General features: G+C 68.9%; 53 protein-coding genes and 2 pseudogenes (2 of these 55 only partly in view). 29 read left to right on the top strand and 26 right to left on the bottom strand.

Translation table 11 applies throughout. The features are described from left to right. The 9 genes and pseudogenes from uvrC to AX769_RS12755 form a co-directional block, all read left to right on the top strand. A protein-coding gene (gene uvrC, locus AX769_RS12795) for an excinuclease ABC subunit UvrC (RefSeq protein WP_066279944.1) crosses the window boundary here: on the top strand, positions 1-1575 show its 3' portion. It extends 354 nt beyond the left edge of the window; only the last 1575 of its 1929 coding nucleotides appear in the window; the start codon falls outside the window, past its left edge; the stop codon is at positions 1573-1575. 75 nt (positions 1576-1650) lie between these two features. Beyond that, the gene (gene rapZ / locus AX769_RS12790; RefSeq protein ID WP_066279938.1) at positions 1651-2532 is read left to right on the top strand and encodes an RNase adapter RapZ; all 882 of its coding nucleotides are present in this window, start codon (positions 1651-1653) and stop codon (positions 2530-2532) included. A 61-nt stretch (positions 2533-2593) separates the two neighbouring features. Continuing rightward, positions 2594-3574, top strand: coding sequence for a DNA-binding protein WhiA (whiA, locus tag AX769_RS12785; RefSeq protein ID WP_066279936.1), 981 nt, complete (start codon positions 2594-2596; stop codon positions 3572-3574). Between the two features lie 154 nt (positions 3575-3728). Further along, a complete protein-coding gene (locus AX769_RS12780; protein ID WP_066279933.1) occupies positions 3729-4352 on the top strand; it encodes a superoxide dismutase in 624 nt (207 codons plus the stop codon). 114 nt (positions 4353-4466) lie between these two features. Continuing rightward, positions 4467-5471 carry a type I glyceraldehyde-3-phosphate dehydrogenase gene (gene gap, locus AX769_RS12775; RefSeq protein ID WP_066279925.1) on the top strand — a complete coding sequence of 335 codons (1005 nt, stop codon included), beginning with the start codon at positions 4467-4469 and terminating at the stop codon, positions 5469-5471. A gap of 54 nt (positions 5472-5525) precedes the next feature. Beyond that, positions 5526-6737 (top strand): phosphoglycerate kinase, encoded by a 1212-nt coding sequence (gene pgk / locus AX769_RS12770; RefSeq protein ID WP_066279923.1) that lies wholly within the window; start codon positions 5526-5528, stop codon positions 6735-6737. Continuing rightward, positions 6731-7518, top strand: a pseudogene (tpiA, locus tag AX769_RS12765) (triose-phosphate isomerase). Before pgk ends, tpiA begins: the two are co-directional and overlap by 7 nt. 79 nt (positions 7519-7597) lie before the next feature. Beyond that, positions 7598-7849 carry a preprotein translocase subunit SecG gene (gene secG / locus AX769_RS12760; RefSeq protein ID WP_066279917.1) on the top strand — a complete coding sequence of 84 codons (252 nt, stop codon included), beginning with the start codon at positions 7598-7600 and terminating at the stop codon, positions 7847-7849. Next, entirely contained in the window at positions 7849-8223 is a 375-nt protein-coding gene (locus AX769_RS12755) for an RNA polymerase-binding protein RbpA (protein ID WP_066279915.1), read from the top strand. The genes secG and AX769_RS12755 overlap by 1 nt, the downstream gene beginning before the upstream one ends. Positions 8224-8284: 61 nt before the next feature. On the opposite strand, the gene pgl is transcribed toward AX769_RS12755, so the two are convergent. The 6 genes from pgl to tkt form a co-directional block, all read right to left on the bottom strand. Beyond that, on the bottom strand, positions 8285-9055 hold the full coding sequence (gene pgl, locus AX769_RS12750) for a 6-phosphogluconolactonase (RefSeq protein WP_066279914.1): 771 nt from the start codon (positions 9053-9055) through the stop codon (positions 8285-8287). Between the two features lie 81 nt (positions 9056-9136). Continuing rightward, on the bottom strand, positions 9137-10081 hold the full coding sequence (locus AX769_RS12745; RefSeq protein ID WP_066279910.1) for a glucose-6-phosphate dehydrogenase assembly protein OpcA: 945 nt from the start codon (positions 10079-10081) through the stop codon (positions 9137-9139). Beyond that, the gene (zwf, locus tag AX769_RS12740) at positions 10078-11634 is read right to left on the bottom strand and encodes a glucose-6-phosphate dehydrogenase (RefSeq protein ID WP_066279904.1); all 1557 of its coding nucleotides are present in this window, start codon (positions 11632-11634) and stop codon (positions 10078-10080) included. Before zwf ends, AX769_RS12745 begins: the two co-directional genes overlap by 4 nt. 83 nt (positions 11635-11717) lie before the next feature. Beyond that, complete coding sequence (locus tag AX769_RS12735; protein ID WP_066279901.1) at positions 11718-13316, bottom strand: glucose-6-phosphate isomerase; 1599 nt, start codon at positions 13314-13316, stop codon at positions 11718-11720. Beyond that, complete coding sequence (tal, locus tag AX769_RS12730) at positions 13313-14440, bottom strand: transaldolase (RefSeq protein ID WP_066279899.1); 1128 nt, start codon at positions 14438-14440, stop codon at positions 13313-13315. The genes AX769_RS12735 and tal overlap by 4 nt, the downstream gene beginning before the upstream one ends. A 25-nt stretch (positions 14441-14465) precedes the next feature. Beyond that, positions 14466-16568 (bottom strand): transketolase, encoded by a 2103-nt coding sequence (gene tkt, locus AX769_RS12725; RefSeq protein WP_066279893.1) that lies wholly within the window; start codon positions 16566-16568, stop codon positions 14466-14468. 343 nt (positions 16569-16911) lie between these two features. On the opposite strand from tkt, the gene AX769_RS12720 reads away from it, so the two are divergent. Both AX769_RS12720 and AX769_RS12715 read left to right on the top strand, forming a co-directional pair. Beyond that, entirely contained in the window at positions 16912-17859 is a 948-nt protein-coding gene (locus AX769_RS12720; protein WP_066279891.1) for a heme o synthase, read from the top strand. 11 nt (positions 17860-17870) lie between these two features. Then, positions 17871-18419, top strand: coding sequence for an AAA family ATPase (locus tag AX769_RS12715; RefSeq protein WP_066279889.1), 549 nt, complete (start codon positions 17871-17873; stop codon positions 18417-18419). Between the two features lie 36 nt (positions 18420-18455). On the opposite strand, the gene AX769_RS12710 is transcribed toward AX769_RS12715, so the two are convergent. Further along, complete coding sequence (locus AX769_RS12710) at positions 18456-19424, bottom strand: heme A synthase (protein WP_239451780.1); 969 nt, start codon at positions 19422-19424, stop codon at positions 18456-18458. A gap of 254 nt (positions 19425-19678) precedes the next feature. Here AX769_RS12710 and sufB point away from each other — a divergent pair, with 254 nt between their 5' ends. The 5 genes from sufB to AX769_RS12685 are packed head-to-tail and all read left to right on the top strand — an operon-like array spanning position 19679 to position 23985. Next, on the top strand, positions 19679-21097 hold the full coding sequence (gene sufB, locus AX769_RS12705) for a Fe-S cluster assembly protein SufB (RefSeq protein ID WP_066279887.1): 1419 nt from the start codon (positions 19679-19681) through the stop codon (positions 21095-21097). Next, on the top strand, positions 21098-22492 hold the full coding sequence (gene sufD, locus AX769_RS12700; protein WP_066279885.1) for a Fe-S cluster assembly protein SufD: 1395 nt from the start codon (positions 21098-21100) through the stop codon (positions 22490-22492). Continuing rightward, the gene (locus AX769_RS12695; RefSeq protein ID WP_066279883.1) at positions 22492-22818 is read left to right on the top strand and encodes a Rieske 2Fe-2S domain-containing protein; all 327 of its coding nucleotides are present in this window, start codon (positions 22492-22494) and stop codon (positions 22816-22818) included. Before sufD ends, AX769_RS12695 begins: the two co-directional genes overlap by 1 nt. 31 nt (positions 22819-22849) lie before the next feature. Continuing rightward, positions 22850-23650, top strand: coding sequence for a Fe-S cluster assembly ATPase SufC (sufC, locus tag AX769_RS12690; protein ID WP_066279880.1), 801 nt, complete (start codon positions 22850-22852; stop codon positions 23648-23650). Positions 23651-23652: 2 nt separating this feature from the next. Continuing rightward, complete coding sequence (locus AX769_RS12685; RefSeq protein ID WP_066279877.1) at positions 23653-23985, top strand: metal-sulfur cluster assembly factor; 333 nt, start codon at positions 23653-23655, stop codon at positions 23983-23985. A gap of 99 nt (positions 23986-24084) precedes the next feature. Here AX769_RS12685 and AX769_RS12680 read toward each other — a convergent pair whose 3' ends face one another. Beyond that, positions 24085-24696: a biotin transporter BioY gene (locus AX769_RS12680; RefSeq protein WP_066279874.1), complete on the bottom strand. Its 612-nt coding sequence runs from the start codon at positions 24694-24696 to the stop codon at positions 24085-24087. A 150-nt stretch (positions 24697-24846) separates the two neighbouring features. Here AX769_RS12680 and AX769_RS12675 point away from each other — a divergent pair, with 150 nt between their 5' ends. Then, positions 24847-26445 carry an ABC-F family ATP-binding cassette domain-containing protein gene (locus AX769_RS12675; RefSeq protein WP_066279872.1) on the top strand — a complete coding sequence of 533 codons (1599 nt, stop codon included), beginning with the start codon at positions 24847-24849 and terminating at the stop codon, positions 26443-26445. Between the two features lie 94 nt (positions 26446-26539). On the opposite strand, the gene AX769_RS12670 is transcribed toward AX769_RS12675, so the two are convergent. Beyond that, positions 26540-27424, bottom strand: coding sequence for an SURF1 family protein (locus AX769_RS12670; protein ID WP_066279866.1), 885 nt, complete (start codon positions 27422-27424; stop codon positions 26540-26542). A 238-nt stretch (positions 27425-27662) separates the two neighbouring features. Beyond that, positions 27663-28175 (bottom strand): DUF3099 domain-containing protein, encoded by a 513-nt coding sequence (locus AX769_RS12660; RefSeq protein WP_066279863.1) that lies wholly within the window; start codon positions 28173-28175, stop codon positions 27663-27665. A 170-nt stretch (positions 28176-28345) separates the two neighbouring features. Here AX769_RS12660 and AX769_RS12655 point away from each other — a divergent pair, with 170 nt between their 5' ends. After that, positions 28346-29056 (top strand): beta-ketoacyl-ACP reductase, encoded by a 711-nt coding sequence (locus AX769_RS12655; RefSeq protein WP_066279860.1) that lies wholly within the window; start codon positions 28346-28348, stop codon positions 29054-29056. 128 nt (positions 29057-29184) lie between these two features. Here AX769_RS12655 and AX769_RS12650 read toward each other — a convergent pair whose 3' ends face one another. From AX769_RS12650 to AX769_RS12640, 3 genes are all read right to left on the bottom strand, one after another. After that, a complete protein-coding gene (locus AX769_RS12650; protein ID WP_066279859.1) occupies positions 29185-30006 on the bottom strand; it encodes a TspO/MBR family protein in 822 nt (273 codons plus the stop codon). Between the two features lie 164 nt (positions 30007-30170). Next, positions 30171-30809: a phosphoserine phosphatase SerB gene (serB, locus tag AX769_RS12645; protein WP_066279857.1), complete on the bottom strand. Its 639-nt coding sequence runs from the start codon at positions 30807-30809 to the stop codon at positions 30171-30173. Between the two features lie 45 nt (positions 30810-30854). Continuing rightward, complete coding sequence (locus tag AX769_RS12640; RefSeq protein ID WP_066279856.1) at positions 30855-32096, bottom strand: glucose-1-phosphate adenylyltransferase; 1242 nt, start codon at positions 32094-32096, stop codon at positions 30855-30857. A 48-nt stretch (positions 32097-32144) separates the two neighbouring features. Here AX769_RS12640 and glgA point away from each other — a divergent pair, with 48 nt between their 5' ends. The 3 genes from glgA (at position 32145) to AX769_RS12625 (ending at position 34679) form a co-directional block, all read left to right on the top strand. After that, positions 32145-33326: a glycogen synthase gene (glgA, locus tag AX769_RS12635; RefSeq protein WP_066279854.1), complete on the top strand. Its 1182-nt coding sequence runs from the start codon at positions 32145-32147 to the stop codon at positions 33324-33326. 65 nt (positions 33327-33391) lie between these two features. Next, positions 33392-34174 carry an ABC transporter ATP-binding protein gene (locus AX769_RS12630; RefSeq protein WP_066279852.1) on the top strand — a complete coding sequence of 261 codons (783 nt, stop codon included), beginning with the start codon at positions 33392-33394 and terminating at the stop codon, positions 34172-34174. A 247-nt stretch (positions 34175-34421) separates the two neighbouring features. Then, positions 34422-34679 (top strand): type B 50S ribosomal protein L31, encoded by a 258-nt coding sequence (locus AX769_RS12625; RefSeq protein ID WP_066279850.1) that lies wholly within the window; start codon positions 34422-34424, stop codon positions 34677-34679. A 104-nt stretch (positions 34680-34783) separates the two neighbouring features. On the opposite strand, the gene AX769_RS12620 is transcribed toward AX769_RS12625, so the two are convergent. Continuing rightward, a complete protein-coding gene (locus AX769_RS12620; RefSeq protein WP_066279849.1) occupies positions 34784-36142 on the bottom strand; it encodes an NtaA/DmoA family FMN-dependent monooxygenase in 1359 nt (452 codons plus the stop codon). 103 nt (positions 36143-36245) lie between these two features. On the opposite strand from AX769_RS12620, the gene AX769_RS12615 reads away from it, so the two are divergent. Further along, entirely contained in the window at positions 36246-36806 is a 561-nt protein-coding gene (locus AX769_RS12615; RefSeq protein ID WP_066279847.1) for a helix-turn-helix domain-containing protein, read from the top strand. 9 nt (positions 36807-36815) lie between these two features. Here AX769_RS12615 and AX769_RS12610 read toward each other — a convergent pair whose 3' ends face one another. Together AX769_RS12610 and treS are read right to left on the bottom strand one after the other, a co-directional pair. Continuing rightward, entirely contained in the window at positions 36816-37544 is a 729-nt protein-coding gene (locus AX769_RS12610) for a 3'-5' exonuclease (RefSeq protein ID WP_066283639.1), read from the bottom strand. Positions 37545-37620: 76 nt separating this feature from the next. After that, positions 37621-39387 (bottom strand): maltose alpha-D-glucosyltransferase, encoded by a 1767-nt coding sequence (gene treS / locus AX769_RS12605; RefSeq protein WP_066279845.1) that lies wholly within the window; start codon positions 39385-39387, stop codon positions 37621-37623. A gap of 121 nt (positions 39388-39508) precedes the next feature. Here treS and AX769_RS12600 point away from each other — a divergent pair, with 121 nt between their 5' ends. Then, positions 39509-40453 carry an alpha/beta fold hydrolase gene (locus tag AX769_RS12600; protein ID WP_239451779.1) on the top strand — a complete coding sequence of 315 codons (945 nt, stop codon included), beginning with the start codon at positions 39509-39511 and terminating at the stop codon, positions 40451-40453. Next, positions 40450-41549: pseudogene (locus tag AX769_RS12595) on the top strand (glycosyltransferase family 4 protein). Before AX769_RS12600 ends, AX769_RS12595 begins: the two are co-directional and overlap by 4 nt. A 128-nt stretch (positions 41550-41677) precedes the next feature. Here AX769_RS12595 and AX769_RS12590 read toward each other — a convergent pair. Beyond that, a complete protein-coding gene (locus tag AX769_RS12590; RefSeq protein WP_066279842.1) occupies positions 41678-42316 on the bottom strand; it encodes a histidine phosphatase family protein in 639 nt (212 codons plus the stop codon). 52 nt (positions 42317-42368) lie between these two features. Continuing rightward, entirely contained in the window at positions 42369-43223 is an 855-nt protein-coding gene (locus tag AX769_RS12585; protein ID WP_066279839.1) for a Sir2 family NAD-dependent protein deacetylase, read from the bottom strand. A gap of 115 nt (positions 43224-43338) precedes the next feature. Between AX769_RS12585 and AX769_RS12580 the strand changes: the two genes are divergently transcribed. After that, entirely contained in the window at positions 43339-44181 is an 843-nt protein-coding gene (locus AX769_RS12580) for an RNA methyltransferase (protein ID WP_066279836.1), read from the top strand. Then, positions 44178-45497 (top strand): D-alanyl-D-alanine carboxypeptidase family protein, encoded by a 1320-nt coding sequence (locus AX769_RS12575; RefSeq protein ID WP_157887611.1) that lies wholly within the window; start codon positions 44178-44180, stop codon positions 45495-45497. The genes AX769_RS12580 and AX769_RS12575 overlap by 4 nt, the downstream gene beginning before the upstream one ends. Here AX769_RS12575 and AX769_RS12570 read toward each other — a convergent pair. Continuing rightward, positions 45437-46267: an SGNH/GDSL hydrolase family protein gene (locus AX769_RS12570; protein WP_066279826.1), complete on the bottom strand. Its 831-nt coding sequence runs from the start codon at positions 46265-46267 to the stop codon at positions 45437-45439. The genes AX769_RS12575 and AX769_RS12570 overlap by 61 nt on opposite strands. A 23-nt stretch (positions 46268-46290) precedes the next feature. Here AX769_RS12570 and AX769_RS12565 point away from each other — a divergent pair, with 23 nt between their 5' ends. From AX769_RS12565 to AX769_RS12555, 3 genes are all read left to right on the top strand, one after another. Next, complete coding sequence (locus AX769_RS12565) at positions 46291-47478, top strand: acyl-CoA dehydrogenase family protein (RefSeq protein ID WP_066279821.1); 1188 nt, start codon at positions 46291-46293, stop codon at positions 47476-47478. 82 nt (positions 47479-47560) lie between these two features. After that, positions 47561-48895, top strand: coding sequence for a DNA polymerase IV (gene dinB, locus AX769_RS12560; RefSeq protein ID WP_082763795.1), 1335 nt, complete (start codon positions 47561-47563; stop codon positions 48893-48895). A 98-nt stretch (positions 48896-48993) separates the two neighbouring features. After that, on the top strand, positions 48994-50772 hold the full coding sequence (locus AX769_RS12555) for a DEAD/DEAH box helicase (protein WP_066283632.1): 1779 nt from the start codon (positions 48994-48996) through the stop codon (positions 50770-50772). Between the two features lie 298 nt (positions 50773-51070). Here the strand turns inward: AX769_RS12555 and AX769_RS12550 are convergent, their stop codons facing one another. The 7 genes from AX769_RS12550 to AX769_RS12520 form a co-directional block, all read right to left on the bottom strand. Next, positions 51071-51559, bottom strand: coding sequence for a hypothetical protein (locus AX769_RS12550; protein ID WP_066279816.1), 489 nt, complete (start codon positions 51557-51559; stop codon positions 51071-51073). 114 nt (positions 51560-51673) lie between these two features. Beyond that, on the bottom strand, positions 51674-52123 hold the full coding sequence (locus AX769_RS12545; RefSeq protein ID WP_066279814.1) for an adenylyltransferase/cytidyltransferase family protein: 450 nt from the start codon (positions 52121-52123) through the stop codon (positions 51674-51676). Between the two features lie 2 nt (positions 52124-52125). Next, on the bottom strand, positions 52126-53238 hold the full coding sequence (locus AX769_RS12540) for a hypothetical protein (RefSeq protein ID WP_066279810.1): 1113 nt from the start codon (positions 53236-53238) through the stop codon (positions 52126-52128). Then, a complete protein-coding gene (locus AX769_RS12535; protein ID WP_066279808.1) occupies positions 53235-54002 on the bottom strand; it encodes a CDP-alcohol phosphatidyltransferase family protein in 768 nt (255 codons plus the stop codon). The genes AX769_RS12540 and AX769_RS12535 overlap by 4 nt, the downstream gene beginning before the upstream one ends. After that, positions 53999-55177 carry a glycosyltransferase family 4 protein gene (locus tag AX769_RS12530; RefSeq protein WP_066279806.1) on the bottom strand — a complete coding sequence of 393 codons (1179 nt, stop codon included), beginning with the start codon at positions 55175-55177 and terminating at the stop codon, positions 53999-54001. Before AX769_RS12530 ends, AX769_RS12535 begins: the two co-directional genes overlap by 4 nt. Further along, positions 55177-56733, bottom strand: a complete 1557-nt coding sequence (locus AX769_RS12525) for a sugar transferase (protein ID WP_239451778.1) — start codon at positions 56731-56733, stop codon at positions 55177-55179. The genes AX769_RS12530 and AX769_RS12525 overlap by 1 nt, the downstream gene beginning before the upstream one ends. 865 nt (positions 56734-57598) lie before the next feature. Next, positions 57599-57671, bottom strand: the 3' end of a protein-coding gene (locus tag AX769_RS12520; RefSeq protein WP_066279803.1) for an NAD(P)/FAD-dependent oxidoreductase. 1253 nt of this gene lie beyond the right edge of the window; the window shows 73 of its 1326 coding nt (coding positions 1254-1326); its start codon lies off the right edge, out of view; it ends in the stop codon at positions 57599-57601.

Genomic DNA, 57671 nt, shown 5'->3' with positions numbered 1-57671 from the left:
GTGTCGCGCAACACGCGTATCCGCGGGGCGAAGTACTTCGGGCCCTTCCCGAAGATCTGGGCCGTGCACGACACGATCGACCTGATGATCAAGGTCTTCCCGATCCGCACCTGCTCCGACTCGAGCTACAAGAAGGCGATGCAGACGGGCAAACCGTGCTTCCCCGGCCAGATCGGGCGCTGCGGCGGCCCCTGCTCGGGCAGGGTGACGATCGAGGAGCACCGCAAGATCGTCGACGAGTTCGTCCGCTTCATGGGCAGCTACGACCGTAAGGTCATCGCCGAGCGGCAGAAGCTGATGTCTCAGGCCGCCGCCGAGCAGCGCTACGAAGATGCCGCGAAGTACCGCGACCAGGTCGGCGCCCTCGAAGCCGTGCTCGAGAAGTCCGCCGTGGTGCTCCGCGACTCCGTCGACCTCGACCTCTTCGCCGTCGCCGAAGACGAGCTCGCTGCCGCAGTGCAGCTCTTCACCGTGCGCGGTGGCCGAATCCGCGGCGCCCGCGCGTGGGTACTCGACAAGGAGATCGACATCTCGACCGGCGACATCGTCGAGCAGGCCCTCCAAGACGTGTACGCCGCAGGTGCCGAACTGCCCCGCGAGATCGTCGTGCCGACCCTGCCCGACGACGCCGACGCCCTCGAGACATGGCTCACCGATCTGCGGACGGACGCGGCGACCGACGGCAGGATGCGAGGCAGGGTCCAGCTCCACACCCCGCAGCGCGGCGACAAGTCGAACCTCATGCAGACTGCGACCCTCAATGCCGGCCAGGCGCTCACGCTCTACAAGACGAAGCGCAGCGCCGACTTCGCGACGCGCTCGACGGCCCTCGCCGACATCCAGGAGGCGCTCGGCATGGCCGATGCGCCCCTGCGGATGGAGTGCTACGACGTCTCGCACCTGCAGGGCACGAACATCGTGGCGTCGATGGTCGTCTTCGAAGACGGCCTGCCCCGCAAAGACCAGTACCGGCGCTTCAGCATCCCGTCGTCGACCGACGACACCGAGTCGATCTACCAGACGCTCACGCGACGGCTCGCGCGTCTCGACGACGAACTGGCGCCGGTCGAAGAGGTGGGGGAGCAGCGGAAGCGCTTCGCCTACCGTCCGAACCTGCTCATCGTCGACGGCGGGCAACCCCAGGTCGCGGCCGCCCAACGGGCCATGGACGATCTGGGCGTGACGGGCATCCAGCTGTGCGGCATCGCCAAGCGGCTGGAGGAGATCTGGCTGCCCGATGACGACTTCCCCGTGATCCTGCCGCGCAACTCCGACGCGCTCTTCCTCATCCAGCGCATCCGTGACGAGGCGCACCGCTTCGCGATCACCTTCCAGCGGCAGAAGCGGAAGCGCGACATCGCAACGCAGCTGGCCGAGATCCCGGGCCTCGGCCAGGCGCGTACCACCGAGCTGCTCAAGCACTTCGGCTCGGTCGCGCGCCTCAAGAAGGCGACGGCCGACGAGGTCTCCGAGGTGAAGGGCATCGGCCCGACGCTGGTGCGGAGCATCATCGACACTCTCCACCCGCTCACGAGCGAGGCACCGTCCGATGCCGAGCAGTTTTCCGCAGAGTAGGGCGCGACACGCCGACTAGGATCGGTTCATCCTCCGAGACCACGATCCTCCGAGACCACGAGAAGGGCGGTGCCTGTGAGCGACGCTTCCGAGCAGCAGGACGTCCTCATCGTCACGGGCATGAGCGGCGCCGGCCGGTCGACGGTGGGCAACGCCCTCGAAGACCTCGGCTGGTACGTCGTCGACAACCTCCCCGCTCAGATGCTGCGGCCGCTCATCGACCTCGCCGAGCGCGCCGGCGACTCGCTGCCGAAGATCGCCGCTGTGGTCGACGTGCGCGGCGGTCGGCTCTTCTCGGAGGCGCAGGAGGCTGTCCGGGCGCTGAGGGAGTCGATGCCCACGAAGGTGCGCGTCCTCTTCCTCGACGCGACCGACGCCGCCCTGGTGCGGCGGTTCGAGCAGGTGCGTCGCCCGCACCCTCTCCAGGGCGGCGGCACCCTGCTCGACGGCATCCTGGCCGAACGCAGCCGCATGGAAGAGCTGCGCGAGACCAGCGACATCATCATCGACACGTCCGAGCTCAACATCCACCAGTTGGCCTCGTCGATCACCGAGAAGTTCTCGGGGCCCGAGACCGCGGGCGTCCAGGTCACGGTGCTGAGCTTCGGCTTCAAGTACGGCATTCCCGCCGACGCCGACATGGTCGGCGATGCGCGCTTCCTGCCCAACCCGTTCTGGGTGCCCGAGTTGCGCTCGCAGAACGGCCTGGACGCCCCCGTCGCCGAGTACGTGCTCGGCCAACCCGGCGCGCGCGAGTTCATCGAGGCCTTCGGCGCCGCCCTCGAGCCGGTCATGGCCGGCTATCAGCGAGAAAACAAAAGGCACGCTACGATCGCCATTGGCTGCACGGGGGGCAAACACCGGTCGGTGACCCTCGTCGGCGAGCTCGCGGCTCACCTCCGCGGCCTGCCGGGTGTGGCCGTCAGCGTGAAGCACCGCGACCTGGGCCGAGAGTAGCCGCCCGCACGATTCTGGCAGCCGCACGCCCGATCCGCCCCCGAACACGTAAGGAACCGTCTTGGCACAGACCGCCGACGTCAAAGAAGAACTCGCTCGCGTCGAGGTGTCGAAGACGACGACCCGGGCGGCCGAGGTCGCCACGGTGCTCCGCTTCGCAGGCGGCCTGCACGTCATCTCCGGCCGCATCGCCGTCGAGGCCGAGCTCGACAGTCCGCAGGTGGCGCGGCGCGTGCGCAAAGACCTGGCTGAGCTCTACGGTGCTCGCAGCGACGTCTCCGTCATCGCCGCGACCGGCCTCCGCCGCACCAGCCACTACCTCGTCCGCATTCACGAGGCGGGCGAGACCCTCGCGCGCCAGACCGGTCTGATGGACGCCCGCCGCCGCCCCGTGCGCGGCCTTCCCAACCGCCTGACCACAGGATCGAGGGATGACCTCGCTGCCATCTGGCGCGGCGCCTTCCTCGCGCAGGGCACGCTCACCGACCCCGGGCGCTCTGCCGCCCTCGAGGTCGTCTGCCCGGGCAACGAGGCCGCTATGGCCCTCGTCGGCGCAGCAGGGCGTCTCGGGATCGCTGCGAAGGCTCGCGAGGTGCGGGGCGTCCACCGGGTCGTCATCCGCGACGGCGAGGCCATCAGCGCCATGCTGACGCAGATGGGCGCCGTGAAGAGCGTCCACGAGTGGGAGGAGCTGCGGCAGCGCCGCGAGGTGCGAGCCACCGCGAACCGTCTCGTCAACTTCGACGACGCCAACCTCCGACGCTCGGCCCAGGCCGCCGTCGCCGCGTGCGCCCGAGTCGACCGCGCGATGGAGATCCTCGGCGACGACATCCCCGAGCACCTTCGCTACGCGGGCGAGCTGCGCCTCGCGCACCGCGACGCGAGCCTCGACGAGCTGGGCCACCACGCCGACCCGCCGATGACGAAAGACGCCGTGGCGGGGCGGATCCGTCGCCTCCTGGCGATGGCCGACAAGAAGGCCTCCGACTTGAACATCCCCGGCACCGAGGCCAACCTTCCCGCCGATCTCGAGCTGGACTGACGGCCCAGGCTCGTAGGACGACCCCCTTCGGTCGGGGTTTGCTGAGCGTTCGCGAAACGAGCGATCACCGTTTGCTGAGGCGTCACTACACTGACAACGTCCCCCGAAGTGGTGCTCTGGTGCGCCACGGGCCCCGCGAGCGAGGAGAACACCGATGCTTGAATACACCCTGCCCGACCTTCCGTACGACTATGCGGCTCTTGCTCCGCACATTTCGGCTCAGATCATGGAGCTGCACCACGACAAGCACCACCAGACCTACGTCACCGGTGCGAACACTGCGAACGCGCAGCTCGCCGAGGCCCGCGAGTCGGGCAACCTCGGAGGCGTCAACAAGCTCGAGAAAGACCTGGCCTTCAACCTCGGCGGCCACGTCAACCACTCGATCTTCTGGACGAACCTCTCGCCCGACGGCGGCGACAAGCCCACCGGCGACCTCGCCTCGGCGATCGACGACCAGTTCGGGTCGTTCGACAAGTTCACCGCGCACTTCACCGCCACCGCTCTCGGCGTGCAGGGCTCCGGCTGGAGCGTGCTCGCGTACGACGTCCTCGGCCAGAAGCTCAGCATCTTCCAGCTCTTCGACCAGCAGGGCAACGTTCCCTTCGGCCTCGTGCCGCTTTTGATGCTCGACGTCTGGGAGCACGCCTACTACCTCGACTACAAGAACGTCCGCGCCGACTACGTCAAGGCGTTCTGGAACATCGTCAACTGGGACAACGTCCAGGCCCGCTACACCGCAGCAGCCTCCAAGACCCAAGGCCTCCTCGTCTTCTAGCCTCGTCGTATCCTGCGGCCTCTGCGCTACTGTCGTAGAGGCCCAAAGCTCCCCACTGTGAAGCCCCAAGCCCCGCCACGAGCGCCTCAGGCGCCATGAAAAACTGGAGAACCATTGAGCGTCAAGATCGGTATCAACGGCTTCGGCCGAATCGGCCGCAACTACTTCCGCGCAGCCCTCGCCAAGGGCAGTGACCTCGAGATCGTCGCCGTCAACGACCTGACCGACAACGCGGCTCTTGCCAACCTCCTCAAGTTCGACTCGATCACGGGCCGCCTCGACGCGACCGTCGAGCTCGACGGCGACACCATCGTCGTCAACGGCAAGCCCATCAAGGTCTTCGAAGAGCGCGACCCCGCCAACCTGCCCTGGGGCGAGCTGGGAGTCGACATCGTCATCGAGTCGACCGGCTTCTTCACCAAGGCCGCCGATGCGCAGAAGCACATCGACGCGGGCGCCAAGAAGGTCATCATCTCCGCTCCGGCCACCGGCGACGACATCACCATCGTCCTCGGCGTGAACGAGTCGGGCTACGACCCGGCCAACCACCACATCATCTCGAACGCGTCGTGCACCACGAACAGCCTCGCGCCCCTGATGAAGGTCTTCCTCGACAACTTCGGCGTCGAGCGCGGCCTCATGACGACGGTGCACGCTTACACGGCCGACCAGAACCTCCAGGACGGCCCGCACAAGGACCCGCGTCGTGCACGCGCCGCGGCCCTCAACATCGTGCCGACCTCGACCGGTGCCGCGAAGGCCATCGGCCTCGTGATCCCCGAGCTGGCGGGCAAGCTCGACGGCTACGCCCTCCGCGTCCCGGTGCCGACCGGCTCGATCACCGACGTCACGCTCGAGACGAGCACACCCGTCACGGTCGAGCAGATCAACGCGGCCTACAAGGCGGCTGCCGAGGGCGACCTCAAGGGCATCCTGCTCTACTCGGAAGACCCGCTGGTGTCGAGCGACATCCGCACCGACCCGCACTCGTCGATCTACGACTCTGGCCTGACCAAGGTCATCGGCAACCTCGTCAAGATCACCTCGTGGTACGACAACGAGTGGGGCTACTCGAACCGCCTCGTCGACCTCGCCGAGTACGTCGCAGCCAAGCTCTAGTGCCGACACACGACGGGCTACGTACCGAACGCACGAATCGATAGGCAGCAACTCATGGCTCTCCGCACCCTCGAGTCCCTCGGCGAACTCGCCGGCAAGCGCGTCATCGTCCGCTGCGACTTGAACGTGCCGTTGAAAGACGGCGTGATCACCGACGACGGCCGCGTGCGCGCTTCCCTGGGCACCCTCCGCACCCTGATCGGCGCCGGCGCCCGCGTCGTCGTCATCTCGCACCTCGGCCGCCCCGACGGCGAGCCCAAGCCCGAATACAGCTTGGCTCCCGTCGCTCTGCGACTGGGCGAACTCCTCGGCACCCCCGTGGCGTTCGCCCCGTCGACGACCGGCACCGAGACGGCTTCCGCCGTCGAGGCACTCGCCGACGGCGAGATCCTGGTGCTCGAGAACCTCAGGTACCAGGCCGCCGAGACCTCGAAGAGCGATGAGGAGCGCCAGGCCTTCGCTCGCGAGCTCGCCGCGTTCGGCGACGTGTTCGTCTCGGACGGCTTCGGCGTCGTGCACCGCAAGCAGGCCAGCGTCTACGACCTGCCGCAGCTGCTGCCCAGCGCGGCGGGCTCGCTGATCGAGACCGAGCTCGGTGTGCTCGACCGCCTCACCGAGACGCCCGAGCGCCCCTACACGGTCGTGCTCGGAGGCTCGAAGGTCTCCGACAAGCTCGGTGTCATCGAGCATCTGCTGCCGCGGGTCGACAACCTGCTCATCGGCGGCGGCATGCTCTTCACCTTCCTCGCGGCCCAGGGCCATGCGGTCGGCAAGAGCCTGCTCGAGGCGGACCAGCTCGATCGCGTGCGCGGCTACATCGCCGAGGCCGAGTCGAAGGGCATCCGCCTCGTGCTGCCCACCGACGTGGTCGTGGCATCCGGCTTCGCGGCCGACGCCGACCACGAGACGGTGGCTGCCGACGCCATCGACTCGACGACGTTCGGCGATGCCGGCATCGGCCTCGACATCGGTCCCGACACGGCGGCCGCGTTCGCGGACATCGTCGCGTCGTCGAAGACCGTGTTCTGGAACGGCCCCATGGGCGTGTTCGAGTTCCCGGCCTTCGCCGCCGGCACCAGGACGGTCGCCGAGGCACTGACACACGTGGACGGTCTCGGCGTCGTCGGGGGAGGCGACTCGGCCTCGGCCGTTCGCGCCCTCGGCTTCACCGACGACCAGTTCGGGCACATCTCCACCGGAGGTGGCGCCAGCCTCGAGTTCCTCGAGGGCAAGAAGCTGCCAGGCCTGGAGGTCCTCGGATGGTAACCGCACGACGCCCGTTCATCGCCGGCAACTGGAAGATGAACCTCGACCACCTGCAGTCGATCGCCTTCGTCCAGAAGCTCGCCTGGAGTCTCAAAGACGCCAAGCACAACTTCGGAGACGTGGAGGCGGCGATCTTCCGCCGTTCACCGACCTCCGCAGTGTGCAGACGCTGATCGACGCGGACAAACTCGAGCTGGAGCTGGGGGCGCAAGACCTGTCGGACAACGACGATGGCGCCTTCACCGGCGACATCTCCGGGGCGTTCCTCGCCAGGCTCGACGTGAAGTACGTCATCGTCGGCCACTCCGAGCGCCGCATCGTCCACGGCGAGACCGACGAGGTCGTCGCGGCGAAGGTAACGGCTGCGCATCGCAACGGCCTCATTCCCGTGATCTGCGTCGGCGAGACGGCCGAAGACCTCGAGAAGCACGGCCCGAGCGCCGTTCCCGTCGCTCAACTCGGCGCTGCCCTCGAGTGGCTTCCGGCCGGCGGCGAGATCGTCGTGGCCTACGAGCCGGTGTGGGCGATCGGCTCCGGCCAGGCGGCGACGCCCGACCAGGCCGAGCAGGTCTGCGCGGCCCTCCGCGACACGCTCACCGAGAAGCTGGGGGCCGACCAGGCCGCGGCGACCCGCATCCTGTACGGCGGCTCGGTCAAGTCGGGCAACGTCGCGTCGTTCATGCGCGAGCCCAATGTCGACGGCGCTCTCGTCGGCGGCGCGAGCCTCGACATCACCGAGTTCGCGAGCATCGTCCGCTACCAGAACCACGTCGGCGTCTAGACCCGACGGTGCCGGGCGCGGCATTTCGCCTCCGCCCGGTTATAATCGTTAGCGGCCCGAAACGCTCGAAAGGTTTTCCGTGCAAATTCTCCAAACCGTCTTGTATGTCGTGCTCGGTATCACGAGCCTTCTGCTGACGCTTCTCATCCTGCTGCACCGCGGTCGCGGTGGCGGGCTCTCCGACATGTTCGGCGGCGGGGTGACCAGCAACCTCGGCGCGTCCGGTGTTGCTGAGCGGAACCTCAATCGCATCACAGTCATCCTCGGCCTCGTGTGGTTCGCTTCCATCGTGGTCCTGGGGCTCATCACCAAGTTCACGGCGGGATCGTAATGGCATCAGGCGGCAGTGCAATCAGGGGTTCTCGCGTCGGCGCAGGCCCCATGGGCGAGCAGGATCGGGGGTTCCACGCCGAGCGAATCACCGTCTCCTACTGGGATGCCCTGGGCAACGAGGTCGTGCGACACTTCGCGGCGAACGTGCCCGAAGAGGAGATTCCCGAGACGGTCGACTCGCCGTCCACCGGCCTTCCTGCCGGGCGTGACAAAGACAACCCCCCGGTCGTCGCCAAGCTCGAGCCGTACAAGACCCACCTCGCGTACGTGAAAGAGCGTCGCACCGAAGAAGAGGCTGCTCAGCTCCTCGACGAAGCCCTTCAGCAGCTTCGTCAGCGTCGCGGCAAGATCCCGACCCCGGCGAAGAAGTAGGCGGCAGCACACCAACGACGAAGGCCCCGAACGAATGTTCGGGGCCTTCGTCGTCGTCGATCTAGTAGGTCGAGGCGATGAGCTGTTCGGGCACCTCGGCCGCAGCGTCCCGGTCGACGAAGAAGACCGTCCGCTTGCGACCCTTGACCCCGGCGACAGGCACCTGGTCGGCACCGGCGCCCGCGAGAGCGAGGCCGAGCGAGGCCGCTTTCTCGGCACCGGCGAGGATCATCCAGACGCGCTGCGAGTTGTTGATCGCCGGCAGGCTGAGGGTCAGGCGCTCGGGCGGCGGCTTGGGGGAGTCATCGATGGTCAGCACAGTGGGCGACGTCTGCAGCACCTGCGGCTTGTCGGGGAAGAGCGAGGCGACGTGACCGTCGGGCCCGACACCGAGCAGCGTGATGTCGAAACGAGGCGACTCGTCGTCGGCCTGAGCGTGCTCCTTCAGCGTGGCGACGTACTGCGAGGCCGCCTCGGCGAGGTCGGCAGCGTCGTCGGTATTCGCCATGCGGTGGACGTTCTCGGGCAGGACGCCGATGTGGTCGAGCAGGTCGACGCCGTTCTGGCGATCGTTGCGGTCGTCCGAGTCTGCGGCGACGAAGCGCTCGTCGGCCCACCAGAACGACACCTTCGACCAGTCGACGCTGTCACGCGCCTCTGACCGGTTGATCGCGGCGAGCACCAGGGTGCTGACCGAACCGCCGCTGAGCACGACGGACGCGTAATCCTGCTCTTCGATGACGTCGATGATCTTCGTGATGAAGCGAGCGGCGACCGAGGCCCCCAGGGATTGCTTGTCGGGGTGAACCAGCACCCGGCGTTCATTCGTCACGTCTCAGTAGCCTCTATTACTGTCGTGACCTGTCAGGATGACAGGTCGAACTGCGTCAAACAGATGTCGCCTGGGTCTGCGTCACGGCTGGTCAGCACGGAGCAGGGCGACGCCGCTCTTGACGACATTGCCGAAGAGCGAGTCAGGGTCGAGTCTACGGAGTTCTTCGGCCAGGCAGTCGCGCAGGCCGCGGCGTGGCAGCGACAGGTCGTGCGTCGGCTGTTCGGGCTGCGAGAGCGTGGCGACGTCGACGAGCGAGCGCTCGAGCTCGATCGGCCCGGATGCTCGCACGAGCTTCACGCCGTGGATGCCACTCGAGCCGGTCGCGCGCGACGTGAGCTCGTGCTTGACGGGCACCTCGAGCTGCAGACGCAGCCAGGCGGCCAGCAGCAGCGTCGAGGGGGAGTCGGCGGCGCCGGACACCTCGACCGCGGTGACCGGCTCGTACGGCGGCTGGTCGAGAGCCGCCGCCAGCTGCGTGCGCCAGAGGGTGAGCCGCGTCCAGGCGAAGTCCGTGTCGCCCGGCTCGTAGGTCGAGGCCAGGTCGATGATCGACTGACGCGGGTTGCTCTGAGCGGCCGCGTCGGTGATCCTGCGCTGCGCGATTCGGCCGAGAGGCGACTCCGAGACGACCGCGGGCGCCTTGCCGGGCCACCACGCGACGACGGGGGCGTCGGGCAGCAGGAGGCCTGTGACGAGCCCCTCCTCGTCGCGGGCGATGTCGCCATAAGCGCGCAGCAGGATGACCTCGCTCGCGCCGGCATCGCCGCCCACGCGGATCTGCGCGTCGAGCCGGGGCTCTTCGGCGGACAAAATCTCATCGGCGGTCGAGATCACGATGACCCGCATCGGGTGCTCGCGAGACGCCTCGTTGGCGGCCTCGATCGCCTCCTCTTCGTGGCCCAGGGTCGTCGAGATGACGAGGGTCAGCACGCGACCGAGGGCGACGACACCGCCCTCTTCGCGGATCTTGACCAGAGCCTTTGAGACTCGGCTGATGGTGCTGTCGGGCAGATCGACGATCACGGACGCCTCCAGGTACGGCCGTCGCGGGCCATGAGTTCATCGGCACTGTGGGGGCCCCAGGTGCCGGGACGGTACTGCTCGGGCTGCCCCTGGGCGGCCCAGAAGCGCTCGATCGGGTCGAGGATCTTCCACGACAGCTCGACCTCCTCGTGGCGGGGGAAGAGCGGAGGGTCGCCGAGCAGGACATCGAGGATGAGCCGCTCGTAGGCCTCCGGGCTGGCCTCGGTGAACGCGTGGCCGTAGCCGAAGTCCATCGTGACGTCGCGAACCTGAGTGCCGATGCCGGGCACCTTCGAGCCGAAGCGGAGGGTGACACCCTCGTCGGGCTGCACGCGGATCACGAGGGCGTTCTGCCCCAGCTCGGCGCCGTCGCCGAGGCCGAAGACGTTCTCGGGCACGCGCTTGAAGACGACTGCGATCTCGGTGACGCGGCGGCCGAGGCGCTTGCCGGCGCGCAGATAGAACGGCACGCCCGACCAGCGGCGCGTGGCGATCTCGAGCCTGATCGCTGCGTAGGTCTCGGTGACCGACTCGGGGTTCATCCCAGCCTCCTCCAAGAAGCCGAGCACCTTCTCGCCGCCCTGCCAACCGCCGGAGTACTGCCCGCGGGCGGTGCCCTCGGCGAGGTCGGCGGGGATGGTGACAGCCGAGAGCACCTTCTCTTTCTCGGCGCGAAGGTCGCGCGCTTTGAAGCTGACGGGCTCTTCCATCGCGGTGAGCGCCAGCAGCTGCAGGAGGTGGTTCTGGATGACGTCGCGAGCAGCGCCGATGCCGTCGTAGTAGCCGGCACGACCGGCCACGCCGATGTCCTCGGCCATGGTGATCTGCACGTGGTCGACGTAGTTGCTGTTCCACAGCGGCTCGTACATCTGGTTGGCGAAACGGAGCGTCAGCAGGTTCTGAACCGTCTCCTTGCCGAGGTAGTGGTCGATGCGGAAGACCGAGTCGGGCTCGAACACCGTCTCGACGACCGCGTTCAGTTCGCGAGCCGTCTCGAGGTCGCTCCCGAAGGGCTTCTCGATGACGACGCGTCGCCAGGGTTTCTCGCCGTGGATGTCGACGGTGTCGTCGGCGAGACCGGAGTCCCGCAGCTGCTCGGTGACGAGCGGGAAGAACTTCGGCGGGATCGAGAGGTAGAAGGCGTGGTTGCCCATCGTGCCGCGCTCGACGTCGAGTTCGTCGATGGTCTTCTTGAGCAGCTGAAAGGCCTCCGCATCGTCGAAGTCGCCCTGCACGAAGCGGATGCCCTCTTTGAGCTGGCGCCACACGTCCTCGTCGAAAGGCGTGCGCGCGTGCTGCTTGACGGCCTCGTAGACGACCTGCTCGAAGTCCTGGTCCTCCCACTCGCGCCGGGCGAAGCCGACGAGGGCGAAGCCCGGGGGCAGGAGACCGCGGTTGGCCAGGTCGTAGATCGCCGGCATGACCTTCTTGCGCGACAGGTCGCCTGTCACGCCGAAGATGATGAGGCTCGACGGGCCGGCGATGCGGTTGAGTCGTCGGTCGGAGGGCAACCGCAGAGGGTTGTACTCCGGCGTGATTTCCACCGGTGCCATGTGTTATCCGATTCCTTGCGTCATGAAGCGGTCAGGGTCGAGAGCGGGCGCAGGATCGACTCGACCCCGCGCCCGACCGCCCATCAGCGGAGTGCGCCGAGAAGCGCCGGCAGAGCCGCCGCCACGTCGGTGACGGTGAGCGTCAGCACCGGCCGGCCGTGCTCGGCCAGGACGGCGGCGTCACCGGCGGCCTGAGCCGCGACGAGGGTGCCGAAGGTGAACGAACTGCCGGGAATGGGCAGATCGGTCTCGGGCACCTGTGTGATCTGCAGGAACACGCCGGTGGCCGGCCCGCCCTTGTGGTACTGCCCGGTGGAGTGCAGGAAGCGCGGGCCCCAGCCGAAGGTGACGGGCCGCTCGGTGCGGGTCGCCAGGATGTCGCGCAGCTCGGCCAAGGCAGGGTTCGCAACACGGTCGACGTAGGCCTGGATCGCCAGGTAGCCGTCGTCGGTCAGGTGCTTCAGCAGACCGGCCACGGCGTCGTCGAGACCATCGCCGAGGTCGATTCCGCCGCGCGAGCGCACCTCGACGCCGTTCGCCGTGAACGCGGCGGGCGTCGGCGCGGGGGCGGAGTCGAGCAGAGCCCGCGTCGCCGCCTTGGCCGACTCGACATCGGGCTGATCGAACGGGTTGATGCCGAGAAGGCGACCGGCCACGGCCACCGCGTACTCCCACACCATGAACTGGGCCCCGAGGGATCCGGAGATCTCGACCTCGCCGGGGGCGACCTCGCGGGTCTCCTCAGTGTTGGCGACGAACCGGACGATCTGCACGTCGTGCAGACCCTCGGTGATCTCGGGCGAGTCGAGGTCGAGCACGACGGGCAGGAGCCCGCGGCCCTGCTTGCCGGTCGACTCGGCGATCAGCTGCTCGGCCCAGTCGGGGAAGCCCTGGATGTGCGTGCCGTCGGCCACGAGGCCGATCTTGTCGCGCAACGGGCTCGTGCCGGCCAGGACGGCCCCGAGCACGAGGCCCGGGTTGTCCGGGCGATCCTGCGACAGCTCGACCGTCACGGCGCCAGCCTCGGCCAGCAACTCTTCGATGTCGGCCCCCGCGAGGCCCGACGGGACGAGCCCGAAGGCCGAGAGGGCCGAGTAGCGCCCTCCGATCGCCGGGTCGGCGGTGAAGACGACGTAGCCCGCCTCGCGAGCAGACTGCTCGAGCGGCGAACCGGGGTCGGTGACGACGACGATGCGGTCGGCGATGTCGGTGTAGCCGGCATCGTGGAAGGCCTTCTCGAACGTCGCCCGCTGGCTCGCCGTCTCGACGGTCGAGCCCGACTTGGACGAGACGATGAGCACGGTGTGCTTCAGGTCGTCGTTCAGAGCGGCGAGCACCTGGCCCGGCTCGGTCGCGTCGAGGACGGTCAGCTCGACACCGGCGGTGCGAGTGATGACCTCGGGCGCGAGCGACGAGCCGCCCATGCCGGCGAGCACGAAGTGCGTCAGGTGCTTTTTGTGCAGCTTCTTACGAAGCTCGGCGATCTGCGCCACCAGGGGGGCGGAGACCGAGACGGCCTCCGTCCACCCCAGGCGTTTGGACGCCTCTTCTTCGGCCTCCGGGCCCCACAGAGCGGGGTCCAGACCCGTGATGCCGGACGCGACGAGGTCGCGCACCAGCGTCGGGACGACGGACTCGACTGCAGTCGCAGCATCGCCCGACGCGGTGATGGCTACTGTCACTTAGCGGCGTCCAGAGCGGCCGTCACGGTGTCGAGCAGCTCGTTCCAGGAGACGATGAACTTGTCGACGCCCTCGGATTCGAGCACGGCCACGACGTCGTCGTACGAGATGCCCTGAGCGGCGATGTCGTCCATCACCTTGTTGGCGGCCGCGTACGATCCGGTGATCGTGTCGCCGGTGATGACGCCGTGGTCGAAGGTCGCGTCGAGCGTCTTCTCGGGCATCGTGTTGACGACCTCGGGGGCGACGAGCTCGACCACGTAGGTGGTGTCGAGCACGTTGGGGTCTTTGACGCCGGTCGAGGCCCACAGCGGGCGCTGCTTGTTGCCGCCCTCGGCGAGGAGGCCCTTGGCACGCTCGGTCGCGAACGCCTGCTCGTACACCTCGTAGGCGAGCTGAGCGTTGGCCACGCCGGCCTTCGACTTGAGCGCCTTGGCCTCGTCGGTGCCGACTGCCTCGAGGCGCTTGTCGATCTCGGTGTCGACGCGCGACACGAAGAAGGACGCGACCGAGTGGACCTTCGACAGGTCGATCCCCTTGGCCTTGGCCTGCTCGAGACCGGTCAGGTAGGCGTTGATCACGGCGCGGTAGCGCTCGAGCGAGAAGATGAGCGTGACGTTGACGCTGATGCCCTCGGCGATCGTCGCGGTGATGGCTTCGAGGCCCTCGACGGTCGCCGGAATCTTGATGAGGACGTTCTCGCGGTCGACTCGGGAGTGGAGCGACTTCGCCTGCTCGATGGTCTTTGCGGCGTCGTGCGCGAGGCCCGGCTCGACCTCGATCGACACACGGCCGTCGAAGCCGTTCGTCGAGTCGTAGATCGGCTTGAAGATGTCGCACGCGTTGGCCACGTCGCTGGTGGTGATCTCGAAGACCGAGTCGGTCACGCCTTTGCCGGCCTTGGCCAGCTCCGCGACCTGGGCGTCGTACGCCTCGCCCTTGGCGAGTGCGCCGGCGAAGATCGTCGGGTTGGTGGTGACGCCGACGACGTTCTTCTCGGCGATGAGCTTCTGGAGGCCCTCGGACTGGATGCGCTCGCGCGAGAGGTCGTCGAGCCAGATGCTCACGCCGGCAGCGGAGAGCTGCGCGGTCGGGGTCGTTGCTGTGGTCTGGATGTCAGTCATTTTCTTCTCTTCTTCTTCTCGGGGCTCAGAGAGCGGCGAGTTCGTTGAGGGACTCTTTCGCGGCCGAGACGGCGGCCTCGGTGGTGATGCCGAACTTCTCGAACAGGGTCTTGTAGTCGGCCGAGGCACCGAAGTGCTCGATCGAGACGCTGCGGCCGGCGTCGCCGATGTAGTTCTTCCAGCCGAGTGCGATACCGGCTTCGATCGACACGCGCGCCTTGACCGACGACGGCAGGACGGACTCTTTGTAGTCGTCGCTCTGCTCGTCGAACCAGTCGAGGCTGGGGGCGGAGACGACGCGGGCGTTGATTCCCTCGCCGCGCAGCACCTCGCGTGCCTCGACGGCGATCTGCACCTCGGAGCCCGTCGCGATCAGGATCACGTCGGGGGTGCCGCCCGGGGCCTCGGCGAGCACGTAGGCGCCCTTCGAGACGTACTTCGCCGAAGCGAAGGTGTCGCCGGTGGCCTCGCCCTCGCCGCGCTCGAAGACCGGGAGGTTCTGCCGACTGAGGGCGAGGCCCTCGGGGCCGGAGAAACGCTGAAGGATCGTCAGCCACGCGTAGGAGGTCTCGTTGGCGTCGGCCGGGCGGACCAGCGAGAAGTCGGGGATCGCACGAAGCGCCCAGAGCTGCTCGATCGGCTGGTGCGTCGGGCCGTCCTCGCCGAGGGCCACGGAGTCGTGGGTCCAGACGTAGGTGGTCGGCGCCTTCATGAGCGCGGCGAGACGGACGGCCGGGCGCATGTAGTCGGAGAAGATCAGGAACGTGCCGCCGAAGGGGCGCGTGTTGCCGTGCAGCACGATTCCGTTCAGGATCGCGCCCATGGCGTGCTCGCGGATGCCGAAGTGCAGCACGCGGCCGTAGGGGTTCCCCGACCACTCGTGGGTCGACCACTCGGTGGGGACGAACGACTTGGCATCGGTGATCGAGGTGAGGTTCGACTCGGCGAGGTCGGCCGAGCCGCCCCAGAACTCGGGCAGGACGCCGGCGATGGCGTTGATGACCTTGCCGGACGCGGCACGGGTCGAGACCTCTTTGCCGGGCTCGAACACGGGCAGTGCACCCTCGAGATCGGTGGGGAGCTCGCCGGCGAGCATGCGATTGAGCAGCGCGTTCTTCTCGGGGTTGGCCGAAGCCCACGCCTCGAGCTTCTCGTTCCATTCGGCGTGCTGCGCCTGGCCGCGCTCGACGGCCTTGCGGGTGTGCTCGAGGACGGCGGGGTCGACGTCGAACGACTTGTCGGGGTTGAAGTCGAGGATCTTCTTCAGAGCCGCGATCTCTTCGGTGCCGAGGGCCGAGCCGTGCGCCTTGCCGGAGTTCTGCTTGGTGGGGGAGGGCCACGCGATGATGGTCTTGAGGATGATCAGCGACGGCTTGTCGGTGACGCCCTTGGCCTTCTCGATCGCGTCGTTCAACTCGGCGACGTCTTCGACGTACTCGCCGGTCTTCTTCCAGTCGACGACCTGGACATCCCAGTCGTAGGCGAGGAAGCGCTTGTGAACGTCTTCAGTGAAGGCGATGTTGGTGTCGTCCTCGATCGAGATCTGGTTCGAGTCGTAGATCGCGATGAGGTTGCCGAGCTGCTGGTGGCCGGCGAGCGAGGCGGCCTCGCTGGTGATGCCCTCCTGCATGTCGCCGTCGCCGGCGATCACGTAGACGAAGTGGTCGAACGGGCTGGTGCCCGGTGCCGCGTCAGCGTCGAACAGGCCACGCTCGAAGCGGGACGCGTAGGCGAAGCCGACGGAAGAGGCGAGACCCTGGCCCAGAGGGCCGGTGGTGATCTCGATTCCGTCGGTGTGGCCGTACTCGGGGTGACCCGGGGTCTTGGAGCCCCAGGTGCGGAGCTCCTCGAGGTCTTTCAGCTCGAGCCCGTAGCCGCCCAGATAGAACTGGATGTACTGGGTGAGCGAGGAGTGCCCGACCGAGAGGATGAAGCGGTCGCGCCCGATCCAGGTGCTGTCGCTGGGGTCGCGGTGCATCACCTTTTGGAACAGGAGGTATGCGGCGGGCGCCAGGCTCATCGCGGTGCCCGGGTGGCCGTTCCCCACCTTCTGGACCGCGTCGGCCGCGAGGACGCGCACCGTGTTGACTGCCTTTTCGTCAATGGATTCCCATTGCAGATCTGCCACTTGAGGATGACCCTTCTTGATGCGAGATTGCGCGGGTTTCGCTCCCGCACGGACAGCGCCTGCCGAGACGTCATCGGCTCGACCGTGTTATCGGCCCGGATGCGGGTGTGTGCCGATGGACTCATCGACGCGGCGACATCGACACGAACAGTGTGATCGGCGCCCTGTGCCCTGCAACTGGCAAGCACCTGCCAGTATAGGGACGTCGAGGGGTCGGCCGCCCGCTTGCCGCTGGATGGATCGCCGTCAGCGTAGACATTCATCGCTTAGACTTGAACCGGCCACAGATCAGCCTGGTCGGTCACTCGTCTTCCTGCGGGGAGACCTCGCACTTAGAGGACGTATGACAGCAGTCGACACCCGCTCGAATCCGACTCGCGAGCGCCCCACGTGGCGCCGCATCGGTGCCAAGCGCAAGGTCCGTGCCTACATCTCGCTGACCAAGCCCCGCGTGATGGAGTTGCTGCTCGTCACGACGGCGCCGACGATGTTCCTGGCCCAGGGCGGCATCCCGAACCTCTGGCTCATCGCCGCGACGCTCATCGGCGGTGCCCTCAGCGCAGGCTCGGCCTCGGCCTTCAACTGCTACATCGACCGCGACATCGACCGCGTCATGAAGCGCACAGCCGATCGGGCGCTCGTCACCGGCGACGTCACCGATCGCGAGGCGCTGATCTTCTCGTACGTGATGGGCGTGGCGTCGATCGTCTGGCTCGCGCTCACGGTCAACGTGCTTGCGGCGGCGCTCTCGCTCTTCGCGATCCTGTTCTACGTCATCGTGTACACGCTGTGGCTCAAGCGCCGCACCCCCCAGAACATCGTCTGGGGCGGCATCGCCGGCTGCATGCCGGTGCTGATCGGCTGGGCGGCCGTGACCGACTCGCTCGGGTGGACGCCGCTGATCCTTTTCGGCATCATCTTCCTCTGGACTCCGCCGCACTACTGGCCGCTGTCGATGCGGTACCGCGACGACTACGCCTCCGTCGACGTGCCCATGCTGGCCGTGGTCCGGGGCCGCGCGCACGTCGGCCTGCAGGTGATCCTGTACGCCTGGGCCACCGTCGCATGCTCGCTGCTGCTGATCCCCGTCGCCCACATGGGCATCCTCTACACGGTCGTCGCCGTGGCGGCCGGCGTGTGGTTCATCGTCGAGTCGCACCGTCTCTACAGCCGCGCGATCACACACGCGATCGACGTGAAGCCGATGAAAGTCTTCGGCGCCTCGATCACGTACATGACGCTCATCTTCATCGCCGTCGGTGTCGACCCGCTGCTGCCTCACTTTTTGTAGGAAGAAGTGTCGTGGCGACTTTCGCCGTCGTGGTGAACGGCGCCCCGGCCTCGGGCAAGACCACCTTGTCGCGCATCCTGCGGGCCGAGCTGGATCTGCCGCTCGTGGCCAAGGACGCCGTCAAAGAGGCGTTGGTCGAAGCCGTGGGGGCACCACTGCCGACGCGCGATCTCGGCGGGCTCTCGCAGGACGTCGTCTGGCGTGTCGTCGGCATGATCGACGGCCCGGTGCTCGTCGAGTCGTTCTGGGGTACCGGCCGCGACGAGGAGTTCTTCGCGCGAGGGCTGAAGGTCGCAGGCGTCACGTCGGGCGTAGAAATCTGGTGCGAAGCGCCCTTAGAGGTGCTCCGCGAACGCTTCACGACCCGGCCGCGACACGCCGTCCACGACGACGCCAACCGGATGCCGGAGTGGGAGGCGAGCGCCCGCACCGCGCGTCCGATCTCCGGCTTCCCTGTGATTCGCGTCGACACAACCGGGCCCGTCGACACGGCTCAGCTCGCCGCCGAACTGCGCACCATGATTCCGACACCGCCGGACGGACAACAGCACTCTGCCTAGGAGAGATGCCGCGAGCCGCTCGAAGGTGCGAGAGCCCTAGCTGGTGGCCGCGGCGACCGCGGCCTCGTCGACTGGCTCGGTGAGATCGGCGTCCGACTGAAGAGTGTGCGTGACCGCGGTCATCGCCGAGACGAGAAGGGCTGCGAGCACGAGGTGGGCGCCGACGAGCAGCGCCGGCAGCCCCGTGTTGGCCTGCGTGAGGCCCACGGCGATCTGGGCGATCTCGACGCAGAGCAGCATCGTCACGAAGCGCCGCGGCAACCCGAGCCGGACCACCGCGATCATCAGCACGATGGTGAGCCCGAAGACGGCGAACGCCGGGATCGCGTGGAACACCTCGATGACCTTCGGGTCCAGCCCGTTGCGGTGCGTGTGCGCATCGCCCGCGTGCGGGCCGGCGCCGGTGGTCAGGATGCCGAGGACCACGGTGATGGCCACGAAGACGGCAGTGATGCGCGTGACGACTGCGAACCACGGGGGAGTGGCGGCGGTGTCGCTGCGCGGGCCGCGGGTGACCCGGTAAACCAGGGTCGTCGCGATCCTCACCAGGATCATCGACACGATGAAGTGCGAGCCCACCACGTAAGGGTTCAGCTTGGCGAGCACGCTGATGCCGCCGAGCACCGCCTGGAACGGGATCGACATGCCCTGGATGAACGTCAGCCAGAACAGGTCGCGGCGGACGCGACGGATGCGCAGGATACTGAGGAACGCGGCGATCACGATGATCACCAGCACGAACGTCAGCAGGCGGTTGCCGAACTCGATGACGCCGTGATAGCCGAGCGCCGGCGTGGTGACGATGGAGCCGTCGCCGCACTGCGGCCACGTGGGGCAGCCGAGACCCGAGCTGGTCAGCCGGACGAGACCGCCCGTGCCGACGAGAACGATCTGACAGACGAGCGACGCCCACGCCGCGACCCTGACCCGGTAGTCGACCGACGTCGGCAGCCAGGACCACGCCCGCTGCAGCGGATTCATCGAGGTTGCCTGTGCATTGCTCACGCTTTGGTGCCCTTCGTTCACTTAACGGCGCTGACCTGTAGAATCGACGGGTTCAGGAACACACCCGGAATCGGTGCGTCGACGCAGACCACACCTTGCAGCTCAGCTTTCCAAGTCTATGGACTCAGTTCTGGGCGGTCGCCCTGATCCCTTGTCTCCGGCAGATGCCGAGGGCAGCCACCCGTCGGGAGTGATCCCCAGAGGGAATGCCGCAACGAGCGTGAAGGTTCGAGACGGCAGAGAAAGAGGTAGTTATGTCCGATGTGCTGATCGACCGCCCCGAGCTCGAAGGCCTGGGCCAATACGAGTTCGGCTGGGCCGACTCCGACGCTGCGGGGGCCTCTGCCCGACGCGGTGTAAACCCCGAGGTCGTCACCGACATCTCGAATCTCAAGAGCGAACCCGCGTGGATGCTCAAGAACCGCCTCAAGGGGCTCAGCCTCTTCGAGAAGAAGCCCATGCCGACGTGGGGCGCCGACCTCTCGGGCATCGACTTCGACAACATCAAGTACTTCGTACGCTCGACCGAGAAGCAGGCCGGCAGCTGGGAAGAGCTTCCCGACGACATCAAGGCCACCTACGAGAAGCTCGGCATCCCCGAGGCCGAGCGCAACCGTCTCGTCGCCGGCGTCGCCGCGCAGTACGAGTCGGAGGTCGTCTATCACCAGATCCGCGAAGACCTCGAGGCCCAGGGCGTCATCTTCATGGACACCGACACGGCGCTCCGTGAGCACCCCGAGTTCTTCGAAGAGTACTTCGGCACCGTGATCCCCGCCGGCGACAACAAGTTCGCCGCGCTCAACACCGCCGTCTGGTCGGGCGGCTCGTTCGTCTACGTGCCCAAGAACGTGCGGGTCGAGATCCCGCTGCAGGCCTACTTCCGCATCAACACCGAGAACATGGGCCAGTTCGAGCGCACGCTGATCATCGCCGACGAGGGCTCGTACGTCCACTACATCGAGGGCTGCACAGCCCCGATCTACAAGAGCGACTCGCTGCACTCGGCCGTGGTCGAGATCATCGTCAAGAAGAACGCCCGCGTTCGCTACACGACCATCCAGAACTGGTCGAACAACGTCTACAACCTGGTCACCAAGCGCGCCATCGCTCACGAGGGCGCGACCATGGAGTGGATCGACGGCAACATCGGCTCGAAGGTGACGATGAAGTACCCGTCGATCTACCTCGCGGGCGAGCATGCCAAGGGCGAGACGCTCTCCGTCGCCTTCGCAGGCCCGGGCCAGCACCAGGACGCCGGCGCGAAGATGATCCACATGGCGCCCTACACGACGTCGTCGATCGTCTCGAAGTCCATCGCCCGCGGCGGAGGCCGCGCCGGCTACCGCGGAGAGGTCCGGGTCGACGAGGGTGCGCACCACGCCGCCAACACGGTGCGCTGCGACGCCCTGCTCGTCGACACCATCTCGCGCTCCGACACCTACCCGGCGATCGACATCCGCGTCGACGACGTGCAGCTCGGCCACGAGGCCACCGTCTCGCGGGTCAGCGAAGAGCAGCTCTTCTACCTGATGTCGCGCGGAATGGCCGAAGACGAGGCCATGGCCATGATCGTCCGCGGCTTCATCGAGCCGATCGCCCGTGAGCTCCCGATGGAGTACGCACTCGAATTGAACAAGCTCATCGAGATGAGCATGGAAGGATCCGTCGGCTAGATGTCCGCAACTCCCGCACCAACACAGACCCCCACGGACACGGCAGCTACCGACGCACCCGTTCAGCACGGGGCCGGCGCTCACAGCGACGGCGGATGGGGCAGCAAGGATCACAAGGTTCCGGTCCAGACGCGATCGGCTCGTTTCGCGTCCGCTGATCCTGCCGCCTTCCCCGACGTCACCGGCCGCGAGGTCGACTGGAAGCAGAGCCCCGTGGCGAAGCTCCGGCCACTCATCGACGGCCCGCTCGACGGATCGCCCTATGCCTACCTCGCTCGCGAGACGCCCGGGGCCTCCGTCGAGTGGGTGTCGCCGACCCACGAGCTCGTGGGCCAGGCGGGCACGCCCGAAGACAAGGCCTCGGCGAACGCCTGGTCGAGCGTCGAGAACGTCCTGCTCGTCACGCTGACCGGCGACGAGGCATCGACGATCACGATCGGCCGCTCGGGCCTCACCGACCAGCCGCACGCCGGCCACACGGTGATCCACGCGACGGCGAACTCGTCCGCTCACGTGATCCTGCTCAACAGCGGCAAGGCGAACCTCGTCGAGAACGTCGAGATCGTCGTCGACGAGGGCGCACACCTCACCGTCGTCAGCGTTCAGGAATGGGACGACGAGGCGATCCACCTGTCGAGCCAGTTCGCGCGCCTCGGCCGCGACGCCGTCTTGAAGCACTTCGTCGTGAGCCTCGGCGGCTCGATCGTGCGAGTCAACCCGTCGGCGCACCTTGCCGAGCAGGGCGCCGACGTCGACCTGAACGGCGTGTACTTCGCCGACGCGGGTCAGCACCTCGAGCAGCAGGTCTACGTCAACCACGACGCCCCGAAGACCAAGAGCCGCGTCAACTACAAGGGCGCCCTGCAGGGCGACGGCGCACGCACGGTGTGGATCGGCGACGTGCTGATCGGCCGCACCGCGCCCGGCACCGACTCGTACGAGCAGAACCGCAACCTGGTCCTCTCGGAGGGCACGCGCGCCGACTCGATCCCGAACCTCGAGATCGAGACCGGCGACATCCTCGGTGCCGGCCACGCGTCGGCCACGGGTCGTTTCGACGACGAGCACCTCTTCTACCTCGAGTCGCGCGGCATCCCCGAAGAAGAGGCGCGACGCATAGTCGTGCTGGGCTTCCTCAGCGAGATCGTGCAGCACATCGGAGACGAGACGCTGCAGGATCGCCTCATCGCGGCTCTCGAAGAAGAGCTCGCCGACGGCGCGCGGTCGCGTGCCGAGGCCGACGCTCTGCACGAGTCGACGCACGCCCCGGTCTACGTCGACAAGCTCCCGGGCTCTGGGCCGACTCCTGTCGCCGCACCCAAGGCTGCGCCGGCTGCGGCTGCTGCGCCTGATGCTCCGGCTGCGGCCGCTTCGACCTCCGAGGCCGACGCCTGATGGCCACGAAGGTCTGCGCCGACTCCGACGTCGAGGTGTCCGACGCGATCCGCGTCGTCGTCGACGGCGTCCCCGTCGCAGTCGTGCGCGACTCGGCCGGTCAGTTGCACGCCCTTGGCGACACCTGCACCCACGGCGACATCTCGCTGTCGGAGGGCTTCGTCGAAGACGACACCCTCGAATGCTGGGCGCACGGCTCGAAGTTCGAGCTGACGAGCGGCAAGCCGCTCACCCTGCCGGCCTACGAGCCGGTGCCCGTTTTCGCCGTGTCGGTCGTCGACGGCGACGTCTTCGTAGACGTCTCCACGAACGTCGCCGCCTCTTAATCGTCATCTCCTCAGCAAAAGGAACAACAACATGTCAACCCTCGAAATCCGCGATCTCCAGGTCTCGATCGACACCGAGCAGGGCAACAAGCCCATCCTCAAGGGTGTCGACCTGACCATCAAGCAGGGCGAGATCCACGCCGTCATGGGCCCCAACGGCTCAGGCAAGTCGACTCTCGCGTACACGATCGCCGGCCACCCCCGCTACAAGGTCGACGGCGGTTCGATCAAGCTCGATGGCCAGGAAGTGCTCGACATGACCGTCGACCAGCGCGCGAAGGCCGGCCTCTTCCTCGCCATGCAGTACCCCGTCGAGATCCCCGGCGTAACCGTCGCGAACTTCCTCCGCACGGCGAAGACCGCGCTGGACGGCGAGGCGCCCGCTCTCCGCACCTGGGTCAAAGACCTGCGTCAGCACATGAGCGACCTCAAGATGGACTCGTCGTTCGCCGAGCGCAACGTCAACGAGGGCTTCTCGGGCGGCGAGAAGAAGCGCCACGAGATCATGCAGCTCGAGTTGCTCAAGCCGAAGTTCGCGATCCTCGACGAGACCGACTCGGGGCTCGACGTCGACGCGCTCAAGATCGTCTCCGAGGGCGTCAACCGGGCTCACGACGCGACCGGCCTCGGCATCCTGATGATCACGCACTACACGCGCATCCTCCGATACATCAAGCCCGACTTCGTGCACGTCTTCGTCGACGGCCACGTCGCCGAGCAGGGCGGCCCCGAGCTGGCCGACCAGCTCGAAAACGAAGGTTACGACCGCTACGTCGCCGCATCCGCCGCCGAGGCCGCTGCTGCCACGGCCGGCGCCGTCGCGGGGGCCTGACCATGCCGCTCGCACTCGCTCCCGAGAAGTTCGACCAGGTCGAAGAGGCGCTCAAAGAGGTCATGGACCCCGAGCTCGGCGTCAACGTCGTCGACCTCGGATTGATCTACGACCTCGCGCTCGACGACGAGGTGGAGAACGCGCTGATCATCAGCATGACGCTCACTTCGGCCGGCTGCCCGCTCACCGACGTGATCGAGTCCGAGACGGCCAACGCCCTCGACGGAGTGGTCGACGCCTTCCGCATCAACTGGGTGTGGATGCCGCCGTGGGGCCCCGAGCGCATCACCGACGACGGTCGCGACATGATGCGGGCCATCGGCTTCAGCATCTAGCTCAGGATTCGCTCCGTCGAAACCCCTGCCCTCGGGCGGGGGTTTCGTCGTGTCGGCTGCGGTGTCGCCCGGTGGTCGAGGCAGAGCGGGCGGGCTCGGCTAGCGGTCGCGGCGGGCGCCGAGCGCACGGGCGCCGCGCCACGCGAGGGGCAGGGCCCCCGCCGCGATGACCCACTTGACGATGCCGCCGAGGATGAACGGGGTGAAGCCGGCCGCCATGACGGCGCCAAAACCGTGGGGGAGACCCAGCTGGGCGAGCGATGCGGCGAGGTAGGGCAGACCGATGGCGAACGGGATCAGGCTGGCGAGGAAGAATGCGGCGATCGATCGCACGACGTGCTTGTCCCAGTTGCGCTGCGACAGCCAGCCGACGACGGCGGCGGCCGGGATGAAACCGATGACGAAGCCGAAGCTCGGCAGCGACAGGGTGCCGGTCGAGTGGCCGGCGAAGATCGGGAGCCCGATGAGGCCGAGCACCATGTACGCGGTGAGCGAGAGGGCACCGCGGCGGGCGCCGAGTGTTGCGCCGACGAGCATGACGGCAAGGGTCTGGCCGGTGATCGGCACGGGCCACAGCGGGATCTCGACCTGCGCGAGAAGGCTGACGAAGGCGACGCCCCCCGCGATCAGGGCGACGTCGGTGGCGACGCTCTTGCGCACGAATCGATCGGCGAGAACCGGCCGCAGAGCGGTCTGGGCGTTGGTCGTCATGGAATCTCCTAGAATAAGTAGGTCGATCGGCGCGTTGTCTTGTATGAACACGCCCGTAAGACGGTTCCACGCATCGATCCCTTTCATCCTAGGGGCGGCCCACCGGCGGGCGGCGTTGTGGACACCTCCTCAGATGATTGGACTTTTGCTGTGCTCTCCGTGCACGACCTCGAGATTCGCGTTGGCGCTCGCCTCCTGATGGAGGACGTCACCTTCCGGGTCGACAAGGGCGACAAGATCGGCCTGGTCGGCCGTAACGGCGCGGGCAAGACCACCATGACCAAGACGCTGGCGGGCGAGACTCTGCCCACGGGCGGCAAGATCGAGAAGACGGGCGAGATCGGCTATCTGCCGCAGGATCCCCGCTCAGGCAACCCCGAGGACCTCGCGCGGACCCGCATCCTCGATGCGCGCGGCCTCGGGCAGATCCTGCTCGGAATCCAGAAGGCGACCCAGGAGATGGGGAGCGACGACGCGGCGGTGGCCGAGAAGGCGATGAAGCGGTACGGCGACCTCGACGACCGCTTCACCGCCCTCGGCGGCTACGCGGCCGAGGCGGAGGCCGCCAGCATCGCGTCGAACCTGAGCCTGCCCGACCGCATCCTCGACCAGCCGCTGTCGACCCTCTCGGGCGGCCAGCGCCGTCGTATCGAGCTCGCGCGCATCCTGTTCTCGGCCGCCGAGACGATGATCCTCGACGAACCGACCAACCACCTCGACGCCGACTCGATCGTCTGGCTGCGCGAATACCTGAAGACGTACCAGGGCGGTGTGATCGTGATCAGCCACGACATCCAGCTGGTCGACGAGGTGGTCAATCGCGTCTTCTACCTCGACGCGAACCGCCAGCAGATCGACATCTACAACATGGGCTGGAAGCACTATCAGCGCCAGCGCGCTTCCGACGAGGAGCGCCGCAAGAAAGAGCGCGCCACGGCCGAGAAGCAGGCCGGCCAGCTGCAGAAGCAGGCCGCGCGCTTCGGCGCCAAGGCGTCGAAGGCCGCTGCGGCACACCAGATGGTCGCTCGCGCCGAGAAGTTGCTCGCAGGGCTCGACGACGTCCGCGTCGTCGATCGCGTCGCCAAGCTCCGCTTCCCGACGCCGGCCGCCTGCGGTCGCACCCCGCTCATGGCGACGAACCTCTCGAAGAGCTACGGCTCGCTCGAGATCTTCACCGCCGTCGACCTCGCCATCGACCGCGGGTCGAAGGTCGTCATCCTGGGCCTGAACGGTGCCGGCAAGACGACCCTCCTGCGCATCCTGGCCGGGGTCGACGAGCCCGACACCGGGCAGCTCGAGCCGGGCCACGGCCTGCGCGTCGGCTATTACGCCCAGGAGCACGAGACGATCGACGTCAAGCGCAGCGTGCTCGAGAACATGGTGTCGTCGTCGCCGAACATCACCGAGATGGAAGCGCGGCGCGTGCTGGGCTCGTTCCTCTTCACGGGCGACGACTCGGCGAAGCCCGCCGGAGTGCTGTCGGGTGGCGAGAAGACCCGCCTCGCTCTGGCGATGATCGTGGTCTCCGGCGCGAACGTGCTGCTGCTCGACGAACCGACCAACAACCTCGATCCGGCGAGCCGCCTCGAGATCCTGGACGCCCTCAACAACTACGAGGGCGCCGTGGTGCTCGTCAGCCACGACGAGGGCGCTGTGGAGGCGCTGAACCCCGAGCGCGTGCTCATCATGCCCGAGGGCACCGAAGACCACTGGACGCCCGACTACTCGGACCTCATCACCCTCGCATAGAGCCCTCCGCGCCGGCCCCGCACCTCCCGGTGGTCTTTCGGCACCTCACCTGGGCGAGGTGCCGAAAGCCGCCCGAAGTGCGGGTCAACCGGAGTCAGCGACTGATGCGGGTGCCCGGGCGTGACGACACGTAGCCGGCCTCGTCGAGCTCGTCGTCCTCGATGTCGGCATCGGTCGGGCCGCGCCTCTGGCGCTTGCGCTCGCGCTCTTCTTCGAGCCAGCGCTGGTCCTCCTCGTCGCTGTAGAGCACGTCGTACTCCTGCCGGATCACATAGACCAAGAAGCCGAACGCGGCCACGGCGAACATCACCCACTGGATCGCGTACGAGAGGTTGAGCGACCAGTCGACCTGCGGCTTCTGGGCCGCCTTGGGCAGTGTGGCGACCGAGGGCGTCTCGTGCTTGAGCGTGCCGTACGCGGCCGTGTAGGCGGGCATGTCGATGCGCTTCGCGATGTCGGCCGGCTGGATGCGCGCGACCTCTTTGTTGCCCGGAGGGTCGGTGCGCCCGGGCACGTCTCCCTGCGACGCGGCCAAGCGGGCAACGACGGTGACGGTGCCCTTCGGGGCGGCGGGGATCGAGTCGGGGTAGTCGTGCGTGTTGCCGGTGGCGACCCAGCCGCGGTCGACGATGAAGACGTCGCCCGAAGCCGTCTCGAGGGGCACCAGCACGTCGAACCCGGGGTAGCCGTTGTAGCTGATGTCGCGCGCGAGATAGGTGTGGTCGACCAGGTAATGGCCCCTGATGCTGACGGGCCTGAACTCGTCGGCTGTCGAATACGAGTCGAGGTGCGGCAGGATCGACGAGAGCTCGACCGGCTTGGCGTTGTAGTTGGTGTCGAGTCGATTCTGCAGGGCGAGGTTCTCGGCCCGGCGATCCCACTGCCAGTGCGACAGCACGACGCAGATGAGAGCGAAGACGCATGCCACGCCGAAGTAGCCCAGCCACTTCTTCGACAGGACGAAGCGCCACTCTCTCAAGGCGTCGCCTCCGCTCCGACCGAGTCGACGGTCTCACCAATGGCGGTGACGACGACCGGGAAGTCGCGCGACCGCAGGAATCCTTCGAGAAAGTCTACGTGCTCGTCGCAGGCCGCCCAGGTCTTCACCCGGTCGAGCGCGTGGATCCTCGGGTTCCTCCAATGGACGGCGCGAGTCGCGTCTTCCCGGCACCCGGCCCGCGAGCACTGCGGGGTGGCGGGGCCGGTACCGCCGAGGATCACTTCTGGTCGGGTCGCGGCTCGCCGTTGGAGCCGCTCGGAGGGGGTGTGTACCCGCCGGCCGGGGGAGCAGCCCGCCTGGGTGCGACATAGCCGTCGGCCGTGTACGTGGCACGTCGGGGCGGGGCTTCGGAGCTGCGGTTCGACGAGCCCGGGGCCGAAGGCGCGGCCCCTTCGGGCGTCGGTCGGCCGTAGCCCGGGAAGGCCGTCGGCTCTTGGTAGAGTTCCACGCCGCCCGGCCGCTCGACCTCGCCTGGAGTGCCGTCGTGTCCGGCGTTGGCGAGCACCACGGCGATGTACGGCAGGACGATCGCGGCGATGGCGGGGACGAAGCGCCACCAACCCGGCACGAAGAAGATGACGATGATGCACACCATGCGGATGCCCATCGAGATCGAGTAGCGCACCATGCGGCCGTGACGCTCGTCGACCGGCGCCGGCGGCAGGCTGGTGATCGTGTTCGACGTGCCGGTCATCGGCGTCACACGCATCTTCTTCGTCTTGGGGCTCATCAACTCACGGGCTTCGCGCATCTCGGTCGGGGGCGCATCTCATGGAAAAGAGGTGCATCTAATGCTAAGTCGTTCTCACCGCGACACTAGGCTTGTCGGCGGCCCTGCGGTCGAGGTCACCGTGTCTGGCCCCGCAGGTCTCTCGCTTTCGAACGACTTTGGAGAAACCCATGACCACGCCCCGCACCGTCCTGGTCACCGGCGGAAACCGCGGAATCGGTTTCGCCATCGCGCAGCAGTTCGTCGCCGACGGCCACCGCGTCGCCGTGACGGCCCGATCGGGCGAGGGCCCCGAGGGCGCGCTCACCGTCCGGGCCGAGATGACGGACTCCGAGTCGATCGACCGCGCCTTCACCGAGATCGAGTCGACTCTCGGCCCGGTCGAAGTCGTCGTGGCCAACGCCGGCATCACCAGGGACACCCTGCTGATGCGCATGTCGGACGACGACTTCACGTCGGTGCTCGACACCAACCTCGGCGGCGCCTTCCGCGTCGTGAAGCGCGCGTCGAAGGGGATGCTCAAGGCGCGCTTCGGCCGCATCGTGCTGATCTCGAGCGTCGTGGGCCTCTACGGCGGGGCCGGCCAGGCGAACTACGCCGCCTCCAAGAGCGGCCTCGTCGGCTTCGCCCGATCGATCACCCGCGAGCTCGGTGCCCGCGGCATCACGGCGAACGTGGTCGCGCCCGGCTTCATCGAGACCGACATGACGGCCGTGCTGCCCGAGGCCCAGCAGGCCGACTACAAGAAGTCGATCCCCGCCGGGCGCTTCGGCTCGACGGACGACGTGTCGAAGGCCGTCACGTGGCTCGCCTCCGACGACGCCTCGTACATCTCGGGCGCCGTCATCCCGGTCGACGGCGGCCTCGGGATGGGCCACTAGCCCCGCGTCCCTGTCTCGGCCCCTGCCCGTACCCCTGTCGCGAAATCGCGACCGAACCCCGCCGGACACCGCCGAACGGCAGTAACGGATGTGACTCGGGTGCCGAATCGGTCGCGATTTCGCGATCACTACCGTGCGGCCACGACTGACGGGTGCCGACGTGCGCCGACGCGCAGGGCCACGGTGGCGATCACCACGACGACCGTGGCCAGGATCGCGGCCACCGCCGTGGGCGACGAGAGCAGATCGCCGCTGAGGCGAGCCTCGGCGACCCACGCGAGACCCCAGCCCAGCGAGAGCATGGGCGCGATGCGGCCGCGACCCACGACGGCCAGAAGGACGCCGACCGCAGCAGCCACGGCGAGGACGACGACGGCCCAGGCGGCGGGGGCGATGCCCACCCCCTGGAATCCTGAGGCCTGAAGCCACGCGGTGATGTTCGCCGCCGTCGCGACGCAGACCCAGCCGAGGTACAGGCCGATCGTGCCGTCGGTGACGACGACGTCGGCAGGCCCGGATGCGCGAGTGCGCACGGCTCGCACGAACGCCACGCCGAGCACGATCAGCAGGGCGGCGATCACGGGAACGCTGAGCCACAGCAGGTCGAACTGGATGCTCAGGATCCAGGCGGCGTTGAGCAGCAGAGACACCGCCACGAGATAGCCGAGACGGCGGTGGCGCTCGGCGTGGCGCTGCGACGGAAGCAGCTGCCACACGGCGTAGACGACGAGGCCGAGATAGATGAGGCCCCAGATCTGGAAGGCGCCGGTGCCGGGCGCGATGAGCGTGGCGTCGGCTGCGAGAGCCCCGCCGGCCGCCTCGTTGATCGGCGTGCCGAAGAGCACGCCCGACCCGGCGAAGGCGCCGACGATCGCCAGGACGGCGCTGACGACGACGACGATCTGGCGGGTGCTGTCGCGGTCGGGTGCGGCGGTGGATGCGGGCGACATGGCGGCCTCCAGAATTAGTCAGCTAGCTGATGAACTGACTTCGACCGTACCCCTGGTCGCGGAATCGCGACCGATATCCGTCAGACACCACCGGACGGCAGTAACGGTGTGACTGGCCCGGCGAATCGGTCGCGATTTCGCGGCGGGAGGGGACGGGCGGCCGCTCAGCCGCGGAGGCCGAGCAGCGGCAGCACCTGCGACAGGTCGCGCACGTTCATCGCGACGTCGGCGGCGGCCCGCACGCGCGGTTTGGCGTCGAAGGCGACCGAGAGGCCGGCGACGGCCATCATCTCGAGGTCGTTCGCGCCGTCGCCGATCGCGACCGTGCGGGCCAGTGGCACCGTCGCATCCTGTGCCCACTCGATCAGGGCCTCGGCCTTCGCATGGGCGTCGACGATCGGCCCGTCGACCGCGCCCGTCAGCAGCCCATCGGCCACCGACAGGCGGTTCGCGCGCCAGAAGTCGAGACCGAGCGACGCGGCGAGAGGGTCGACGAGCTCGTGGAACCCGCCCGAGACCACGCCGACGAGCCCACCCGCGGCGTGCACGCCCGCGACCATTTCGGGCACCCCATGGGTCACCAGGATGCGACGCCCCGCGTCGGCGAAGACGCTGACGTGCAGCCCCGCCAGGGTCGCGACCCTCTCACGGAGGCTCTCGCTGAAGTCGAGCTCACCAGCCATCGCCCGCTCGGTGATGTCGCGGACCTCGTCGTGGCTGCCGGCGCGCTCGGCGAGGAGCTCGATCACCTCGTTCTCGATGAGCGTGGAGTCGACGTCGAGGACTACGAGGAAGCGCGGCACCGAACCAGGGTAGTGGCGGCGGAACCCGGGTGACGTCGGCCCGACCTATTGTTCGATGCGAACGCCCTTGCCGACGACGGTGATGCCCGACGGAGTCACGGTGAAGCCGCGGGCCCGGTCGGCCTCGGCGTCGAGCCCGACGTGGGCGCCGTCGGCGATGACCACGTCTTTGTCGAGGATCGCGCGGTTGACGATGGAGTTCTTGCCTACGTAGATGCGGTCGAAGAGCACCGAGTCGACCACCCGTGATCCTGAATCGAGGGTGTTCCACGGGCCGACGACGCTGCGCTCGATATGCGAGCCGATCGAGACGGTGCCGAGCGACACGATCGAGTCGATGAGCGAGCCCGGGTTGCCGTGCTCGTCGCGCCCGAACTTCGCGGGCGGCGAGTTGAGCTGCTGGCTGAAGATCGGCCACGCGGTGTTGTAGAGGTTGAACACCGGGAGCGCCGCGATGAGGTCGCGGTGGGCGTCGTAGAACGACTCGATGGTGCCGACGTCGCGCCAGTAGTAGCGGTCGCGCTCGGTGGAGCCCGGCACGTCGTTGCGCTTCAGGTCGTAGACGGCGGCGTCGCCGCGCGACACGAAGTCGGGGATGATGTCGCCGCCCATGTCGTGGTTCGAAGCGGGGTTCTCGCCGTCGCGGAGGACTGCGTCGATGAGCGCGTCGGCGTTGAAGATGTAGTTGCCCATCGAGGCCAGCACCTCGTCGGGGGAGTCGGCGAGGCCCTTGGCATCGGTCGGCTTCTCGAGGAAGGCGTCGATGAGCGTGGGGTCGTCGTCTTTGACCTGGATGACACCGAACTGGTCGGCGAGCGAGATCGGCTGGCGGATAGCGGCCACGGTGGCGCTCTTGCCCGAGGCGATGTGCGCCTCGACCATCTGGGCGAAGTCCATGCGGTAGACGTGGTCGGCGCCGACCACGACGATGATGTCGGGCTTCTCGTCGCGCACGAGGTTGAGGCTCTGGAGGATCGCGTCGGCGCTGCCGGCGTACCAGCGCTTGCCGAGGCGTTGCTGCGCGGGCACGGATGCGACGTAGGCGCCGAGGAGGCCCTCGATGCTCCACGTCTGCGACACGTGTCGGTCGAGGCTGTGCGATTTGTACTGGGTCAGCACGACGATCTGGCGCAGCCCCGAGTTGATGAGATTCGACAGCGCGAAGTCGATGAGCCGGTAGTTTCCGCCGAACGGGACCGCGGGCTTGGCGCGGTCGGCGGTGAGGGGCATCAGTCGCTTGCCCTCTCCGCCGGCGAGGACGATGCCGAAAATCTTCTTCGATGCCATGTAGGTCAGAATGGCACGTTTCGCATCCGGGCGACTACGGTAAGGGCCGTGCGAGTCGATGTGATCACCAAGGAATACCCTCCGAACGTCTACGGTGGGGCGGGCGTCCACGTGACCGAGCTCGTCAAGGCACTGCGTCCGTCGATCGAGGTGCAGGTGCGGGCCTTCGGACACGCGATCGACGAGCAGGACACCACCGGCTACCCCGATCTCGTCGGGCTCGAGAACGCCAACGGCGCACTCAAGACCCTCGGCGTCGACGTCCGCATCGCGCAGGACACGGCCGGCGCCGACGTGGTGCACTCGCACACCTGGTACGCCAACGCGGCCGGCCAACTCGCTCAGATGCTGCACGACGTGCCCCACGTGCTCACCGCGCATTCGCTCGAGCCCCTGCGACCGTGGAAGGCCGAGCAGCTCGGCGGAGGCTACCGAGTCTCGAGCTGGATCGAGCGGCAGGCCTACGAAACCGCCGACCACGTGATCGCCGTGAGCGACGGCATGCGCCGCGACATCCTGCGCTCCTACCCGCAGATCGACGCGGGCAAGGTCAGCGTCGTCTACAACGGGATCGACCTCGAGTCGTGGCGCCGTCTCGACGAGCCCGAGCTCGTGCGATCGCTCGGCATCGACCCCGATCGCCCCGCCGTCGTCTTCGTGGGCCGCATCACGCGCCAGAAGGGTCTGCCCTACCTGCTGCGAGCCGCCGCCCTCCTGCCCGACGACGTTCAGCTGATCCTGTGCGCCGGCGCCCCTGACACGCCCGAGATCATGGCGGAAGTCACCGGGCTCGTGCACGAGTTGCAGGAGACCCGCTCGGGCGTCGTCTGGGTCGAGCGCATCCTGCCCCGCAACGAGCTCTGCGCCGTGCTGTCGAGCGCCACGGTGTTCGTCTGCCCGTCGATCTACGAGCCCCTCGGCATCGTCAACCTCGAGGCCATGGCCTGCGGTCTGCCCGTCGTCGGAACCGCGACCGGCGGCATCCCCGAGGTCGTCGCCGACGGCCTCACGGGGCGCCTGGTGCCCATCGAGCAGGCGACGGACGGCACCGGCACACCACTGGACCCCGACGGGTTCGTGCAGGATCTCGCCGCGGCACTGACGGAGACGGTGGCCGACCCCGGCCTCGCCGCTCTCATGGGTCGCGCCGGCCGCGCCCGCGCCGAGCTCGATTTCAGCTGGGCCGGCATCGCCGAGCGCACTCTCGAGGTGTACCGCTCGCTCGTCTGATCCTGCTTCTCCACAGGCCGCTGTCGTGCGGCGTGTGGGCGGGTCTCGTGGAATAGAGTTCAGACATGCCCACCGTTCTGCAGCTCACCGATGTGTCCGTCGTCCGGAATGGCTCGCGAATCGTGAACGACGTCTCGTGGACGGTCGACTCCGACGAGCGCTGGGTGGTGCTCGGGCCGAACGGCGCCGGCAAGACCACGGTGCTGCAGATGGCCGCCGCCCAGACCCACCCGTCCTCCGGCGGCGTGCAGATCCTGGGCGAAGACGTCGGCAGCGCCGACCTGTTCGAGCTGCGCCCGCGCCTCGGTTTCGCGTCGACGACGATCGCGCGCCGCATTCCGCCGAAAGAGAAGGTCGTCGATGTCGTGCTGACCGCCGCCTACTCGGTGACGGGCCGCTGGAACGAAGAGTACGAGGGCGTCGACGTGCGCCGCGCGCACCGCGTGCTCGACGAGTGGAAGCTCGACCACCTCTCTGAGCGCCCCTTCGGCGAGCTCAGCGACGGCGAGCAGAAGCGCGTGCAGATCGCCCGCGCCGTCATGACCGACCCCGAGCTACTGCTGCTCGACGAGCCCGCCGCGTCGCTCGATCTCGGCGCCCGCGAAGAGCTGCTGCAGATGCTCGGCGGCTACGCCTCGAGCGAAGGCGCACCGGCCATCGTGATGGTGACGCACCACGTCGAGGAGATCCCACGCGGGTTCACGCACGCCCTGCTGCTCGCCCACGGCGAGGTGCAGGCCGCTGGCCCCCTCGCCGACGTGCTGACCGCCGAGACCCTCGGCGAGACCTTCGGGCTGCGGCTCTCGGTCGCGTCGGCCGAGGGCCGCTACACGGCTCGCGCCGTCTGAGCAGTCGGGCGGCCGCTCCGCTGAGCGCAGGCGCCGTCTGACTCGCTGTCGTGCTTCGGCGCGAGATGGCCTCTCCGACAGGATCACGCGGCACCGAGCGTCGGACAGGCCATCTCGCGGAGCCGACAGGGCACGGCGCCGGATCGTGACGGGAGTCTTCCGGTCTGGTAATGTTGACGGCTGGCCCTCGGCCACCCCATAGTGCTGGCAAAAACCAGTGCGCCTCTACTTTTTTTAGGATGCTTCCATGAAGACCGACACTCACCCCGACTACAACCCGATCGTGTTCCGCGACCTCGCCTCGGGTGAGACGTTCCTCACGCGTTCGACCGCGACGAGCGACAAGACCATCGAGCTCGACGGCGTCACGTACCCCGTCATCGACGTCGAGATCTCGTCTGCTTCGCACCCGTTCTACACGGGCAAGCAGCGCATCCTCGACTCGGCCGGCCGCGTCGAGAAGTTCAACCAGCGCTTCAAGAACTTCGGCGGCAGCGCCAAGTAGTCGCACCTGCTTCGTCTGGGCGCCCGCCACCGTCTGGTGGCGGGCGCTTCTGCGTGCACGGCAGAGCCGACTCCGCTGCAGGGCCGAGAGCGCGCCAGAGCCGGCTAGTGGCGGTAGGCAGCCGCAGGATGCGACGCCGGCAGTCGCGACGACCCGCCCGTCAACCGCTCGCGCATCGTGCCGCCCCGCGGCGTCTCGGGCAGCAGACCCCGAGAGCGCAGGATCGGCATCACCTTGTCGATGAAGTCGGCGTACGTGTCCATCCCGCCGTACGTGTACTCGATCAGGAAGCCGTCGATGTCGGCCTCCTCGACGAAGCGCTGCATCTCGTCCGCGACCTGCTCGGGAGTGCCGGTGAGGCGCGGGCCACCGATCGACGTCGTGATCCTGTCGAGGATCTCGGCGACGGTCGGGCTCTCGTCGCCCTGCTGGAACATCGCGAGCATCGACTGGCCGACCTCGGTCGTGACTTCGGCGAGCGTCTGCTCGAGGCCGAACTTCATCAGGTCGACGCCGCTCCAGCCCATGAAGAGCGCCGCGGCGGCCTCGCGAGACGGTGTCGCGTCGAGGGAGGCGCGGGCAGCCAGGGCCTCCTCCTCGGTGTCGGCGACGACGATCGAGACAGCGTCCATCACGCGGATCGAGTCGGTCGCTCGGCCGTTGGCGACGGCGCGAGCGCGCAGGTCGGCGACCGTCGCCTTCGCTGCCGAGACGTCGCGATCCTGAATGAAGACGCACTCGGCGAAGCGGCCGGCGAAGGCGCGGCCGGCCGACGAGGTGCCGGCCTGCAGCAGCAGGGGAGTGCGCTGCACCGACGGTGTGGCCGGGTAGTAGCCGTCGAGCCGGAAGTACTCGCCGTCGTGCGTGATGCGGTGCACCTTCGACGGGTCGGCGAAAGTGCGCGTGGCCTTGTCGTAGACGATCGCGTCGTCCTCCCAGGCGCCCTCCCAGAGCGTGAACGAGAGCTCCAGGAACTCCGTCGCGCGGCGGTAACGCTCGTCGTGCGGAGTGACCTCGCGCTGGCCGAGCAGCTTGACGAGCCCGACCTGGTTGTCGCTCGTGACGACGTTCCAGGCGATGCGGCCTTTGGTCAGGTGGTCGAGCGTCGTGAAGGCTCGGGCGTTGAGGTACGGCTGCTGCGCCGTCGTCGAGGCGGTCACGACGAAGCCGAGCCGATCGACCGTGGCCGCGAGACCGGAGATGATCGTCATCGGGTCGTGCACGGGAAACTGCACGGCCTCGCGGATGACGACCTCGGGCACGTCGTCGCCCGACATCGGGTAGCCGATGGCCTCGGCGAAGAACAAGAAGTCGAAGCCGGCGGCGTCGAGCTGTCGCGCCATGTCCTGCCAGTACTCGAGACTCGCGAAGTCGCGGGTGTCACCGCGCTCGTGGTGCCACGCGTTGCTGATGAAGTTGGGCGTGAGCTCCTCGAAAGCGCCGAGGAAGATCTGCTTGGTCACGGTGTCGGGCCTCTCGTCGGGCGGTCGGCCGGTTGCCGAATCTGATAACCAATAGTTATCAGGATGCGACGGGTCACCGCAAGTGCACCGCTACCGTGGACCCATGGAGACACCCGACGCCCTGCAGACGGAGATCGGCCAGGCGGTCCGCGCCGAGCGGACCCGTCGCGGCTGGAGCATGCGCGAGCTCGCCGGACGGGCAGGCGTGTCGCAGCCCTTCCTCTCGAACGTCGAGAACGCGCGGATCTACCCGAGCGTGCCGACGCTGTACGCGCTCGCGTCGGCCCTCGACATCCCTCCGGCCCAGCTCATGCCCGTCGTCGGGTCGCCCGAGGCTCCACCCGTGCATCTGCCGGCGACGGAGGGCTCGACCGACACGGCTCGGCTCGTCGCGGGCGGCCCGGGGCGAGCCCTCGAGTCGTACCTGTTCGACCTCGGGCCGGGCTACGCCGACGAGCCGGCGTTCAGCCACGAGGGCGAAGACGTGGTGCACGTGCTGGAGGGGATGCTCGACGTCGTCAGCGGCGAGGGCGAGCCGGTGCGGCTGACGGCGGGGGCGACGCTGTGGCTCGACGGGGTCGCTCTGCACGGGTGGCGGGTGCCTGCAGATGCTCCCCGCCGGACGCGCGTGCTGCTAGTCACGGGTGGTCGCGGCCGGAAGTGAGCCCGACGCCTACGGGCGGATGGGCCACTCGCCGGCGGCCGTGAAGGTCGGGTCTTTGTGCCGCATGTACTCCTGGAAGCTGGCGGCCTGCTCGCCGCACCAGCCGATCTGCAGGGTGTGGAGGTCGTGCGCGGGCACCCCGAGCTTGTCGGGGTGGCGGCGGGCCATCGCCTGGGCAACGCGGCCGGCTGCGATCGCGTCGGCGCCGGCGTCGTGCGCGTCGGTGAGCGAGACCTCGTAGAACTCGGCGGCGGCCTCGAGGGTGCGCTTGCCCTTGCGGTACTTGTCGACGGCCTTGTCGATGACGAGCGGATCGATGACGCAGCCGCCGGTGTGGTCGGACCCGGCGCCCAGGGGGTCGATACCGTAGCGCCTGGCCTCGCGGTCGAGCACCGTGAGGTCGTAGGGGGCGTTGTAGATGACGAGTGGGACGCCTCTCGTGAAGACCGCGCGGAGGGCCTCGATGATCTCGGCGACGACCTCGGCGGCCGGCCGGCCCTCGGCCTGCGCCTGCTCGGTGGAGATGCCGTGGACGGCCGACGCCTGGGCCGGGATCTCGACACCCGGGTCGGCGAGCCACTCGCCGTGGGCGATCGACTCGCCGGTCGAATCGATGAGGCCGACGTGGGCGGTGACGATGCGAGCGGTCTCGACATCGATGCCGGTGGTCTCGAGGTCGAAGACGCCGAGGCCGTCCCACCAGTTGACGGGGACGGGGCCGACTTCTGCGCTACTCACGCTCACAGGATAGAGGCGAGCACCGACATCCTGCGCTCGCCCGCGCCCGCCTGTGCATAACTCGGCGGCCGGAGGGTCAGGCGGTGGGCTCCGGTTCGGAGGGGGCGGACACGATGACGGGCATGGCGACGGTGGGGGTCGGCGCGTCGCCGAGGCGCAGCCAGAAGAAGGCCTGCGTGCCCATGGTCAGCGTCACGCGGCCGTCGGAGTCGAAGGCCGGGAAGGTGCCCCCGCCGAACAGGTCGGTGAGGGTGCGACCGGCGAACTGGGGCGCCTCGATCGTGACGGACGCCGGGTTGTGGGCGAACGAGAAGACGCAGAGCACGTCTTCGGGCGCGTCGCCGAACTGGGTGCCCGATCCTGAATACGACCGGACGAACGAGAGCACCGACTCGTGGTCGTTCGGCAGCACGTCCATGGTGCCGAGGCCGAAGGTCGGGTGCGCCTTGCGGACGTGGATCACGTTGCGGATCCAGTGCAGCAGCGATCGTGACTGGGCGAGCTGGCTCTCGACGTTGACGAGCGTGTAGTTGTAGACCAGCGACTGCACGACGGGCAGGTAGAGCTTGCCGGGGTCGGCGGTCGAGAAGCCGGCGTTGCGGTCGGGGGTCCACTGCATCGGCGTGCGCGAGGCGTCGCGGTCGTTCAGCCAGATGTTGTCGCCCATGCCGATCTCGTCGCCGTAGTAGAGGAACGGCGAGCCCTGCAGCGAGAACAGCAGCGCGTGCGCCAGCTCGAGCTCGGCGCGGGAGTTGTCGAGCAGCGGCGCGAGGCGGCGGCGGATGCCGATGTTCGAGCGCATCCGCGGGTCGTAGGCGTACCAGCCGTACATCGCCTGGCGGTACTCCTCGCTGACCATCTCGAGCGTCAGCTCGTCGTGGTTGCGGAGGAACACGCCCCACCCGGCAGTGTCGGGCACGTCGGTGGTCTCGGAGAGGATGCGGATCAGCTCGGCGGCGTTCTGCGAGCGCAGCGAGTAGAAGATGCGCGGCATGACAGGGAAGTCGAAGGCCATGTGGCACTCGGGCTCGTCGTCGGTGCCGAAGAACGCGGCGACCTCGCGGGGCCACTGGTTGGCCTCGGCGATCATGATGCGGCCCGGGTATTCGTCGTCGACCATGGCGCGGAGCTTCTTGACGAAGTCGTGCGTCGCCGGCTCGCCCTCGCCGTTGCCCTCCTCGGTCTCGAAGAGGTAGGGGATCGCGTCGAGACGGATGCCGTCGACACCGAGGTCGAGCCAGTGGCGCACGAGGTCGAAGACGGCCTCCTGTACCTTCGGGTTCTCGAAGTTGAGGTCGGGCTGGTGCGAGAAGAACCGGTGGAAGAAGAACTGGCGCCGCACCGGGTCGAAGGTCCAGTTGCTCTCTTCGGTGTCGACGAAGATGATGCGGATGTTCTCGTACTTCTCGTCGGTGTCACTCCAGACGTAGAAATCGCCGTAGGGGCCGTCAGGATCCTGACGCGACTGCTGGAACCACTCGTGCGCGTCGGACGTGTGGTTGATCACCATGTCGATGACGATGCGCATGTTCCGCTCGTGCGCCTTCGTGACCAGGTCGCGGAACTCGTCGAGGGTGCCGAACTCGGGCAGCACGGCCTTGTAGTCGGAGATGTCGTAGCCACCGTCGCGCAAGGGCGACTGGAAGAACGGCGGGATCCAGAGCGCGTCGATGCCGAGCCACTGCAGGTAGTCGAGCTTCGAGGCGAGACCGGCGAGGTCGCCGGCGCCGTCGCCGTTCGAGTCGACGTACGAGCGCACCATCACCTCGTAGAAGACGCTTCGCCTGAACCACTGGGGGTCGAGGGTGAGGCCGGGGTTCTGGATGGGGGCAGTGAAGCTCACCGTTCTCCTTCGGGTGGGGCAGCCTTCGGGTGGGGCTCTGCGGGCACGATCACGCCAGCCTAGGACGCGGTGCACGGCGAGCGGCCAAACCCGCACCGAGCCGCGTCCCTAGACTGACGGGGTGCTGCCCTCGACTCCCACCGTCCCGTCGCCGTACGCCGAGCGATTCGCCGCCCTCCCCGCCGAGGAGCGGTCGATCACGGCTCTCGGGGTGGACACGCACTACTGGGTCTACGGCCGCGACGACGCGCCGACGACCCTGCTGGTCGTGCACGGCTTCCGCGGCGACCACCACGGTCTCGAGCCGATCGTCGCCTTCCTCGACGGCATCCAGGAGGGTTCCCTGCGGGTGATCGCGCCCGACCTGCCCGGCTTCGGCGTGTCGGCACCGTTCCGGGGGCGGGAGCACAGCGTGCCCTCATATGCGAAGTGGCTGGTCGACTTCTGCCAGAAGATCGGGGCGGGGGCCGATCTCGTGATCCTGGGCCACTCGTTCGGGTCGATCGTGGCGGCCGCCACGCTGGCAGGCGGCACGGGGCGACCGGCGCTGCCCGCGGCGAAGCTGATCCTGGTGAACCCCATCGCGGCACCGGCCCTGAAGGGACCCCGGGGCGTCTTCAGCCGTCTGGCCGTGCTGTTCTACTGGGCGGGGGCGCGCGTGCCCGAGGCGATCGGCGAGCCGGCCCTCAAGAGCCGCCTCGTCACGCGCGTCATCAGCGAGGCGATGGCCAAGACGAAGGACAAGCCGCTGCGGGCCTGGATCAACGACCAGCACGACGTCTACTTCTCGAAGTACGCCGACCGCCAGGTCGTGCTCGAGTCGTTCAAGGCGTCCGTGTCGACCGACGTGTCGACCTACGCCGGCGACATCGAGCAGCCCGTGCTGCTGATCGCCGCCGACAAGGACGACGTGACGGCGCTGCCCGCGCAGTACGCGCTGCAGAAGCTGTTCGCGAACGCGCAGCTCGACGTGATCCACGGCGTCGGCCATCTGATCCACTACGAGAAGCCGCGCGAGGCCGCAGTCCTGGTCGAAGACTTCGTGGGACTCGGGGTCGCCCCGTGACTGCGACGCGCCCGCTCCGCATCGTCGTCGACTGCCGCTACGTGCGCACCGGCCGACACGACGGCATCAGCCGCTTCACCGCCGGAGTCGTGAACGCCCTCGTGGCCCCAGCCCGGGCAGCCGGCCACACCGTGACGATGCTCGTCAACGACGTGCGGCAGCTCGACAAGCTGCCCGACGCCCCGCACCACCTCGTCAGCGACCCCACGAGCCCGCTGGAGCCCCTCGTCGCCCGGCAGGTCAACCCTCTGCGGGCGGACGTCGTCTGGTCGCCCATGCAGACGATGGGCACGTTCGGGCGCGACTACCGCCTGGTGCTCACCCTGCACGATCTGATCTACTACACGAACCGCACCCCGCCGCCCGAGTTCGCGCCGCCGATCCGTCTGCTCTGGCGGGCCTACCACCTGGCTTGGTGGCCCCAGCGGGCGCTGCTCAACCGGGCGGACGCGATCGTCACGGTGAGCGGCACCACCGCAGCCGAGATCGCCGAGCACCACCTCACGAAGCGGCCGGTCACCGTCGTCTCGAACGCCGCTGATCCTGCGCCCTTCGTCGTTCCCGTGCGCACGGCGCCCGACACGCGCGACCTCGTCTACATGGGCTCGTTCATGCCGTACAAGAACGTGCAGGCGCTCGTGCGCGCCCTGCCGATGCTCGACGGCTACCGGCTGCACCTCATGAGCCGGGTCTCGGAGCGCGAGCGGCAGGATCTCGAGCGGCTGGCCCCCGAGGGCGCGCTCGTCTTCCATGACGGCGCGAGCGACGAGGTGTACCGCTCGGTGCTGCTCGGGGCGACCGCGGTGGTCACCGCGTCACGGGCCGAGGGGTTCGGCATCCCCCTCGTCGAGGGCATGAGCCTCGGCACGCCCGCCGTGGTCAGCGACATCCCGATCTTCCGGGAGATCGGCGGCAAGGCAGCGGTCTACTTCGACCCGGAGTCGCCGGCCTCGATCGCCGCCGCGGTGCGGAAACTCGAGGAGCCGGGGAGTGGGCGCGCCGGAGCGCCGCCTCGGTCGAGCAGGCCGCCCGGTTCAGCTGGGACGCGTCGGCCGAGGTACTGCTGCGCCTGCTCGAGGACGTCGCCGGCGGCTGACCGGCCGCTCGCAGGCTGACCGCGGGAGAACCGCTCCCGCACCGGCCGCCGGATAGCCGCACCACGCCTCGGACAGGTGCGGGAGACCGGACGGAGGTTCGGCAGGAGCCGAGGCGCCGCCGTGCGCGTCAGGCGTCCGAGCGGTTCTCGAGGGCGTTCTGGTAGCCGAACTCGTAGCGGCCCGCGGCCTCGGATTCGACCTCGATCGGGTCGTCGAACGCGACGAGCGAGAGTGCGCCGTCGGCGGCCTCGAACGAGTGGATCGAGCCGTTGCGGATCGGCACACCCGGGTTCGCATCCTCTTCGGGCGCGATGTGGTTGACGAGCGACCGGATCACCGCGCCGTGCGTCGCGACGACGACCGATTCGCCCGGGTGCGCCGCAGCCAGCGACAGGAGAGCCGCCTCGACGCGCTCGACCAGCGCGGTGCGGCTCTCGCGGCCGGGCACCGGGGCGCCGTTCGGGAAGGTCGCCTCGACCTCGTCGAAGGTCATGCCCTCGGCCTCGCCGTAGCTGCGCTCGACCACCCCGGGCACCACGAGAGGCGTCGGCAGCCCGAGACGATCGGCGATGATCGACCCCGTGTCGAAGGCGCGCTGCAGGGGGCTCGCGGCGACCGCGTCGAAGCGGCGACGGCTCAGCAGCGCTGCCGCGTCGACCGCCTGCGAGCGCCCGAGCGTGTTGAGGGGGATGTCGGTCGCGCCCTGGATCCGGCGTGCCGCGTTCCAGTCGGTCTCGCCGTGCCGCACGAGGTAGAGCAGAGTCATGAGGTCCTCCAGCGGCCGGGAGCCGCCGCCCCTCGACCACGGGCGACCGGGGTCAGGCGACGACGAGCCGTTCGGCCAGGGCCGTCAGGGTCTCCGACGTGCCGGCGTTCAGCTTAACGCTGGCCCGCGTGTCGCCCTTGCTGACGCCCCGGTTGATGATGACGACCGGCAGCTTCTTGCGGAGGGCCGTCTCGAGCAGCCGGATGCCGGAGTTGACGACCAGCGAGGATCCTGCGATCACGAGGGCCTCGGCCCCAGCGACCATGGCCCGCGCCTCGGCGAAGCGCTCGACCGGCACGAACTCGCCGAAGAAGACGACGTCGGGCTTCAAGACGCCCGAGCAGACGGTGCAGGACGGCACTGTGAACGAGTCGATGTCGGTCACGTCGACGTCGCCGTCGGGGTTCAGGCGGATCGCGTCGGGCTCTTCGAGCCACGGGTTGTTCTCGGCCATCAGCTGGGCCATCTGCTCGCGGGCGAACTGCTGCCCGCAGGTGAGGCAGACCACCCGGTCGCCCGAGCCGTGGAGCTCGACGACCCGGCTCGACCCGGCCTGCAGGTGCAGGCCGTCGACGTTCTGGGTGACGACCCCGTTCGTCACGCCGGCCGCCTCGAGGGCCGCGAGCGCCCGGTGCCCGGCGTTGGGGGCGGCGATGCGGAAGCTGCGGTAGCCGAGATGGCTGCCGGCCCAGTAGCGCTTGCGGTAGTTCTCGTCGGCGCGGAACTGCTGGAAGGTCATCGGGTGGCGCACCGGCGCGCCTTCGCCGCGATAGTCGGGGATTCCGGAGTCGGTGGAGACGCCGGCGCCCGTCAGGACGGCGACGCGGCGGCCGCTCAGGAGGTCGACGGCGCTCTCGAACTCGGCGGTGGTGCTGACGGAAGCGGGCTCGGTGATCGAGGGCGGCATGGTGGGGCTTCCTCCTAGGCGGGTGACGTTAGCCTAAACAACGACTCTTTCCGATATGTTTCCGACTCCTGCGAGCTGAGCGCCGCACGGGGCGAAGACCCCCCTGGAGCGTGGCTTGCGCATCACCCCGATCACCGACCTCGACCGCCCCGAGCTCGCCGACTTCTCCCGCCTCACCGACGTCGTGCTGCGGCGGAAGACCGAGCCCGAGGGCGGCCTCTACATCGCGGAGTCGTCGAAGGTGATCACCCGCGCCCTCGAGGCCGGTCACACCCCGCGCTCGGTGCTGCTCGCCGAGAAGTGGCTGGCCGGCATCGAGCCGCTGGTGCGCGACTACGACGGCGACGTGTTCGTGGGCGACGACGCCCTGCTCGAGCAGCTCACCGGCTACCACCTGCATCGCGGGGCTCTCGCGTCGATGCAGCGGCCACCGCTGCCCAGCGTCGAGTCCGTGCTGGAGGGTGCCCGCCGCGTCGTCGTGCTCGAAGACATAGTCGACCACACGAACGTCGGCGCGATCTTCCGCGCCGTCGCCGGGCTCGGAGCCGACGCCGTGCTCATCACGCCGCGGTGCGCCGACCCGCTCTACCGCCGCAGTGTCCGGGTGTCGATGGGGACCGTGCTGCAGGTGCCGTGGACGAGGCTGCCGGAGTGGCCGGAGGGCGCCGAGATCCTGCGCTCTCACGGCTTCGACATCGCCGCGCTCGCGCTCAGCGACGATGCCGTCACGCTCGACGCGTATGCGGCCGACCCGCCCGAGAAGATCGCGATGCTGTTCGGCACCGAAGGCGACGGGCTCTCCAGGCGGGCCCTCGGCGCGGCCGACACGGTCGTGACCATCCCGATGCTGCACGGCGTCGACAGCCTCAACGTGGCGGCGGCGTCGGCCGTCGTACTGTGGGCCCTCCACGCGCGGCCGTCCGAGCCGTCGCACTCGGCCTCGCAGGTCGACCGGTGAGCCGCGCCACCGCGAGCCGGCGGGAACTCCGCCGCGAGACGCGGCACCCGCACTACGTGCGACGACGCGTCGGCGTGTTCTCGCTGCTCGCCCTGATCGTCGCGCTGGGCATCTACCTGCCGGCGACTCTCCTCGCTCCCGTGCCGACCGCCGCCGGCGCCGTGACGGCGTACACGGCGCCGACCCAGGCGTCGACCCCGCTCGAGCTGCCGAGCTACGGGTCGTCCGGCATCGAGGCGGTCGGCTACCCGACGAGCCTCGCCACCGGCGGCTCGGCCGCCCCGCGCTCGATCGCCTCGATCAGCAAGATCATCACCGCGCTCGTCGTGCTGCAGAAGAAGCCGCTCGACGGCGGCAACGGCCCGAAGATCACGTTCACTGCGGCCGATCACGCCCTCTACGCCACGTACCTCGCCCAGGACGGCGAGGTCGCGCCGATGAACGTCGGCGACTCGCTCACCGAGAAGCAGGTGCTGCAGGTCGCCCTCATCAAGTCGGCCAACAACTACGCGGGCACCCTCGCGCTCTGGGCGTTCGGCACGAACACCGCCTACCAGGCCGCAGTGAAGACCTTCCTCGCGGCCCACGGCCTCACCCACACGACGATCGTCGAGCCGACGGGCCTCGACGCCCGCAACACCTCGATCCCCACCGACCTGATCGTGCTCGGCAAGCTGGCGCTGGCCTCGAAGGACATCGCCCCGATCGTCGACACGAAGCAGATCAGCATCCCGAACGTCGGCGTGGTGCAGAACTCGAACGAGCTGCTCGGCATCGACGACGTCGTCGGCATCAAGACCGGCACGCTCGACGACCACGGCTCCAACCTGCTCTTCGCGACGAAGCAGACCGTCGACGGCCACGCCGTCACCCTGATCGGCGCCGTCCTCGGCGGCAAGGACCACGACACGATCGACGCCGACATCCAGCGAATGCTGGCGCAGGTCACGGCGCGCTTCCACACCGTCGACGCCGTCGCCGCGGGCAGCGTCTACGGCACCTACGCGACCCCCTGGGGCGCCACCGTCCAGGCGAGCACCACGACGTCGGTGAGCCGGCTCGTCTACGGCGACGTGACGGTCTCGGGCACCGTCCACCTCGACCGGGTGGGCCTCGACAAGGCAGGACACCGGGTCGGGTCGCTCGAGGTGCACATCGGAGCCTCGACGACGACGGTGCCGCTCGTGCTCGACAAGGCGGTGGCCGCGCCTGACGCGTGGTGGCGCCTCACCAACCCGAAGGTGACGATCGGCGGCTACTCGGCGGACGCGTCGGCGGCGGTCTCACGCCTGGGGGCGTTCGCCTCGTCGATGTAGAGCAACCCCAGCGCCTCGGGCCGCTTCGGCCCGCGCCCGTCGCCCGACGACTGGTGACGCACGCGGCGCAGCACCCACGGCACGAGGTACTCGCGCGCCCAGCCGATGTCCTCGCGCCGGGCCTCGCGCCAGTGCCGAGTCTCGGCCTCCGGCAGCGTGTACTCCTGGAGGTCGTTGTCGACGGCGAGCGACGCGAGCACCATGCGGGCGATCGTGTGATGGCCGAGAGGCGAGAAGTGCAGGCGGTCGGGGGCCCACATCCGGCTGTCGGAGAGCTCGCGGAGAGCCCACATGTCGGCCACGACCGCGTCATGGCGGAGGGCGATGGCATGCACGTTCTCGTTGTAGATCGCGACCTTGCCGCGCAGGCGGCCGAGCACCGGGGTGGCGCCGATGTCGGGCCCGGTGAAGACGACCACTGTGGCGCCGTCCGACGAGAGGCTCTCGACGAGCCCCTCGAGGCGCCCGGCGACCTCGTCGGGGTCGGTGCCGGGGCGGATGATGTCGTTGCCGCCGGCCGAGACTGTGACGAGATCAGGATGCAGGTCGAGGGCCGCCTGCGTCTGCTGGTCGATGATCTCGTGCAGCAGCCGCCCGCGGATGGCGAGGTTGGCGTAGGCGAAGTCGTCAGACGCCTCGCCGAGCACCGCCGCCGTGCGGTCGGCCCAGCCGCGGAAACCGCCCGGGGAGTTCGGGTCGGGGTCGCCGATGCCTTCGGTGAAGGAGTCGCCGACGGCGACGAAGCGTGACCAGGGGTGGGCTCGAGGCATGGCCACAACGGTAGCGTGAGCGGGTGACGACGACATCGCAGCCTCGTGATCCTGGAACGCCCTTCGACCCGGCCTCGCTGCTCGACGACGAGCTGCTCGAGCGATTCCGGGCGAGGGCCGCAGGATACGACGCGTCCAACTCGTTTCCCGTCGACGACTTCGGCGAGCTGCGAGCCCTCGGCTACCTCCGTGCCGCCGTCCCGGTGGCGTTCGGCGGCCTGGGGCTCGGCCTGGCCGAGGTCGCGGCCCTGCAGAGCCGCCTGGCCACGGCTGCGCCGGCGACAGCGCTGGCGGTCAACATGCACCTCGTCTGGACGGCCGCCGCGGCCATCGTGCACGCGCGCGGCGAGAGCTTCCTCGACCTCGTGCTCGACGACGCGGGGCGCGGCGAGGTCTTCGCGTTCGGCGTGTCCGAGCCGGGCAACGACCTCGTGCTCTTCGACTCGGTGACGACGGCTTCGCCGACGGGCGACGGCGGGTACGCCTTCACCGGCACGAAGATCTTCACCTCGCTCTCGCCGGTGTGGACACGGCTCGGCGTCTTCGGCCGCGACGACTCGGCGGGTGATCCCGTCATCGTGCACGGCTTCCTGCACCGCGACGACGCCGGGCACGAGTCGCTGGGCGACTGGGACACGATCGGCATGCGGGGCACGCAGAGCCACACGACCCGGCTGACGGGCGCCGTCGCCCCCGCGTCGCGAATCGTCAGGACGCTGCCAGTCGGGCCGAGCGCCGACCCGCTGGTCTTCGGCATCTTCGCCGCGTTCGAGACGCTGATCGCCGCCGTCTACCGCGGCATCGCGCGCCGGGCCGTCGCTCTCGCCGTGGCCGCCGCCGCGGGTCGATCGTCGCGACGGACGGGGCAGCCGCTCGCCGCCGACCCGGTGGTGCGCTGGCGCATGGCCGACCTCTGGGTCGACGTCGACGGCCTCGAGCCGCAGATCGACCGCGTGGCGCAGGATCTCGACGCCCTCGTCGACCACGGAGGGGACTGGTTCCCGAGACTGGTCGCCCTGAAACTCCGCAGCACCTCGATCGCGCAGAGCGTCGTCGACCGCGCCGTGACCGTCGCAGGCGGCGGCTCGTACCGGTCGGACACTGAGCTCGGGCGGCTGTACCGAGACGTGCTCGCCGGGCGGTTCCACCCGTCGTCGAGCGACTCGGTGCACGCGACCGTGGCGCAGCGGCTGCTGGGGCCCGCCGACTGACCGCGGCGAGCACCTCGATGTCGGTGGCTCGTGTGAGGATTGCCTCTCACGAAGCGACGTCGACGGCGAGGAGAGGGGCTCGGTGAGCAAGCAGGACGGCAGTGGGCGCCAGGTCACCACCACGCCCACGGACGACACGACGGCGAGCATCCTCCACGTCGACATGGACGCGTTCTTCGCCTCCGTCGAACTGCTCGAGCACCCCGAGCTGCGCGGCCTGCCTGTCGTGGTCGGGCACCGCTCGCAGCGCTCGGTCGTCACCGCGGCCACCTACGAGGCGCGCAAGTTCGGCGTCAACTCGGCCATGCCGATGGCGGTCGCCCTGCGGCGGTGCCCGCAGGCGATCGTGCTCGAGCCGCACTTCGAGCGCTACAAGCACTTCTCGTCGATCGTGATGTCGATGTTCGACGACATCACGCCGAACGTCGAACGGCTCGGCATCGACGAGGCCTTCCTCGACGTCAGCGGCTCGCGCCGACTGCTCGGCACGACGTTCGAGATCGCGACGGCCCTGCGCAAGCGTGTACACGCGGAGACGGGCCTCCGCTGCAGCGTCGGGGCCGCGGCGACGAAGTTCGTGGCCAAGCTCGCGTCGAGCGTCGCGAAACCCGACGGTCTGCTGATCGTGCCCCGCGACGAGACCGTGGCGTTCTTGCATCCTCGGCCCATCAGCGCCCTGTGGGGCGTCGGCGGGCGCACCGAAGAAGTGCTGCGGGGCTACGGCCTGAACACGGTCGGCGATGTGGCGCACACCCCTCTCGACACTCTGCAGCGGGCGATCGGGCCGGCCGGCGGCGCGAAGATCCTCGATCTCGCCTGGGGTCGGGACGCGCGCGTCGTGCAGACACCTGCCGACGAGAAGAGCGTCGGCCACGAGGTCACGTTCGAGAGCGACGTCGCCGATGCCGAACGTATCCGCCGAGAGCTCTTCCGGCTCAGCGACCAGGTCGCGCGGCGGCTTCGGAAGGCCGGCGCCACGGGGCGCACCGTGGTGCTCAAGCTGCGGTTCGGCGACTTCCAGACGATCACGCGCTCGAAGACGCTGGCCGAGCCGACCGACCTGGGGCGGCGCATCTTCGAAGAGGTGCGCGGCGTCTACGAGGCGTCGGGCCACACGCGGACGCCGATCCGTCTGGTCGGCGTGCGCGTGGAGCAGCTGACGTTCGCAGGCGACTCGCTTGGCGCGGTCGGCCTGTGGGACGACGACGCCGACTGGCGCGAGGCCGAGACGACCATGGACGCCCTGCGGGCCCGATTCGGGCCGGGCAGCGTCACGGCGGCCAGCCTGCTCGAGTCGTCGTCGCTGCCGCGGGCACCGAAGCGCGGGTCGGAGACCGTCCCGCGGTCTGAGCTCGGCCCGCGGTCTGAGCTCGGCCCGCGCGCCTCGCGGTCGGAGCCTGCACTCGGGTCCGAGTAAAATCGTTGTCAGTGACTACCGCCAACGCATTCGACCCCGAGATCGGCGCCACCGGTGCACGCTCCGAGCCTTTCGAGGCGGTCACCGGCGCTGAGCCGATCGGAACGACCGCGGCCGAGCACCTCTCGCCCGCCTTCCCCGAGCGGGCCGCGTGGGGCACCGCCGGCAAGCTGCGGGCCTGGCAGGCGGAGGCCCTCGAGAAATACTTCCTGACGCTACCGCGCGACTTCCTCGCGGCGGCCACCCCCGGCGCCGGTAAGACCACCTTCGCGCTGCGCCTCGCCACCGAGCTGCTCTCTCGCGGCGAGGTCGACCGCATTGTCGTCGTCGCCCCCACCGAGCACCTCAAACGGCAGTGGGCCGACGCCGCCGACCGCGTCAACCTCCGGCTCGACCCGATGTTCAAGAACGCCGACGTCAGCTACGGCCGCCACTACCACGGCATCGCGATCACCTACGCGCAGGTCGGCATGAAGCCCGAGGTGCACAAAGCGATCACCGAGTCGGGCCGCACCCTCGTCATCCTCGACGAGGTGCACCACGGCGGCGACGCCCTCACCTGGGGCGACGGCATCCGCGAGGCGTTCGGCGGGGCCACCCGGCGCCTGTCGCTGACGGGTACCCCGTTCCGCTCCGACACCGCGCCGATCCCGTTCGTGCAGTACGCCCCCGACGAGCACGGCATCCGCACCTCGCAGTCCGACTACTCGTACGGCTACGGCCGCGCCCTCGCCGACGGCGTCGTGCGCCCGGTGCTGTTCATGGCCTACGCCGGGCAGATGCGCTGGCGCACCCGCATGGGCGACGAGATGAGCGCCACCCTCGGCGAGCAGGTCACCAAAGACATCACCGCCCAGGCCTGGCGCACGGCCCTGTCGCCCCAGGGCGACTGGATCGCCTCCGTGCTCTCGGCAGCCGACAAGCGCCTCACCGAGGTGCGGCGCGGCGTCTCCGATGCCGGCGGGCTGGTGATCGCGACCGACACGATCGCGGCTCGCGCGTACGCGGCGATCCTGACGAAACTGACCGGCGAACGGCCGACCGTCGTGCTCTCTGACGAGAAGGCCTCCAGCGACCGCATCGCCGCCTTCTCGGCGGGGGAGTCGCGGTGGATGGTCGCGGTGCGGATGGTGTCGGAGGGCGTCGACGTGCCGCGCCTCGCCGTCGGCGTCTACGCGACGTCGGCGTCGACCCCGCTCTTCTTCGCGCAGGCCGTCGGCCGCTTCGTCCGCGCCCGCCGCCGCGGCGAGACGGCGTCGATCTTCCTTCCGAGCGTGCCGAGCCTGATGGCCCTCGCCGGGCAGCTCGAGCTCGAGCGCGACCACGCTCTCGATCGCCCGACCACGGCCGACGACGGCATCTTCACGCCCGAAGAAGACGCCCTGGTCGCCGAGGCCAACCGCGACGAGAAAGCGTCGAGCCTGCTCGAGCAGCAGCCGTTCGAAGCCCTCGACGCGCAGGCGAACTTCGACCGGGTGCTCTACGACGGCGGAGAGTTCGGCACCGCGAGCGAGGTCGGCAGCCTCGAAGAGCTCGACTTCTTGGGGCTCCCGGGCCTCCTCGAGCCCGACCAGGTGCGCGAACTGCTGCGCCAGCGCCAGGCCACGCAGGCCGGCCGCAGCAAGCGTCAGCCGAAGACCGGCCTGCCCGCGCAGGCCGCCGAGCCGGCGCGCCCGCTCTACATGACGATCAAAGAACAGCGGCAGGAGCTGAGTCGCCTCGTCTCGATCTGGTCGGCCAACTCGAACGAACCCCACGCCGTGATCCACGCCGAGCTGAGGCGCATCTCGGGCGGCCCGTCCGTGGCGCAGGCCTCCACCGAGCAGATCCAGAAGCGCATCGACGTGCTGCGCTCGCGCCTCGGCCGCGGTCGCTAGCCGCGCCGGCGGGACGGGCGGCGCGAGGTGTGAGTCCGTCTGCGTGCAACAGGCCGCGACTGGTTGCGACGATTTGCGTGAAAACGGACTCATGCAACCGACCTGCCTGCCCGGCCGGCCGGAGCCCCCGACAGATGTCGCCCGTAGAATCGGAGGATGCTCGACGAGACGCGGCCCGGCGCCTGGCTGGTGCGGCCGGAGGGCGACGAGCCCCCGAGGCGTTCGTCGAGCGGTTCTCGCGCGGCTACAAGCTGTCGAGCTGGTCACTCGTCGAGGCGGAGCGCCGCGACCTCGGCGTCTACATGTCGAAGGAGCTCGCCGAGACCGCCTGGTGGCGCCGCCGCGAGAGCTCGTCGAGGTCGCCGGAGTCGTAGCCCGACACTCCGTCGTCGTGGCAGAGGTACGCCGCACGCACCAGGAGGCCGCAGCCGTCACCGGCGGTCAGCAGCCGGGCGAGGCCCGCACGGTCGTCGTCGCCGAGCGAGCGGGGGCCGACCCGCTCGAGCATGAAGACGAACGACTCGGGCCCGAACTCGCGCCTCAGAGCCAGGAGAAGGTCGACGAGAGCGGCGTCGCCCTCGAGCAGCAGTTCGCCGATCGGCATCATGACCGGCATCTGCACGTCGTCGCCGTCGAACATCAGCAGCCAGAGCTGGCTCTGCACGGCGCACGGGATGAGCTGCCGCACACGGCCGTCGAGGTCGGCCTTCGACGGCAGAGGAGCGTGCGAGTCGATCAGGTCGTGAAGGGGCTGGTGGAAGGGTGCGTCGGTGATGGTCGATGTCATGCGTCGATGGTGAGCCACCGACTGGAGCGTGACGCGAGTTGTCCACAGGCCTCGTCGCATCCTGCCCTCGAAAGGGCCGAATGTGGACAACGGAGCCGGATCAGTTCCGCTGGGTCAACGCGACGCGATCTCGTCTTCCGAGTCGAGCGCCGAGACGGCGCGCCGCAGGATCGTCGACGACGTCGACATCGTGTAGGGGAAGTACACGACCTCGACCCCGACCTCGGCGAACTCGCGCTCGAGGCGCAGGCCCTTCTCGGTGCCGCGCCAGTCGTCGCCCTTGAAGAAGACGTCGAAGTGCAGCTCTTCCCAGACGCTCATCTTGTCGGGGAGGTGCTCGGCGTAGGCCTCGTCGACGAAGTCGATGTGACTGACGATCTCGAGCCGCTCGGCCAGCGGCACCATGGGCGACACGCCCTTGTTGAGTTCGAGCATCTCGTCGGCGACGACGCCGGCGATGAGCCAGTCGCACTGGCTCTTCGCGTGCCGGAGCAGGTTCAGGTGACCGATGTGGAAGAGGTCGTAGGCGCCGGCTGCGTAACCGACGCGGCGGGGGTTCGTCATGATCAGGCCTCTCGCTGGGCTGTCGGGCTGGCAATTCGACCGACCAGGTCGGCGATCGAGAAGCCGGCGGTCTTCGGCGTCGGCAGCGCCTCGTCGAGCTCGACCGACACCGGGGGCGGAGCCGACATCGCTGCCGGGGTGGACACGGGCGCCGCCGGAGAGACGATCGACCGGAAGTCTCCGGGCGCCCACGTCGACCGCAGCAGCACGCGATGGCGGGCGGCCACCCCGGTCAGCAGGATGCCGAGGGGCTCGACTCCGATACTCAGCAGCTCGCCGTAGAGGGCGAGCAGCGACTCCACCGTCGTGCGGTTCGACCGCACCACGAGGAGGACGGCGTCGGCAACGGGGGCGAGCGTGCGAAGGGGCAGCGGGCCCGAATCGCTGGCGGCCTGCGCCACCGTCACGTCGTAGCGTTCACCGAGAGAGGCGAACAGGGCCTCGACCCGGATCAGGCGATCCTGGGGGCGCGAGGAGGCGACGCGATCCGGTACGGGGACGAGCTCGTAGCCGGCAGCATCCGTGCGGGCGGCCTCGTCGAGGGGAGACCTCTCGAGCGGCGACCCGTCGAAGTGGGAGGTCTCGAGCGTCGACGGGCGGACGAGCATGGTGCTCTCGAGGTCGGTGTCGAGGAGGGCGGCCGCGTGACCGCTCTCGGCGAGGGCGCGAGCCATGCCGCCGTCGGCTCCTGCCGCCTCCGACACGCCGTTGGTGCGCGCCAGGACCAGGCGTTGGGGCAGGCGCCCGCCGGCGAGGGCCCGAGTGTTCATGACCGCCTCGCGAAGCGACGTGCGCATGCGGCGCGACACGGGCCGGTCGGCGACGGAATCGGAGTCGATCGCCGACGAGGGCAGCTGGCCGACCACAGGGAGACCGGTGACGCGTCGGACGTCCTCCACGGTCGTGACGCGGGGGTGCAGGCGCACGATCCCGAACGCCGCGGCGAAGCCGACGGCGAGGCCGGCGACGACCGCGATCGCCACGACGACCATGACGGGCTGCGGCGCGGTCACGCCGAAGCCGACGACCAGGCCGAGCAGGCCACCGCCGACGACGACCGACCAGCGGCGACGCAGCTGGGCGAGCACGTCGACGAGGGGCAGGCGGGTTTTCACGCCGAGGCCTCTCGATCGGGCAGTTCGCCGAGCCCCTTGAGCTCGCGGAACCACTTGGGCAGCGCCATCGCCAGGTAGAGAGTGTTGGCGACGAAGAACGCGATGTAGACGACGGTGAAGCCGAGAGGCCAGGCCAGCAGGACGAAAGACAGGCACATGAGGCCGTAGTCGGTCGGCACGACGGCCAGCGAGTAGAGCGTCGACGTGCGACGGCTGCCCCGGGTCGGGATGCCGGTGCGGACGTGCTGCGCGCGGCGAAGCTGATCGGTCAGCACGATCGCGAAGAACGCGATGAACGCGACGCTCTCGTAGGCGAGGGCGAAACCCTCCAGCCCGTAGTGGCCCTTCGGCTCGCGCAGCCAGTTGCCGAAGACGGCCAGGTGCAGGACGCCGATCTTGGTCGCGTCGATCACGTGGTCGAGCCACTCGCCGGCCGCGCTGCCGCCGCCGCGGAGGCGGGCGAGCTGGCCGTCTGCGGAGTCGAGCGCGTAGCCGATCACGAGCAGCAGCATCACCGCGATCGCCGACCAGATCGACGTGTGCACGAACGCGATCACGGCGATGCCGGCGAATGTGAACAGCGCGCTCACGGCGGTGACCTGGTTCGGCGTCATACCGAGCTGATACGCCGCGGCTGCGAAGTACCGCCCGATGCGGCGGTTGACGAACCGCGAGTAGGCCGGAGCCCCGCTCGAGCCCTTCTGGGCGGAAGAGAGGCGCTGGAGCGACTCCGTGTAGCTCTCCTTCTCGCGGAGTGAGGTCATGATGCCACCGCCAGTTCGTCGGCTCCTACGGTCTGTGCGTCTCGCCAGTGCAGCTCGCGATCGACGACGGCGCTGATGCGACGACGCATGTGCTCGGGCGTGTATTCGGCGAGATACGTCTCGCGGGCGCGCGCGCCGGCCGCGGCCAGCGAACCGATGTCGAGGGTCGTCAGCAGCGTGGCGAGGCCGTCGACGTCCTGACGATCGAACAGCCAGCCCGTGCGCCCGTCGGCGATGACCTCTTCGGGGCCTCCTGAGCGGCTGGCTATCACAGCGCGTCCTTCGCTGAAAGCCTCGACTGTGACGAGCCCGAAGCCTTCGAGGGTGTCGGTGGGCAGGATCACCGCGTCGGCGGCCTGGAGGTAGGGAGTCGTGTCGTCGACCTCGCCGACGACCACGACGGTCGAGGGGTCGGAGACGTGCGCGGCGACGAGCGCCTCCACGTCGACGCCGAGGCCGACGGCGGGGACTGCGCCCAGGATCACGAGCTCACCCGGGCATCCGGCCTTCTCCCACGCCTTCAGCAGCGTGGCGTGGCCCTTGTGGGGGTTCCACCGGCTGGCCACGACGTAGTGGGGTCGCTGATGGGTCGGCGGGGCCTCGGGAAGATCACGCGAGCGATGGGGCACACCGTTGTGCACCACCACCGCCCGCGCGTCCTCGGCGAGACCCGACGCGCCGAGGACCGAGCGCGAGACGGCCACGAGGGCCGTGCACGCGCGTGCCAGGGGACGAAGACCTACCCGGTCCCTCGTTCCCCATGGTTCTTGGAGGTGCCCGACGACCCGGCGCACACCCGCGAGGCGGGCGACGGGGGCGATGGGCAGACAGGCACTGGTGGCGCAGTAGACGAGATCGAAGTGGCGCCCGCGGAGGCGCGCGAAGGTGCGAGCGGCGTCGCGCCCGAGGCGGAGGAAGCCGCCCGGCGTGAGCTTCATGCGGCGCAGGATCGGCAGCGGCTGGCGCTCGACCCTCGCCCCGAGCTCGCGCAGCAGGTGGCCGAGCGGGCCCGGTGCCACGTCGGAGGGCAGCCACACGGTCACGTCGAGCTGGTCGGATTCGACGAGCTCGGCGACGACCTCGAGCACGATCCGATCGGAGCCGTACATCTCGTCGGACGAGTGCACGACCAGGACGCGCCCCCGGCGCATGCCGTGTCGGTTGACATCGGTCATCAGTAGGCCCCCTCCGGCCGCAGGATCACTTTGACGGTTCGCCACATGAGCACGAGGTCGACCGTCATCGACCAGTTCTCGACGTAATAGAGGTCGAGCCTCACGCTCTCCTCCCAGCTGAGGTCGCTGCGGCCGTTGACCTGCCACATGCCGGTGAGCCCGGGCTTGATGTAGAGGCGGCGGTGCACGTGGTCGGCGTAGCCCTCGACCTCGGTCGGCAGCGGCGGGCGCGGTCCGACGATGCTCATGGTGCCTCCGAAGATGTTGAACAGCTGCGGCAGCTCGTCGAGCGAGTACTTGCGAAGCACCCGGCCGACGCCGGTGACGCGCGGGTCCTGCTTCATCTTGAACAGGAGGCCTGCTCCCTCGGACTGCGCGCTCAACTCGGCGAGGCGCTCTTCGGCGTCGACGACCATGGTGCGGAACTTCAGCATCGTGAAGCGCTCTCCGTCCCGGCCGACTCGCGTCTGGCGGAAGAGGACGGGGCCGCCGTCGCCGGATTTCACGAGGATCGCGATCACCGCCATCAACGGCAGGGTCAGCAGGATGCCGAGACCCGACAGGGCCACATCGGTCGCCCGCTTCATCACGTGCTTGGGCCCGTCGAACTGCGGCAGCTCGACATGCATGAGGGGCAGCCCCTCCACCGGGCGGAAGTGGATGCGGGGGCCGGCGACGTTGGCCATTCGCGACGCGATGACGAGCTCGGTGGCGCGGCCTTCGAGGCTCCAGCCGAGGTCGCGGACGTAGTCGGTGCCGTGCCGCGGGTCGCCGGCGACGATGACGCTCTCGACGGACATCTTCCAGACGGCTCTCGACACGTCGTCGAGGCCGGCGACGATGGGGACCACCCGTGAGCCGATGGCGATGCCGGAGGTGTCCCCGTCGTCGACGACGGCGCCGACCACGTCATAGAGGGCGCCCGGCTTCTCGTCGATCCGGTCGATGACGTAGCGGACGTCGGCGCGGCTGCCGACGACGATGGCCCGCGACAGGTAGTTGCCGATGCTGCGCTGGTGCATGAGCCAGCGTCGCAGGCCGTAGCGCGAGCCGATGAGGGCGAGGGCGCCACCGGGCAGGGCGACGAAGAAGTAGGCGCGCATGCTCTCGTGGCCGGTGATCGAGATCACCAGCGCAATGAGCACGAAGGTGAGGATCGTGGCGTTCAGCACGCGCTTGTACTCCGCGGCGCCCGTGCCGACGACGGACAGGTCGCGGGTGCGGTGGAAGGAGAGGCAGAGCGCCCAGAGCAGGCCGATCCCGATGGGGTAGCCGATGGTCTCGAGGAGCGACTCCGGGTGCGCGGCGGCGATGTCGGACGCCGTCCGGTCGATGCCGCCTCGGAAGGCTTCGACGAGGCTCGCGACGACGACGCTCACGGCGATGATGCCGGCGTCGGACGCCAGCAGGCGACGACGGTAGCGGATGGCCCAGGACGAGCCCTGGTCGGCGCCGCCCACCCGATCCCCGAGATCCGCCCATGCCGGGTTCGCTTTGCGCGTCGGAGCAGCCCAGGTCAGCCGGCTCTCGCCGGCGTCACGGCTGATGCCGCTCATGATTCCACTGCCGATTCGGGGCGGCAGCGGGCACGCGGGAACGTACGCGGAATGTGCAGGGTAAGCATGGATCTCGGGTTCGGGTAGGCGGTGCTTTCGCCCCGGTCCACTTTCGGGAGTGGGCCGGAGCCGGGTGTCGAGCGCACGACGGCGGTTCGGGTGCCGTCGTTCGCCCGGGTGACGGCTGCGATTCCTGATCCGGCGATCGGCCGTCGGGTACGGCTTTCACGCGGCCTGGGAGCGAGCCGACGTTCGGGAGGTGTTCTTCGGGTGGTGCGCTGTGTGTCGGGTGCGCGTTCTTCCTGGCAGGATCCGCGCCGACCGTCGATTTTCGGGAACGACGGCGGTTGGGTGGTGCTGATCCGACCGGTTTTGCTACCCCAGTTCTAGCGGGTATGAAGCGAAGGTAGCCCGCCCGACGCGGAGGGCACATGACCCCATTTCGGGGGACCCCGTGGCCCCCGCATAGGGGATTCACGGAGGGTGATAATCACCCCGAACGGGTGATCGAACGTTGCGCGGTGACCGGGGGACGAGCCTCGGGCAGTTCCTCCGCGGGATCCTGACGAATCCGTTCGATCGAACCCCCGGCGCGTCGCCCATGCCTGCGGGGATCGACTCGAATCGGCGTCGGTGGCACTCGTCCTACAAAACAACACCTGTCGATTACTGGATCCGCACCCCCCGGACGGGTGTCCCCCGCAATGACCGCTTTTCTTGTCCCCCGACGACCCCGAACGGGTTAGACGGGTGATATCGGTCACCCACCCGGTGTGAACGCCCGGTGGCGCCGGAATTAACGGCCGCGAACTGCAACGAGCCCTCGCCACGGGTGGCGAGGGCTCGTTGGGAGGTTCGGCGAAGGCTAGGCCTTGACGCCGCCGGCGGCCTCGACGAAGGTCGCGCGCGGGTCGTTCAGGTGCTCGATGGTCGTCTCG

It is taken from the genome of Frondihabitans sp. PAMC 28766 (assembly GCF_001577365.1).
Taxonomy (GTDB): Bacteria; Actinomycetota; Actinomycetes; order Actinomycetales; family Microbacteriaceae; genus Frondihabitans.
The sequence above is the reverse complement of the archived record's forward strand: the minus strand, read 5'-3'. Positions and strand labels throughout refer to the sequence as shown.

What these genes read in the sequence shown, in the direction of transcription:
- AX769_RS12780 (WP_066279933.1), top strand. Translation starts at nt 3,729, where the DNA reads ATGCTTGAATACACCCTGCCCGACCTTCCGTACGACTATGCGGCTCTT.
- pgk (WP_066279923.1), top strand. Translation starts at nt 5,526, where the DNA reads ATGGCTCTCCGCACCCTCGAGTCCCTCGGCGAACTCGCCGGCAAGCGC.
- AX769_RS12755 (WP_066279915.1), top strand. Translation starts at nt 7,849, where the DNA reads ATGGCATCAGGCGGCAGTGCAATCAGGGGTTCTCGCGTCGGCGCAGGC.
- zwf (WP_066279904.1), bottom strand. Translation starts at nt 11,634, where the DNA reads ATGGCACCGGTGGAAATCACGCCGGAGTACAACCCTCTGCGGTTGCCC.
- tal (WP_066279899.1), bottom strand. Translation starts at nt 14,440, where the DNA reads ATGACTGACATCCAGACCACAGCAACGACCCCGACCGCGCAGCTCTCC.
- AX769_RS12720 (WP_066279891.1), top strand. Translation starts at nt 16,912, where the DNA reads ATGACAGCAGTCGACACCCGCTCGAATCCGACTCGCGAGCGCCCCACG.
- sufB (WP_066279887.1), top strand. Translation starts at nt 19,679, where the DNA reads ATGTCCGATGTGCTGATCGACCGCCCCGAGCTCGAAGGCCTGGGCCAA.
- sufD (WP_066279885.1), top strand. Translation starts at nt 21,098, where the DNA reads ATGTCCGCAACTCCCGCACCAACACAGACCCCCACGGACACGGCAGCT.
- AX769_RS12695 (WP_066279883.1), top strand. Translation starts at nt 22,492, where the DNA reads ATGGCCACGAAGGTCTGCGCCGACTCCGACGTCGAGGTGTCCGACGCG.
- sufC (WP_066279880.1), top strand. Translation starts at nt 22,850, where the DNA reads ATGTCAACCCTCGAAATCCGCGATCTCCAGGTCTCGATCGACACCGAG.
- AX769_RS12685 (WP_066279877.1), top strand. Translation starts at nt 23,653, where the DNA reads ATGCCGCTCGCACTCGCTCCCGAGAAGTTCGACCAGGTCGAAGAGGCG.
- AX769_RS12680 (WP_066279874.1), bottom strand. Translation starts at nt 24,696, where the DNA reads ATGACGACCAACGCCCAGACCGCTCTGCGGCCGGTTCTCGCCGATCGA.
- AX769_RS12660 (WP_066279863.1), bottom strand. Translation starts at nt 28,175, where the DNA reads ATGAGCCCCAAGACGAAGAAGATGCGTGTGACGCCGATGACCGGCACG.
- AX769_RS12655 (WP_066279860.1), top strand. Translation starts at nt 28,346, where the DNA reads ATGACCACGCCCCGCACCGTCCTGGTCACCGGCGGAAACCGCGGAATC.
- AX769_RS12650 (WP_066279859.1), bottom strand. Translation starts at nt 30,006, where the DNA reads ATGTCGCCCGCATCCACCGCCGCACCCGACCGCGACAGCACCCGCCAG.
- AX769_RS12640 (WP_066279856.1), bottom strand. Translation starts at nt 32,096, where the DNA reads ATGGCATCGAAGAAGATTTTCGGCATCGTCCTCGCCGGCGGAGAGGGC.
- AX769_RS12630 (WP_066279852.1), top strand. Translation starts at nt 33,392, where the DNA reads ATGCCCACCGTTCTGCAGCTCACCGATGTGTCCGTCGTCCGGAATGGC.
- AX769_RS12625 (WP_066279850.1), top strand. Translation starts at nt 34,422, where the DNA reads ATGAAGACCGACACTCACCCCGACTACAACCCGATCGTGTTCCGCGAC.
- AX769_RS12615 (WP_066279847.1), top strand. Translation starts at nt 36,246, where the DNA reads ATGGAGACACCCGACGCCCTGCAGACGGAGATCGGCCAGGCGGTCCGC.
- AX769_RS12590 (WP_066279842.1), bottom strand. Translation starts at nt 42,316, where the DNA reads ATGACTCTGCTCTACCTCGTGCGGCACGGCGAGACCGACTGGAACGCG.
- AX769_RS12585 (WP_066279839.1), bottom strand. Translation starts at nt 43,223, where the DNA reads ATGCCGCCCTCGATCACCGAGCCCGCTTCCGTCAGCACCACCGCCGAG.
- AX769_RS12570 (WP_066279826.1), bottom strand. Translation starts at nt 46,267, where the DNA reads ATGCCTCGAGCCCACCCCTGGTCACGCTTCGTCGCCGTCGGCGACTCC.
- AX769_RS12550 (WP_066279816.1), bottom strand. Translation starts at nt 51,559, where the DNA reads ATGACATCGACCATCACCGACGCACCCTTCCACCAGCCCCTTCACGAC.
- AX769_RS12545 (WP_066279814.1), bottom strand. Translation starts at nt 52,123, where the DNA reads ATGACGAACCCCCGCCGCGTCGGTTACGCAGCCGGCGCCTACGACCTC.
- AX769_RS12535 (WP_066279808.1), bottom strand. Translation starts at nt 54,002, where the DNA reads ATGACCTCACTCCGCGAGAAGGAGAGCTACACGGAGTCGCTCCAGCGC.
- AX769_RS12530 (WP_066279806.1), bottom strand. Translation starts at nt 55,177, where the DNA reads ATGACCGATGTCAACCGACACGGCATGCGCCGGGGGCGCGTCCTGGTC.
- AX769_RS12525 (WP_239451778.1), bottom strand. Translation starts at nt 56,733, where the DNA reads ATGAGCGGCATCAGCCGTGACGCCGGCGAGAGCCGGCTGACCTGGGCT.